We start from the raw sequence: 54348 nt of genomic DNA on the forward strand, positions 1-54348 counted from the left end.
CGGCCGGATCGGCGGCGAAGGCCTCCGCCGTCCGCGGCGGCGGCGAGCAGGCGGCCAGAACCAGACCGGCGAGCAAGGCGGCTCTCACCGGAAGGCCCGCTCGTAGACGCTCATGCGCGCGGCCCGGGCGGCCTCGGCCCGTTCACGGGCGCGCTGCTCCTCCAGCCGCGCTTCGGCCGCCTGCATCAGGGCCAGGCCCTGCAGCCGCACCTGTTCGTTCTGGATCAGCGCCTGCTCGGCGGCCAGGCGGGCGTCGAGGTCCATCACCGCCCGGGCGTTGGGGGCCGTGTCCAGCGCCCGGCGCAGGGTCTCCAGACCCTCCAGCCGCGCGTCGGCGGCTTGGCCGACCGCTTCGCCCAGCGCCAGGTCGCGGGCCGTGCGCAGGCCTGAGCGCTCCAGACTGTCGCGGTAGTAGGCCTCGGCCGGCCCGGCTTCATCGGCCGGCGGCGTATAGAGACGGGTCTCGCGGCGGATGGCGTCGGCCCGCTCGGCCAGGGCGCCCAGGGCCGAGAGGTCGCCGTCGGCGGCGGCGCGCAGGGCGGCCATGTCCGGCAGCGGATTGCGGACCTCCGGCAGGCCGAGCTGGCCGGCCAGGCCGTTGACGTCCGACAGCTGGTTGAGGCTGTCGAACAACTCGTCGCCCTGTTCGATCTGTTTCTTCAGCGCCTCCAGCTGCTGCAGGGCCGTGAGGGCGTCCTCGATCATCCTGGCGTAGGCCATCGGGTCGTAGACGATCTCCTGCGCCTGCGCCGGGACGCCGGTCAGGACGATCAGGGCAGCGCCGGCGGCGCCGAGGAGTCGGGTCTTCATGGGAACCTCCGTTGGGCATGAAAGGGGTCGCGCCACAGCGCGTAGTCGTCGCCGTGTTCGGCGCGCAGGCGGTCGAGCAGGGCCACCGTCTCGCTGCGGCCCGAGAGGATGGCCAGTTCGTCGTCCAGGCCGGTGAGGTCGAGTTCGACGACGACGCTGTCGTGGCCCTGCTTGACCAGGAAGCGATGCGACTCCGGGGTCAGGGCGTCGCGGATCAACCGGAACTCCTCGCCGGTCAGGCCGAAGCCCTCGACGTAGTCGCGCGCCTGGCCGTGCGGGTTGGGCAGGAAGATCTTGGTGGCGCACTGTTCGAGGATGGCGTGGGCGATCGGCGAGCGCAGGGCGTCGGCCGGCGACTGGGTGCCGAACACCATCAGGGCGTTCTGCTTGCGCCAGGTCTTCAGTCCGTCCTGGGCCAGGTCGGTGAAGGCCGGATCGCCAAGCACCTTCCAGAACTCGTCGATGTCCAGCACCAACCGGCGGCCGTCGACCCGCTCGGCGATGCGGTGGAACAGATAGAGCATGACCGGGGTGCGGATCTCGGCGTGATCGAGCACCTGGGTCAGGTCGAATCCGGCGAAGCGGGTCTCCAGCGACAGGGCGTCCTCGTCGTTGTCGAGCACCCAGCCGAGCGGGCCCTCCCGGGTCCAGCGCTCCAGCCGCGCGCCGACGCCGCCGCCGTCGGCCTGGCCCAACACGCTGCGCAGGGCGGTCAGCGAGCGACGTTCGCGCGGCAAGGCTTCGAGCGCCGCCACGCCGTCGTCGATGGCCCGGGCCTGCACCACCGTCAGGGGATCGCCGTCCCGCGCCACCAGCGCCCGGACCAGCTTGACCAGGAAGGCGCGGTTGGCCGGGCTGGGCGCCAAGGCCTTGAACGGCGCGAAGCCGGTCGGCTCGCCATTGCGCAGGGTCAGATAGGTTCCGCCGCAGGCGCGCACGAAGAGCTCGGCGCCCCGGTCCTTGTCGACGAACAGCTGCTGGGCCCCGAGCCGCTCCAGCTGGGCCAGCATGAAGTTCTGGACCACGGTCTTGCCCGAGCCTGAGGGGCCGCAGATGAAGGTGTGGCCGAGGTCGCCGACATGGAAGTTGAACCAGAAGGGCGAGCCGGCCGTGGTCCGGAGCAGGGCGACCGCGGGTCCCCAGTGGTTGCCGCGGGCCTTGCCGACCGGATGGGCGTGGAAGGGCGCCAGCGCCGCGAAGTTGCGCGAGGTGATGGCCGCCGGGCGCGTGCGCCGGGCGAACGCCCCCGGGAACTGCGCCCAGAAGGCCGCTTCCAGGCCGAGGTCCTCGCGCGCCACCACCAGGCCGGAATCGGCCAGCAGGGCGCGGGCCTTGGACAGGTGGTCGGCCAGTTCGCCGGGTCCGGCCCCGTAGACCAGCACCGAGGCCTGGTGCTCGCCCATCACGAAGCGGTTGCTGACCAGGTCGTCGAGGGCGTCGGACAGGCCGGCGATCTGTGAGGCGGCCCGGTCGCGCGCCGAGACCATCTGGTTCTGCTTGCGCTCCATCACCGCCCGTGCGGAGGCCTTGGACAGGAAGGCGAAGGACTGGCTGATCACGAAGGCAAAGGGCGCGCTCAGCAGCGCGTCCCACAGGCCCGGGCGGGTTGAGGCCGGATACTCCTTGACCGCCAGGACGCCGGCGTAGCGGGCGTCGCCGACATCGCGCAGTTCCAGGCTTTCGCGGCCGAAGATCGCCCGCACCGCATAGACCGCCGAGCCCAGGTGGCCGCGGACGACCGGCACGCGGCTCGGACGGCCGGTCAGGATCAGCCGCATGGCCTCCATCGGCTCGGAGAACCACAGGCCGCCGCGCGCATAGAGGCCGAGCGGCCGGGGCGCGTAGCGGGCCAGATACTGGGCGAGGTCCCGGCCGGCCTCCTGCAGCCGCTTGACCGCCTCGGGCTCGACCTCGACGCCGGCCCGCCTGGCCGCCTTCAGCCGGCCCATCATCGCCGAGGCGCGGTCGCCGGTCGCCCGGCCCGGATGCAGGACCAGAGTCACGAAGAGGTCGTTGACGAACATCCGCCGGCCGACGAGGCGGGCCTCATAGGCCGCGTTCAGGTCGCGGGCGAAGGCGGAGCGGAATCCGGTCGCGGGCTCGGCCGCGACCTCGCGCCGGACGACGTGGTGCCACACCGCCAGGCGATCGTCGGCGAGGTTGCGCCAGGTCTGGTTCAGCTTGACGTGCCAGTCGTTGAGGTCGCGCGCGTCTGCCGTCTCGAAGGCGGCGCCGGCGAGCTGGAAGCAGAGCATCAGGGCGCCGCTGTCGAGGGCCACCACCTGGTCGTCGACATGGCGCGCGAACGGCATATTGGCGCGGACATCCGCTTCGCGCCGCAGCCGGGCCGGGGAGACGCTCGCCTCAGCCACGGGCCAACTCCCCCGCGCGGTAGCGGCGGACCAGGGGCAGGGGCGTGGGCGAGCTGCCGCCCCACAGGCCGCTGTTGCGGGAGCGTCCCTTGGTGTCGACATAGACCAGCAGCAGCCGGAAGGCGTTGTGGTCGACCTTGCAGATGCCGCGGAAGACCAGGTGGAGGACGGGGGCGATCAGCAGGTAGAGCAGGCTGCCGCCGACCAGGAACACCAGGCCCGAGACGATGACGTTGACGCCCATCGCCTCCATCGGCACGCCCAGAACCATGGCCGGGCGGGTGCAGGCCAGGAACAGCGGGTCCTCGATCAAGCGCTCTTCAGCCATGACCGGCCCCCAGCAGCGCGGGCAGGCTCCAGGCCGCCAGGCCGAGCGCGCCGCCGGCCACGGCCTGGGCGAAGCGCGGGAGCGAGATCAGCCGCAGGGCCAGCATCAGGCTCAGGGCGCCCAGCAGCACGACGGCGGTCAGGAGAAGATCGGCCGGCGCGCCCATCAGCCGCCCCCGGTGATCAGGTTGACGATCTCGGCGGCGCCGAAGACGACGATGATGCCGAGGATGACGATGGCGGCCCGGCGCAGGTCGAACAGGCCGAACATCCACAGGATGCCGACCACCACCACCGCCAGCACCGCCAGCAGGCGGGCGGTGTTGCCGGTCAGCATGTCGACGACGTTCTGCAGCAGTCCTTCGACATTGGCCTGGGCGAAGGCCGGCTCGGCGAGGATCGCGACGCTGGCCAAGGCGATGGCGCCGGCGGCGCCGGCGTGGCGGGCGCGGGAAACGCGGACGATCATGGGAGAACTCTCCAGGGCTCGGACGAGACCGACGCGAAGGCGAGGGTCGAACTGAAACGGGCGCGGGCGAACACATCCCAGGCCGGCGGCGGGGCCGGCTCGGCCGCAGGCGTCGCGGACGCCGGAGGCGAGAGCTCCGGCGACGGACCGGGCGCCGCGAGGGCGAGGCGGAGGGCGGCGCGTTCGACGCGGGCCACATAGCCATTGCGCAGGCCGCGCTCGGGATGGCCGGTGTTGTAGCGGGACAGCGCCGCGCGGAGCGCGACCTGACGGTCGAGCGGGCTGGCTGAGGCGGGCCGGTATCCCGCCTGCAGCACCCGGCCGGCGGCGGTCAGATTGCGGCAGGGATCGAAGGCGTCCTCGACCGACAGCCCCAGCCAGCCGAGATTGTCGCTGTTGATCTGGGCGACGCCGAGGTCGAGGTTGGCGCCGTCGGCGAGCAGGGCGCGCGCCGTCCGGGCCGCCTCGGCCGCGTCGCGCGGCGCGCGGGCCGGCCGCGGTCCGCGATTGACGCCGATGGCGAGCGGGTCGAACCGACTCTCCGCATAGGCGACGGCGGCGAGGGTCTGCGGCGCCACCTGCGGCGCGCAGGCCTGGGCGAGGCTGAGGATGAGGCCGAGGTCCAGCAAGGCGAACTCCATGTCTGGCGTTCAGCAAACCGGTCCCGGCCGCGCCGCGCGACCCGCCAGCGGCCCGTCGGAGATCTACGGTAGGAAGGTTCGGGATTCCGGCGCGGCGCGCGCCCCGAGCGCCAGCCGGGCCACCGCCTGCACCCGGGTGCGCACGTCGAGCGTCCGGCAGGCCAGCATCAGATGCTCGTCGACGGTGCGGGGCGACAGGCCGAGGCGCTCGCCGATCCCCGCCGAGGTCAGGCCCTGGGCGGCCAGCCGCAGGCAGTCGAGCTGTCGCTCGGAGAGACGATCGAGATCGTCGGCGCACGCCTGGCGGTTACTGGACGCATACGGGGCCATCGCGCTTTAGCAAACCGGACGAGGCCGCCCCGCCGCCAGTCCGTAATCGGCCCGTCGGGGGTCTACGGTGTGTCGTCTCCGGTGGGGCCTTCGTCCTCGCCGTTCGCCGGCGACACCAGGCGGCGCAGCCGTTGCTCGAGCCAGGCGTCGGCGGCGCTGTCGCGGCGCACCGACTGCACCGCCAGGTCCTTCAGCGCCTTGGTGAAGGTGTTGATGATGGTCCGGGCGTCCAGCTCGGCGATGGCGTCGCCCACCTCCGCATCGAATTCCTGGACGGCGACGGTGAAGATGGTCATCAGCTTGTTGTCGGCGCAGCGCAGGGCGAAGGCCGGCGAGCCCAGCGCCAGGGCGGCCATGATGGCGTGCGGATCACTGTCGGTGACCTCCGCGAAGCGGTGCACCCGTTCGAGATTGATGCGGCCGCCGCCGGCCTCGAAATGTTCGTAGGATCGCAGCGCCATGTTCATCCCGCGCGCCACATCGGCCGACTTCATCCGGCGGTGAGCGCGGATCAGGCGCAGGGCCGCGGACAGGGTTTCGTTCTGGGACTGGCGGTCGGCGCGCTCCATGACCTCGACTTCACTCCTGTCGGCTGGGGCCGCCGAGACTACCGCCCTCGCACCCCTACTGGTTGAAAAATGCGGCGCCGGAGCCTCAAATGAAAGATGGGAAAGAAACGGTGTCGAAAACCTTGCGGCATGACGCAAAGAACCTGCGGATACATCGCGAAAGCTTGCGGGTGTCGGTCCTATACCGCATTCATTCGGCGCGGGGTTGCCCGCCCGCCAGGCCCGGCGCGATGCTCGCGCCCTCCCGCTCTCGTCCCCTACGGCCGGGAGCGGGCGCGATGAAGGATCGCGACCCCTACCACAGCGCTCTCAACGCCCTGGCCGGCTTCGCCGCGGCGGGCCGGTTCGGCTGGGGCGAGCCGCTCGTCGCCACCGCCCTGGCCGAGGAGTTGCGGCTCAGCCCCACGCCGGTGCGTGAAGCGCTGGCGCGGCTGGCCGGGGAAGGGGTCATCGAGCATCGGCCGGGCCGCGGATATTTTGCGCCAAGCCCGACGGCGTCCGACATCGCCGACCTCTACGAATTGCACCGCCGGCTGACCCACTGGGCGCTGGATGTCGCGCCGACGCCCGCCGCGCGCCCCGTCGAGGCGCCGTCGCCGCCTGATCTGCGCCTCGAAATCCTCTACGCGACGATCGCGGCGTCGGCCGGCGCCGACATCCTGACCCGCGCCCATCGCCGGGTCATGCTCCAGCTCCGCCCCATCCGCGCGGTCGAGGCGGCCGTGCGGCCCGCCGAGGTCGAACAGATTGATCGGCAGGAGCGGTTGCTGGCGGCGGGCCGCATCGCCGACTTGCGGGTCGAGGTGGACGCCTACCATGAGGGCCGGCGGCTCGCCGCGCCTGCGGTGTTCGCAGTCATGCGGCGGTCGGGCCAAAGTATAGAGCGAATATAGTTTGAAAATAGACGTGGGGCCGCGCCGACTGTCCGGGCGGGGCATTCCGTCCCGTCCAAGGAGGTCCCATCATGAACACCCAGACCATGCCGCGCCTGATCGGGCTCGGCTCCGCCCGGCGCCAGACCCGCGCCGATTCCCACATCGGCGACATGGAGCTGATCCCGGTCCGTCTCTATGAGCCGACCGGCGTCCGCGCCGACGTCGTCCGGCTGGGCTCGGCCGAACAGGCCACCCGCGCCGACTCCCCCACCGGCGATTTCGAACTGATCCCGGTGCGGCTCTGGCAGCAGGGCTGAAGGCCAGGGCGCCGGCCTTTGGCCGGCGCCCACCGCCTCCGGCCGGACCGCGCCGATGACCCGCTACCTCAAACCGGACGTTCACGCCGTCGCCATCGGGGCCGACCTGGCGGTGCTCGACATCGCGGGCGACGCCTATCTGTGCCTGCCGGGCGGCGCGGCGGCCCTGGCCGGCGGAGGCGGGATCGCGCCCGGGCCGATGGCCGAGGCGCTGGGCGAGGCCGGGCTGCTGGGGGCCGAGCCGCCGCCCGAGACGCGGGCGCCGCCCCCGTCCCCCGCAAGATCGATCATCCATGAGCCCCTCGCCGAACCGGCGGGGCCTCGGGCGCTGCTCGCCGCCGCCGGCGTCGTCGCCGACCTTCGCAAGGCGCGGGCGGGGCAGGGGCTCGCCCCCTATCTGGCAATTGCCGAGACCCGGAGCGACCTGTCGCGCGATCCGGAGGCGGTTGTGGCGGCGGCGCGGCTGTTCTGGAAAATCAGCCCCTGGCTCCCGGTCGAAGGGGAATGCCTGCCGCGCTCGGCCATGCTGATCGCCTTCCTGCGCCGCCGCGGCCTGGCCGCCGACTGGGTGTTCGGCGTGCGCCTCTGGCCGTTCAACGCCCATTGTTGGGTCCAGGCGGGCGACGTCTGTCTCAACGACGATGTCGAGCGGCTCTGGGCCTATACGCCGATCTACTGCCGATGAAGGTCCCCGGTCCCGCCGACAACGGCTATCTGGTGATCGACCGGCGGCGCGCCGGCGAGGACGACCGACGCGGACTCGACCGGGTCCTGGCCGCCCTCGAACGGGATGGCTGGCGATCCTTTGGTCCGATCGAGGATATCCAGGTCCTGCTCGCGCCGCGGGCCCGCTACGCCGTCCGCCAGGTCGGCCGCCAGCACCTCCTGATCGGCGACTGGCGCGGGACCGATGTCCCCCTGTCGACGGTGGTCTCGCGCGGCACCAGCCCGGCCGACCTGGCCCGGACCGCCGTCGCCTCGGGTTGGGGGCGTTATGTCCTGGCCTGGCGGGACGACGAGGGACGCCTCGCCCTGCTACGCGATCCCACCGGCGCCCTCGACTGCGTCTGGTGGCGTCATGGCGGGGCGGTGATCGCCGCCCGCGAGCCGCCGCGCCTGGTCGATGCCCTGCTGCCGGCCGACCTCGCCATCGACTGGCCGGTGCTTGGTGAGATCGCCAGGGCCCCGGAACTGCTCGGCGACCAGCTGGCCCTGCGCGGCCTGACCGCCGTCAATCCGGGCGCGGTCAGCGTCATCGGTGAGACGGCCGAGACCACGGCCGTCTGGCGGCCGGCGAGCTTTTGCCGGTCCGGGCGGGGCTGGGACGAGAGCCATGAGGGCCTGGTCGCGGTGGTGGACGCGACCGTGGCGGCCCTGGTCGCGCCGCATCGCCGGCTCGCGGCCGAACTCTCAGGCGGGCTGGACTCGGCCATCGCCGCCGCCAGTCTCAAGGCGTCCGGACACGCCGGGCGCGCCGGCTTCCTCAACTTCCATGGCGACTGGCGCGAGGGCGACGAGCGGCCCTACGCCATGGCGGCGGCGTCGCAGCTGGGTCTGGACCTGACCACCGTGCGCAAGCCGGTCGAGGCGATCACCCTGGCCCAGCTCAATCCGCTGGGCGACAGTGTGCGGCCGGCCCTGCAAGGCGTCGATGTCGCCTACGACATCGAGGTTTCCGGGCGGATGCGCCGGCGCCGGGCGACCGGGCTGCTCACCGGCCAGGGCGGCGACGCGGTGTTCTTTCAGGCGCCCAACCCCGCCGTGGTCGTCGACCGCCGCCGCCGGGAGGGCCTGGCCGGGGTGTCGCCGGCCTTCATCGCCGCCGTGGCGCGCTGGACCCGGCACTCGGCCTGGACGGTGCTCGGCTACGCCCTCGGCGGCCCGTCGGGCGAGCGGGCGGCCTCCGGGACGCGCCGCCATCCCTGGCTGGAGGAGGTTGACGACCTGCCGCCGGCCAAGGCCGGGCAACTGCGGCAGTTCGTCAACGCCCAGCTGTTCTGGGGCGACTGCCTGCGCGCCCGCGCGGGCGACCTCTTGCACCCCTTCCTCAGCCAGCCGGTGGCCGAGCACTGCCTGGCCATTCCGGCCGACCGGCTGATCGCCGGGGTGCGGGACCGGGGCCTGGCTCGGCAGGCCTTCGCGACGCGCCTGCCGCCGATGATCGTCGAGCGCCGCAGCAAGGGCGACCTCAGCCATTTCTACGGCCAGGTGACGCGCGCCAGCCTGCCGACCCTGACGCCGCTGCTGCTCGACGGGCTTCAGGCCGCCCACGGCCTGCTGGACCGCCAGGCGCTCGAGGCCGAACTGACGGAGGCGCGCCTGATCTGGAGCCCCGGCTACAACCGGCTACTGGTCGGCGCCGTGCTGGAGGTCTGGGCCCGGCGCTGGCAGGCGCGGATCGCCGACATCCGCCGGGCGCACATGGCGGTCGAGCCAGTCGAGGATGCGGGCGTGCAGGTCGCGCAGGTTGGCCGGGCTGACGAAGACATGACCCTCGCCGGCGTAGGTGACCAGCGCCGCCTCCCGGCCGAGCCGGTAGAGGGCGCCGAATAGCACATCGGCGCCGGCCGGATCGAGGTCGCCCTCGATGAGCAGGGCCGGCGTGCGGATCTGGCTCGCGACGTATAGCGGGCTGCCCGCGACATAGGCCTGGGGTTGATCGAGCAACGAGGCGCCGATCGCGCCCTGGCCGGTCTCGGCCCAGCCGACCAGGGCGTTGATCGGCACGCCGTCGTCCGGCGAGACCAAGAAATGCGGCGGCAGCGCATAGACCCGCGACAGGTCGGCGTAGCCGGCCGCCGCCACCACCGCCCGGAACCGGTCGCTCTGCGACGCCGCCAGCAGCACCCCGTAGCCGCCGTAGCTGTGGCCGACCAGGCCGACCCGGGCCGGGTCGACGGGAGCCTGGACAGCGGCGGCGTCGACGATCGTCCCGATCCGCTCGGCCAGGTCGTCCAGTTGCGGTCCCGCGCCCGCAGGTCGGGGCAGGCTCGGCACGAGGACGGCGTAGCCGGCCGCGGCCAGCACGGCCGGATTGATGTGCAGGCGTTCGCCGCCCGGCCGCAGCCAGGCCGGGGCGGCGGCGTAGGCGGCGCCGGGATAGACGATCACGACCACCGGGAGCCGGTCGCCTGGGGCGGCGCCCGGCGGCAGCAGCAGCCAACTGGTCAGGGCCTGGCCCTCGGGGCCGGTATGGGCGATGGGCGTGATCGTCCCCCAGGCCAGGGCGTCGAAGCCGGCGTTGACCGTCGCCAGCGGCCGGGCGCCATCGACCGCGTGCAGGCGCAGGCGGGTCGATCCGCCCGGGGTGCGCCGCTGGGCGATCAGATAGTCCCGCGTGGGACTGACCGCGACCAGGGTTTCGTCGGCCGCGAGGGGCGCGGGGCAGGTCCGCGCCGCCGGAGCGGACGGAAGGCTCAGGCAGCCGTCCGGGCCAACCAGGCCGCGCCGTCCCCGCTGGACGCCGTCCGGGTTCCAGCCCTGTCGGCTGCCGCCGTCCGCCGCCCGTTCGCGGTTCCACAGCCGGCCGGGCGTAACGGACGTGGCGGGGTGGGCGGCGAATGGGTGCAGGCCGTCGGCGCGCTCGATCCAGGTGCGTTCGCCAACCTCGACCAAGGTTTCGCGCGACTCGATGACCGGGACCGAGATGGACCCCGGGCCGGCGCGAAGCCAGACTCGCTCGTCCCGGGCGGCGCGGACCTGCACGACCGGTTGTCCCGCGCTCCAGCCGGCGCGGGCGATGGGAATTTTGCCGACCTCGGCGTCGAGCCAGGGTCGGGCCTCGCCGAGCTGGAGCGGTTCGGCCGCCCCGCGGCGGGCGACGGTCCAGAAGCGGCCGTTGGCCCACCCGGCCCCGGCGTCGCGCGCGAAGGTGATCAGCTGGCGGGAATCCGGCGACCAGGACAGCAGGTGCGAGAGGAAGTCCTGATCGGGCAGGGGCTCCGTGGTCCTGCCCTGATCCAAATCGACCAGCAGCAGGCGACGCCGCCGGCTCGGCGTGCCGACATCGACCGGCGTCTCCCCGCCGGCCTGCAGGTCCTCGGCGTTGAGCAGGGCCGCGACGGCCCCGCCGTCCGGGGAGAGCTCCAGGTCGAACAGGTCGCCGCGCGCCAGCACCCGCTCCTCGCCGCGAGCGAGGTCGAAGAGGACCAAGCGCGGGGCGGCCGACCGCTCGCGGCTGTCGCGCGCCGCGCCGCTGGGAATGACCACCGAGGACGGCACGTGGCCGGCCGCGAAGGTTCGCCACAGCCCCGTCTTGCGCGCCTCGGTTTGGGAGCCGAGGCGGAACACCAAGGGCAGGTCGCCGTCCGGACGGGCGATGGCCACCAGCTGCGTCTCCGAGCGCCAGGCGACGGTGCGGCCCAGCTCGGTGAACTCCGGCGTCAGCGGCAGCCAACGCACCTCTCCCGTGGCCAGGGTCATGACCCCCAGCGTCCGGGCGGTTTCGCGCAGGCGGAAGACCAGCATCTTCTCGCCGCTGGGCGAGAAGGGGCCGGAGACGTAGCCGTTGGCGTGGCCCGGATCCTCCAGCCGGCGCACCGGGCCGCCGGCGGGCGTGTGCACCTCCAGCCCGCTGAGCAGGTGCGGCGTCATCAGCCCGAAGCGATAGGTCGCCGCCGACGACCAGGCGGCCCGCCGCTCGACCACGATCCAGCGCCCGTTCGGGCTGATCCGCACCGACCCCAGCCTCTGCTGGCCCAGCAGGGCCTCGAGGGTGACCGGCGCCCGCGATTGGCCCATGACCGGGCCCGCCGTCGCCAGCAGCGCGACGGCCAATCCGCAACCCACCATGCGCCGCATCACCAGGCTCGGGTCAGCTGCAGCGAGATGAAGCGGCCGATGACGTTGGTGTTGGCCGCGTCGTAGCCGATGCCCTCGGGCGCGTTGTAGAAGGGCGGGTCGCGGTCGAAGGCGTTCTGGACGTTGAGCGCGATGGTCGTGCCCTGCAGCGGGCCGGACTGGGGTTCATAACGGACCTGCAGGTCGAGGGTGACCCAGGCGTCGATCCGGGCGCCGGCCAGGTCTTCGTAGCCATCGACATAGTTGACCGACGAGGACAGGCCCCAGTCGCCGCGCGACCAGGCCACCGTGCCCCGGCCGCGCAGGCCGACCGGATAGTTGGGGCGATCCCGTAGGGAGACGGTCGCCGACTTTGGCGTGGCCTGACTGTCGAAGCGGCCAAGATAGGAGAAGGCCAGGTTCAGGTCGAAGGCGTTGGGCCCGACCTCGAAGGCGTAGCCGGCGCTGACGTCCACGCCCTCGACCTCGACGCGGGCGGTGTTGACGTAGCGCGCGTCCACGATCGCCCCGTAGGACGTCGCCGGAAAGGCGTCGGCGAAGTTGGTGGTCGGCAGGTCGAGGATGGCCTGGACGGCGGACCGATCGGCGGCGTTGTTCAGCGGATCGACCAGCTGGATGAACGGCGACAGCGCCGGATCGGTCAACGCCGTCAGGATGTTCTCGAAGGTCGGCTGTCCGATGCGGTTGTCGAAATCGGTTCGGAACCAGTTGGCGCTGAGGCGCAGGCCCTTGATGAAGACCGGCCGATACTCCGCGCCGAGGGTCCAGGTGTCGGCCTGTTCCGATTCCAGGTCCGGATTGCCGCCGTACTGGATGATTGACAGGACCTGCTGCGACCCGCGCGGCAGGAAGGTTGGACTGGCCCGCGCCGCGTCGTTGAGCTCGCGCAAGGCCGGCGCCCGGTAGGAGGCGCCGTAGTTGGCGCGCAGGGTCAGGTCTCCGGTCAGGCCCCAGACGACGCCGATCTTGGGACTGGTCGTCTGGCCGATGTCCTCATAGTCCTCGAACCGGGCCGCCATCGACAGCTCGAGGCGTTCGAAGCCGGGCCGGCGGTTGTCGGCCCCGAACAGCGGGATGCGCAGCTCGCCGAACACGGCCGCCACCCGCCGGCTCGAGTCCGTGGCCACGCCGGTCGTCGGCGTCACCCCCGAGGTGAAACTGTCGTTCCGGCGCCAGAAGGTCTCCTCGCGAAAGGAGAGTCCCGCGGCGAGCCGGAGCGGACCGCCGGGCAGGGTGAGCACGGTCCCGTCGACCTGCAGGTTAGCCGAGGCGACGCCGGTCTCGCTCAGGGTCGCGGTGCGGCCCGAACTGATGAAGGCGAGCACCGCCGCCGGGCTGCCGCCGCCGTCGCCGAACGGATTGAAATAGCCGTCGCGCCCGGCGCTGAACGGGGTGGCGGGGTTGTCGGCGACAGCGCCCAGGGCCTCGCGCAGGAAGGTCGAGTTCAGCGTGCCGGTGGTGCGGTTCTCGCCGGCCTCCGAGGCGTAGGCGACATAGGCGTCGAGCCGCCAGTCGTCGAAGAGGTCGACCTTGACCCCGACCGAGGCGCCGAAGCTCTCCGCCTCGCCGGTGATCTCCGGATTGGGCAGGTCGTCCTCGAAGGAATAGGCGATGGTGTGCGAACTCGCCCCTGTCGGCGAGACGAAATAGGGGTTGCCGCCGTTGACCGTCAGCAGGGTCGCCAGCGGCGTCGAGACGGTCTCGTATTCGCGCAGGCCGTAGCGGGCGTCGGCGGAGAGCACGACCCGCGGCCCCAGGTCCTGTCGCAGCGCCGCGAACAGGCTGTGCCGGGTCTGCTGCGGCAGGACGTTCATGCCGAGCCGCTGGTTGCTCAGGTTGGTCTGGCCGGCCAGGAAATCGCCGGGCTCCAGGTCGGTCCCGTCCTGTCCGGCCGGGATGGCGTAGGCCGAGACGTAGCCGCCGCTGGCCGGGTCGAAGACGACGATATTGCCGGGGCTGGCGTAGTTGAGCCGCCGATCCGAGCCGCCGCGCCATCGTAGGTCCGCGTCGCCGGCCAGACGCCGTTCCGACACGGGCAGGGCGCCGCGCTCATAGAATTCGTAGGTTCCGAGCAGGCCGCCGGAAGGCCAGCGCCGGCCGAAGGTCTGGCCGAACTGGAACTCGTCGCTGACGCCGTCGGCGGTTCCGCCGACCCGGACCCGGGTCTCGGCGCCCTCGTAGTCATCGCGCAGGATGATGTTGACGACGCCGCCGACGGCGTCGGCGCCGTAGAGGGCCGAAGCCCCGTCCAGCAGCACGTCGATGCGTTTGATGGCGCTGGTGGGCAGGGTCGAGACATCGGCGAAGTCGCCCATGGCGCCGGTGCCGGCCATCCGGCGGCCGTTGACCAGCACCAGGGTGGCGTCGCTTCCCAGACCGCGCAGGTTGACGCCCGAGGCGAAGGTGCCGTTGGTGGCGCTGCGGTCGGCCCCGTTCTGCAGCGCTCCTTCGTTGGCCGTCCCGCCGAAATTTTGCGGCAGAGCGGCGAGGGCCTGGGCGACGGTGGCGTAGCCGCCGCGATCGATCTCCTCGCGGGTGACGATGACGACCGGGGAGGGGCCGTCGGCCACGCCCCGGATCAGGCTCCCGGTCACCACCACCTCGTCCAGCGTGACGGGGTCGGGTTGCGGTGGGACAGCCTCGGCGCGCGCCGCCGGATCGTAGACGACGAAGACGTTGGGGCGGCTCCGGCGCCAGGCGAGGCCCGAGTCCTTCAGCACCGCCGCCAGGGCCGCTTCGGGGGTGTGGGTTCCGCTCAACCCCGGAGACCGGCGTCCGGCGACGAGGGCTGCGGGATAGAGGATCTGCTGGCCGCTCTGCCGGGCGAAGGCGGGCAGCGCCTGATCCAACGGGCCGGGCGCGATCTCATAGCGCCGGGCAGCCTCCTGGGCGGCCTGTGCGAAGGCGGGCGGCGCCGAGGCCAAAAGCAACGCGGCCAGCGCGGATGAACTGAAACCGATACGCATGGTCTTCCCCCTGTTTTCTACCCGTCGTCATGCGGGTTGGGGAAGAGACGACCGGGCGCGCGAGGCCCCCTAAGTCCGTAGGCGATTTATTTTGAGGCGCCGTCCGAGAGGATGATGCTCCCGTCCGCCGAGCGGGTCGCCCGCAGGGGATAGAGATCGGTCAGGGCGGCCACGAAGCCGTCGACGTCGCCGGTGTCGAAAACGCCGCTCACCCGGATGGCGGCGAACTCGTTCGCCTGCAGGTCGATCGGGTGCGGGCTGTAGCGGTTGACCTCGGCGACGGCCTCGCCGATCGGCGTCTCCTGGAAGGTCAGGCGGCCGCTGGCCCAGCTCGTCGCTGTCGGCACGTCGACGACGGCGACCGCCGGACGCGAGGCGGCGGTCAGGACCTGCTGCCCCGGCGCCAGCGACCAGGACCGATTGGCGGCTTTGCCGTCCCGCACGGCCACGCGGCCCTCGATGAGGACGACCCGGGCCCCGGAGCCGACCCGACGCACGTCGAAGCGCGTGCCGAGCGCCGTCACCCGGGTGTCGCCGGCGGTGACCACGAACGGCCGGTCCGCGTCGCCCTCGACGTCGAAGAGGGCCTGGCCCTCGACCAGCACGACCGATCGCCGGTCGCGGCCGAGGCGCACCTCGACCTTGGAAGCGGTGTCGAGCGTGATCCGCGAGCCGTCGTCGAGCCGGACCGTACGCTGCTCGCCGATCGCGGTCGCATACGGGGTCGGCCGCGAGAGGCTCCAGACGCCAAGGCCGACGACCAGGACGGCGACCAGGGCGCCGGCCGCGCCCAGCGGCTTGAGGACGTCCGAGAACAGCGCCCGGGCCCGCGCCGGGGCATTTGCGGCGTCCCTGGCCTGTCTGGTCAGGGCGGCGATCTCCGGATCGTCGGCCAGGGTTTCGGTCGCCTCCCAGACCGCCTGCATGCGGTCGTAGGCCTCGGCGTTCTCGGGAACGCGCCGCCAGGCGCTGAAGGCCTTGATATCGGCGGCCGAGACCTTGCGCTGGTTCAGACGTGCGAACCAGGAAGCGGTCTCCTTGCGTCGGATGTCGGCGTCCTCGTCGACCGTCATCATGTCCCGCCTAAACGTCCAGCCGCGACGTGCAGTGTTCGAGCGCCTTCGACATCCGCCACTCGACGGTCTTGACGCTGATCCCTCGCGCGCGCGCGATCTCCGGGTAAGTCATACCGCCAAAGCGGTTCAACACGAAGATGTCGCGATAGAGCGGCGGCATCGTCAGGACGATCTGCTTCAATAAAACCTGGTCCAGCTGCGAAGCGGCCTCGGCTTCGGCCGCCGGTTGCTGGTCGAGGAACTTGGCGCGGCGTGCTTGGCGGCGGCGGTCGTCCCGCACGAGATTCAGCGCGACCCGCAGCAGGAACGCCTTCGGATGACGGATGCTGTCGCCGTCATAGGGGGCGATCCGCAGGTAGGTCTCCTGGACCATGTCGGCCGCTTCGTCCGGCCCGAGCCGGGTCCGCAGACGCCCGTCGAGCCAGGCCGCATAGCGGCGGAACAGGCTGTCCAGCCTGTCCGCTGCTCCCGCTTCCAGCTCCTTGGCGTTGCTCACCACGCTCCTCCGGCCACAAGGGCGAGGCCGGAATCCGCGGGCGCGACAGCTCCGCCGATCTGCGCCGCGCGACGCACGGGCTCGGCCGCTGGACAAGCGACGACCGCGCGGCGCGCGGGTCGTTGGGTTTTGATATCGCACAGGGGATTCCAAGCCCCTATCGGCGCGAACGCCGACTCCGCGACCATGAATCAAATGGAATCAACACGCAAGGCGGAGGGGTCGGGCGTTGGAATCCTCCGCGATCGAGAGGCCCGCTACTTCGCCGCGGAGCGCCGCCTTCGCCACTGGCGAACCCCGGCTCAAGCCCCGCGCCTATCTCACGGCGCCCGACGCGGTCGGTTTAGGCGCCGTCGGGACCGGCCGCAAGCGATGCCGTCCAACCGGACCGGAGAAGCCAGTTCCCGACCCGCAAGAAAGTTGCGGTAGGACCGCAAGAGACTGACGTTGCTCATGAAACTGACGCGGGTTACGGAAAGTGGGGCGCAACCATGAAGTCTGTTCGCATGCTCCCCAACCCTGCTCCAAGCCTTCCTGAATCGCCGGCGCTCAGCCAGAGGGAGACCGAATGCCTGGCTTGGGTCAGCCGAGGCAAGAGTTCCTCCGACATCGGCGCCATTCTTGGGCTGTCGCGGCGAACGGTCGACAGCTACCTCGAAAAGGCCTGCGCCAAGCTGCGCGTCCGCACCCGGATCGAGGCGGTCGCGCTGGCGGTCCGCACGGGCCTGATCGATCCGGGCTGAGGGGAGGGGGCGGGCCTGGAACTTCTGTACGGAAGCCCGGCGTTTCACAGCCGACCGCCGCCGACGCCGAAGCGTCCCCTGGCTCAAGATCGACCGCTATCGTTCCGGAACCCGCCGCCGTCCTCGTACACCATCATCGCCGCGTAGGCACGCGTAACGCGGCCGGAACGCCGCCGGTGATCTGTTACGGCTCCACCGGCCCGGCCTTCGGCTATGGCCCGCAGGGTCGGCGCGTTTCTTGCGGAAAGCGCCGAGCCAGTCATTCATCCAGGAACTGGATGGCATGCTTCAGGAACCGTTCGGGATACTGGAACTGCGCGCCGTGGCCGGCGTCGGGATAGACGATCAGCTGGGCGTTCGGGATGTTTTGAACCATGTGCCAGGAGTTGATCGTGGCGATCATCACATCGTTGACGCCGTTGACGACCAGGGTGGGCTGGGTGATTTCGGCCAGGTGGGCGAAAGGCTGGTCCGGATCCAGCGGCGTGACGAAGGCCGTGTTCGCCTCGATCTCGGCCATCATGAGCTCCGGTGAACTCGGCGGGTCCTGATCAAGGCGCTGGTGGCGACGCTCCCAGAAGTCGCGGCCAGCCTGCCTCGCGGCTTCGGAGGGGCCGAAGAACAGGAACAGGAAATCGTCCACGGTCGGAACCGGCCGCGGCGCCACCTCGAAGATCTTCGGGTCCGGATCCGGATTGCCGCCGCGCGGCTGGGTGCCGAGCAGCATCAGCTTGCGCACCCGGTCGGGATGACGCCGGGTGAATTCCTGGGCCACCATGCCGCCCAGCGAAAAGCCGACCACATCGACCTTGGCCAGACCGAGCGCGGCGATCACCTTGGCCGCGTCGTCAGCCTTGTCCTCGATGGTGTTGCGGGGGGCGCCGGACGATGAGGCGCAGCCCCGGTAGTTGTAGAGGATCACCTCGCGACCGGCCGCCAGGCCGTCGGTCATCAGCGGGTCCCAGTGGTCCATGCCGCCGCGGAAATGCTGGAAGAACAGCAGCGGCGGCTGCCCGGAGGCGGCCGCGCCCCAGCGACGGTAGGCGAAACGGTCACCATCGACCTCGACATAGCGGGTCGAGGCGGTGAGATGGGTGTCTGACATATTGCTCTTGCTCACTCTGGGGGAAAGGGGCGGTCGTCACGCGGCGCCGATCAGGCGTCGAGAAACGCCTTGGCCTTCGGGATGAAGACGTCGTGATACTGGAAGATGCCGCCGTGGCCGGCGTCCGGGTAAAGCACCAGCTCGGCGTTTGGCAGGCGATGCGCCAGGGCGATGGAATTGCCGGTCGGGACCATCAGATCATGCTCGCCGTTCGCGATGAGCACGGGTTTATTGATCGACCCGAGATCCTGCGGAGCCTGCAGGCCCCAGGCTTTGATCGCTTTCAGCTGTCGCTGGAAGGCCGCCGTCGTGATCGGCTTGTCGCGGTCGCGGGCGCGCTCCCTCAGGCGTTGGAGAAAGGCCTTGGCGGCGCGCCGGCTGTTCGTGCTCGAGGTGAAGAACAGATAGTATTTCGGGTCCTTGAACGTCAGGATCGCCTTGGCGATCAGGGGCCAGGACACTGGCCCGACCTTCGCGATCCCGGCGCCTCCGGCCGGCCCCGTGCCGGTCAGGATGACCTTGCGGGCGAGGTCGGGCGCCTGGCGCAGCATATCCTGGACGACGAAGCCGCCGAGCGAAAAGCCCAGCAGATCGACGTGCTGGAGGCCCAGCGCCCGGACGACGCCGATGGCGTCGCTCGCCATGTCCGCCACGGTGAGCGGCGCTTCGCCGCCGGAGGCGCCGACGCCGCGGTAGTCGAGAGTGATGACGGGACGGTTCGCCGCCAGCCCATCGACGATGCGCGGATCGAAATTGTCGAGCGTTGCGCCCCAGTGATTCAGCATCACGAGCGGAACGCCGCCGTCGGTCCCGAGCCGCCGATAGGCGAAGGTGGTCCCGGCGGCCTCGACGGTCCTGTTGGGCGCCTCGCGCCAGGTGTTCGCGGCGCCGTTCGACGCGGTCGAGGTCTGAGCGATCATTGTCCGTCTTCCTTCACGGTGACGACGACCTTGCCCTTGGCCCGGCCCGATTCGATGTAGGCGAAAGCCTCGTTGAGGTCGGCGAACGGGAAGGTCCGGTCCAGGACAGGGCGGATGACGCCTGCCTCAATCAGGGCGGTGATCCGGGCCAGTTGTTCGCCGTCGGCGCGCATGAACAGGAACGAGTAGTCGATGCGCTGCGCCCTGGCCTTGCGCCGGATACTCCGGCTCAGGAGCCGCAGAACCAACCGCAGGACCCCGTTCAGGCCCTGGGCCTTGGCGAAGGCGGGGTCGGGCGGACCCGAGATCGAGATCAACTTGCCGCCCGGCTTCAGGACCGCGAGCGAGCGTTCCAGCGTCTCGGCGTCCAGACTGTTCAGCACCACGTCATAGCCGGACAGGACCTTGGCGAAGTCCTGGGTCTTGTAGTCGACGACGATATCGGCTCCCAGGCTCTTGACCAGGTCGATGTTCGCCCTGCTGGCCGTCGTCGCCACGGTCGCGCCCAGGTGCTTGGCCAACTGAATGGCGAAGGTGCCCACCCCGCCGGAACCGGCATGGATGAGGACCTTCTGCCCCTTGGTGAGTTGCGCCCGCTCGACGAGGACCTGCCAGGCGGTCAGGCCCACCAGAGGGATGGAAGCGGCCTCCTCCATGGTGGTGTTGGCCGGCTTGCGCGCGACATCGGCTTCGTCGACAGCGATGAACTCGGCGAACGTACCGATCCGGCCGTCGCGCGGCCGGGCGTAGACCTCGTCGCCGACCTGGAAGCGCCGCGCCCTGAGGCCGGTGCGAACGACCCTTCCGGCCACGTCGTGCCCCAGAACGAAGGGCGGGCGGTAGGGCAGGATCGGTTTGAACTCGCCGTCGCGGATCTTGGAGTCGAGAAGGTTGAGACCGGCCGCGTGCACTTCAATCAGCACATCGCCATCCCGCAAAGCAGGGTCGGGGCGATCGCCGAGGCGCAAGACGCCCTTCTTCGCGTAGCGGTCGAGGACGAAGGGCCTTCATGAGGAGTAGGTCTCCAGGGACCTGCCGTCGCCGGACCCGGCCGCAGGTTCGGGACGGCTCGCGGCCACGAGGGCCGGATAGTCGGTGTATCCCGCCGCGCCGCCGCCATAGAGCGTCGCGGGATTGAACTCGGCCAGGGGCGATCCGGCCTTGAGCCGCCCCACCAGATCGGGGTTGGCGATGAAGGGGCGGCCGAAGGCGAACAGGTCCGCCTCGCCGTCGGCCAAGCGCGCGGTGGCGAGGCCGACGTCGTAGCCGTTGTTGGCGAGATAGGCGTTCCTGAAGCGACGCCGCAGGGAGCCGAAGTCGAACGGCGCGACATCGCGGGGCCCGCCGGTCGCGCCCTCGACCACATGGATGTAGACGAGGCCGAGGTCGTTCAGCTGGTCGACGATGTAATCGAATTGCGGCTGGGGATCGGTGCTCGACACGCCGTTTGCGGGCGACACGGGCGAGAGACGGATGCCGGTGCGTTCGGCGCCGATCTCCGCGGCCACGGCGGCGGCGACCTCCAGCATGAGACGCGCGCGGTTCTCGATCGATCCGCCGTAGGCGTCGGTGCGCGTGTTGGCGCCGTCCTTGGCGAACTGGTCCAGAAGATAGCCGTTGGCGCCGTGGATCTCGACGCCGTCGAAACCGGCCGAGACAGCGTTGGCGGCCGCCCGTCGGAACGCCTCCACGACGCCAGGGAGTTCGCTGAGCTCCAGGGCGCGCGGCTCCGAGACATCGGCAAAGCCGTTGTTGACGAAGGTCTTGGTCTGCGCGCGGATCGCCGACGGCGCGACGGGCGCGGCCCCGTCTTTCTGAAGATCGACATGCGAGACCCGGCCGACATGCCACAGCTGCAGGAAGATGCGGCCGCCCTCGGCATGGACGGCGTCGGTGACCCTGCGCCAGCCGGCGACCTGCGCCTCGGAATAGATGCCGGGCGTGTCCTGGTAGCCTTGCCCTTGCTGCGAGATCTGCGTCGCTTCGGCGATGATCAGGCCGGCCGTCGCCCGCTGGCGGTAGTACTCCACCGCGAGGTCGCCGGGCACAAAGCCCGGCCCGGCGCGATTGCGCGTCAACGGCGCCATCACGATGCGGTTGGAGAGGGTCAGGGATCCGAGGGTGTTCGATTCGAAGAGGGATTTGCCGGTCATCATGCGTCCTTGCGTCTGAGGGGAGGGGCGACGGCCCGTCACGAGGCCGTGCGATAGCGGTCGGCGGCGCGGGTCTGCGCGAAACCGGGAAGCATGGCTTGGCGGGCGCTCTCGAAGGCGTCCCAGAGCGCCGCGTCGTGGAGCGGCGGGATGGTCACGGGCTCGCGGCGGTCGAAACCGGCCAAGGCGGCGTCGACCAGGTCTCCGACCTCCATCAGGGGCGGCAGGGTGGCGGGGTCGGCGCCGGCTCGCTCCCAGATCTCGGTGCGGGTTCCCGCGGGAAGCACGGCCTGGACATAGACGCCCTTAGGCCCGAGTTCGAAGGCGAGGGCTTGCGAGAGGTAGAGGACGAACGCCTTGGTCGCCCCGTAGACCGAAAGGCCGAACTCCGGCGCGAGCCCGACGACCGAGCCGATGTTGACGATCGCGCCGGTTCCGGCCTCGGCGAAGCGAGGGGCGACGGCGCCCGCCAGGTCCACGACGGCCGAGGTGTTCAGGGCGACGAGTTTCTGCACGTCCGAGCTGGACTGGTTGACGAAGCCTCCGCCGAGGCTGGCGCCGGCGTTGTTCACCAGCACGCCGATCTTGCTGTCGTCACGCAGGCGGGCCGCGACGGCGTCAAGGTCTTCAGGTCGGGTCAGGTCGGCTTGCAGGACGTCGATGGCGGCGCCCGTCTCGTCGCGCAGCCGCCCGGCAAGGATGTCCATGCGTCCCTTGTCGCGGGCCACGAGCACCAGGCGATGGCCGCGACGCGCGAACCGGTCGGCATAGGTCGCGCCGATGCCGCTGGAGGCTCCCGTGATCAGAACAGCAGGCAAGTCGGACATTTGCGCGATCTCCTCATATTCATGATAGTCATCATGATTGCGTTGATATATGATGGTCGTCATGTTTAAGTCAACGGGTCGCGTGGAGATTTTTGTTCGATGAAGGTCAGCCGGGAGCAGATGAGAGCCAATCGAGGCCGGATTCTCGACGCCGCCAGCGCCCTGTTCCGGGAGCGGGGGTTTGAGGCGGTGAGCGTGGCGGAGGTGATGAAGGCCGCCGGGCTGACCCACGGCGGCTTCTATGGGCATTTCGAGTCCAAGGACGATCTCATCGTCCACGCCATCGCGCACATCTTCGAGGGCGACGCTGAAGGGCGAGGCCCGAGCGGCCTGGAGGCTTTTGTCGACGCCTATCTGTCGCCGCTCCACCGCGACAGCATTGCCGAAGGCTGCCCAACGGCGGCGTTGATCGCCGATGTCCGGCGTCAGACCCCCGCGGCGCGCGCGGCCATGACCGAAGGGTTCCGATCGCAGGTCGATCGCATCGCCCTGGCCCTCTCCAGGACGAAATCCCCGGACGCCCGTCGTGAGGCCATCGGCATCTGGGCCTCCCTGGTGGGCGCGATCGTCCTGTCGCGCACGATCGAGGACCCGGCGCTCTCGGCCGAGGTCCTTGAGGACACGCGCGCCTGGATCGGCGATCGGGCGGCGTGCTTTACGGATATTACGGACCAGTCGCCCGCGTCGGTTTGAGAGTTTGCCGCGCCTTCGGGGCGGCGAGCCTTCAGCAAGCCAACTGCGCCGCCAGGTCGATCAGGTTGTCGGCCGACCAGTCCCAGTCCTGCGCGGCGTCCGCATCCTGGGCGCGGCGGCCGCCGTATTCATCGGGCCGGGAGATGTAGGCCGTCCGCAGACCACACGCCTGGGCGGCGGCGAGGTCGCTGTGGTGGGCGGCGACCAGACAGAGTTGGTTCGGTTCGAGTCCGAGGATTTCGGCCGTGCCCAGATAGGCGCGCGGATCGGGCTTGTAGGCGCGTGTGACTTCCGCCCCGAGCAGGGCGTCCCAAGGCAGGCCAGCGCGACGCGCCATCTCCAGCATCAACGCGATATTGCCGTTGGACAGGGTGACGATCGGCAAGGCGGCCTTGAGCCTGGTCAGGCCCTCGACCGAGTCCGGCCAGGGGTCGAGCCGACGCCAGGCATGGTTCCAGTCCGCGAGCAGCGCCTCCTCAAGGGTCTCGGGATCGACGTCTTCGGCGCGCAGGGCGTCTTCCAGCATCTCGCGGTGCAGCGCGTCGAGCGTGACATAGCCCCGGCCCGACGTCCGATAGGCGGCCATGACGTCGATGTAGCGGAACCGCCAGGCGTCGGCGAAGGCGGCCGGGTCGATATCGCCGCGACCGATCCGCTGGAGGAACACGGCGGATTCCCGCGCGATGCTGGTCCGCCAATCGACGACGGTGCCGAAGACGTCGAAGGCCAGCGCCTTGGGCATGGAGGTGGGCGATTGCGACACGGCGTGACTCCCGCTGGTAAAGGGTTGAGATGTCGCCCCGGCCGAGGATGCGTGCGCCGACCCGGCGAGGCTCGCCATGCCGCCGGTCGCGAGGCCCGAGAGCATGAGGCCGCGCCGGTTCACGCCAGTCGCTCCGCGCCGGCGGCGCGCACGTCGGCGATCGTCGGATAGCCGTTGACCGCCATCAGCAGGTCCGCCTCGGCGAGGATGGATCGCAGCACATGGGCCGCGCCCTCGGCCCCGCCCAGGGCCAGGCCGTAGAGATAGGGGCGGCCCACGCCGACCGCCCGGGCTCCGAGGGCGAGCGCCTTGACGACGTCGCTGCCGGACCGGACGCCGGAATCGAAAAGCACGGGCGTGTCGCCGGACGCCGCCACGACGCCGGGCAGATGGTCGATCGCCGCCACGCCGCCGTTGGCCTGTCGTCCGCCGTGGTTGGAGCAGTAGATTCCGTCCGCGCCCGCATCGATGGCGCGCCGCGCGTCGTCGGGATGGCAGATGCCCTTGAGCACCAGCGGCAGTGTGGTGAGGGAGCGAAGCCAGGCCATGTCGTCCCAGGTCAGAACCTTGCCGAACGCCGCCATCCATTGGCGAACGGCGGCCGGGAGATCCTCTTCGGGCGGCCTTTCGAGCCTCTGGAGGAAGACCGGGTCGCTGAAGTAGTTGCTCAGCACATGGCCGCGCAGCTGCGGAAAATTGCCGCTGTTCAGGTCGCGCGGACGCCAGCCCGTCAGCCAGGTGTCGAGCGTCACGACGATGGCCTTATAGCCCGCGGCCTCGGCGCGGCGGACCAGGCTCTCGGCCAGATCCTTGTCCTTTGGCGTATAGAGCTGGAAGAAGCCGGGCGTGTCGCCCAGTTCTCCGGCCACGGCTTCCAGCGGGTCGTTCGTCAGGGTCGAGACGGTCAGCGGAACGCCCGTTTCAGCCGCGGCGCGCGCGGCCGCCAGGTCACCGTGGCCGTCCTGGGTCGCCAAGCCCGTCACGCCGATGGGGGCCATGAAGAGCGGGTGGGGCAGGGTGAGGCCGAACAACTCGACCGACAGGTCTCGCACCGAGGTATCGACCATCATGCGCGGCGTCATGCCCCACCGATGAAAGCCCTCGGCGTTGTTGCGCTGGGTGAATTCGTCGCCGCATCCGCCCTGGACATAGTTCAGCACGGACGCCGGCAATGCGGCGGCGGCCCGCTGCTCCAGCGTCGCGAAATCAACCGGAACCTTGGGCAGGACCCCGTTCAGGCCCGCGAGATAGAGATCGTTCTGATAGTCGCCGTAATGCGCCAAGGCCTTGGTCTCCCGTCGTGAGAAAATGCGAGACGCGACAGGGCCGTCCCGTCGCGCGGCGCCTCAGTGGCGGAAGCCCGGATCGATGCGATCCAGCTTTCGCAGCAGGGCGGGCCAGGCGAGCGCGTCGGACACCATGGTCATCACATCGCCGCTCGATTGCGTCTCGACCTTCTCGGCGACGCCCTGGTTCGGCGTGTTGAGATTATCGCGTCCGGCGTTCAGCATCAGCACCTGGGCCTCGCAGGCCCGTTCCAGGAAATACATCCGCATGAAGGCCTTGGCCACGGTGGAGCCGACCGTCAGGGTGCCGTGGTTACGCAGGATCATGGTGTTGCGATCGCCGAGATCGGCGACCAGCCGCTCCCGCTCGTCCAGCTCCGTCGCGATGCCCTCGAAGTCGTGATAGGCGACATCGTGCCCGGCGATCATGGCCGTCTGGGTGTGGGGCAACAGGCCCTCGGCCATCGCCGACACCGCCTGTCCGTGCGGCGTATGCAGATGCAGCACCGCAGTCGCGTCCTCGCGGGCGGCGTGGATAGCCGAATGGATCACGAAGCCGGCGCGGTTCACCGGCGCGGGAGTGTCCGTCACCTTGTCGCCGTTCACATCGATCTTCACCAGGGACGAGGCGGTGATCTCCTCGAACATATGGGTGTAGGGGTTGATCAGGAAATGATGCTCGGGCCCCGGCACGCGCGCCGACAGATGGGTGAAGATGAGGTCGTCCCAGCCGTAGAGCGCCACCAACCGATAGGCCGCCGCCAGGTCGACGCGCAGCGCCCATTCTTCAGGCGACACGGTGTCGCGCACCGATACGGCCCTCAATGCCGTCGTCATGGTCGATCCTCCGATGGTGTTCTTGTTGAGCGGAGGATGACACGAGACGTCGAACAAGAATGTCGCGAACTTGACAATGTCGTCTCTGTCGCGCGCCCTGAGGCATGGACGCCGCCGACATAGCCTTGCTGGAGACCGACGCGTGGTTCGGCGGGATTCCGCCAGACAGGCGCGCCCTCCTGCTCGATCACGCCCAAGCCCGCGTCGTTCCGGCGGGCGGTCGAATCTATGGCTTTGGAGATGAACCGAACGGCCTGTGGGCGGTGCTGGAGGGACAGGTGCGATTGAAGGCCTATCCGGCGCCCGGCGTGGAGTTCGTGGCGCTGATCCTCGGCGCCGGCGCCTGGTTCGGGGAGGTTTCGACCCTGGACGGCGGTCCGCGCCCCCATGACGCCACGGCGTCGGCTCCCACGCGGACGCTGCATCTGCCGATGGCGGTGTTCCATCGCCTCGCCGGGACCACCCCGGCCCTCTATCTGGACCTGGGGCGGCTGGTCTGCCGCCACCAGAGGGTGGCGCTGGATTTCATCGCCGAGACGGTCGCCCTTCCGTTCGAGGTGCGTCTGGCCAAGCTGCTGGAGGGGCGGACGCAAGACACGGGCGGGGTCCTGACCCTTCGCCAGGAAGATATCGCGGTCATGCTGAGCGTGTCGCGCCAGACCCTGAACCAGGCGCTCCGCCGAATGGCGCGTGCCGGAATCATCCGGCAGGCCTATGGCCGCATCGAGGTGCTTCACCGGGACAGGCTGCACGCGATGGCGTCCGCGGCCGATCGCTGACGACGTGCGCCGCTCAGCCCTCCCGCCGTTCCAGTGGGAAGACCAGCAGGGTGGAGGTGGCGCTGGCGCAGAGACGGTCTTGCGCATCGAACAGCCTCGCTTCGGCGAAGGCCACGCGCCGGCCCATCGTCACCACCGTACCCTCGCAACGGACAGGACCGCTCGCATCGCTGAGCGCGCGGTGGAACGCGACCTTGAGCTCCAGGGTCGTATAGCCCTGACCGGCGTCCAGGCTGGAATGGACCGCGCAGCCGCAGGCGCTGTCCAGGAGGGTCGCGGCATAGCCGCCGTGCACTGTGCCGATGGGATTGTAGACGGCCCGCGTTGGGCGCCCTTCGAACACGACGCGTCCGCGTTCCAGCTCGACGAGATCGAAGTCCAGGGTCTGACCGATCGGAGCCTGTGCCTTGCCGGTCACCATGGCCTGGAGCTGGGCGAGGCCGTCGAGGCTTGCATCGCGGGTTTCGGGCTTGCTCACGAATACTTCCTTGTCGTCAGGTCGGAAATCACCACCGGGGCGAACGTCGCGATCGCCAGCAGTGTGCCGATCACGACCACCACGGTGAAGGCGGAAATGGCGTCGAGGGGAAGCACGCCGATCAGGGCGGTCCCGACGGCCGCGCAGGCCATCTGGAGGAATCCCAACAGGGCCGACGCCATTCCCGCATGGGCGCCGAACGGTTCGAGCGTGATGGCCGTGCCGATGGGATTGATCATCCCCATGCCCAGCAGAAACACCGTCACCGCCGACATGAACGGGATGGGCGACGCCGCACCGACGCTGACGGCCAGCCCGACTCCGCCCGCTGCGGCGATGCCGAGGCCGGCCATGCCGACCCGCGGGGCGCCCCACCGCCGCGCCAGCCTGGGACCCGCCAGCCCGCTGGCGAACACCACGAGCACGGTGGCTGCAAAAAAGAGGCTGAGACCCGTGCCGCTGAGGTCCATCACGCCCATCAGTATGGCGGGGGCGGTGGCGAAGAAGGTGTAGAGGCAGCCGATCATCAGGCTGACGGTGAGGGCGGGCGCGATGAAGCGCTGATCGAGCATCAGATCACGGTAGGTCCTGGCGATGATCTTGGGCCGGGCCGGCGTGCGGCGCTCCGGCGGCAGGGTTTCGCCGGCGCTGTTGCGGTAATGGAGGGCGAGCGCAAGCGCCGCCGCGATGACCAGCACGAAGGTCGCCCGCCAGCCGAACCACAGCGTCGTGGCGGCGCCGAGCAGGGGCGAGAAGCCCGGCGCCGCGGCCATGGCGATCATCACCAGGGCCAGCGCCCGGGTCAGGGCGGGGCCGTGATAAAGGTCGCGCGCGATCGCCCGCGCCAGCACGGCCGTGGCGCAAGCACCGAGAGCCTGGATCACGCGCCCCGCGATCAGCACGGGCAAGGAGGGGGCGAACACGCAGACAAGGCTGCCGACGACGAAGATCGCCAGCCCGATCATCACCGGTTTCGACCGTCCCACGGCGTCCGTCAGGGGACCGACGATCAACTGCCCCAGGGCGAAGGCGATGAAGAAAGCGCTCAGGGTCCAGGCCAGATCGCGCGAGGAGACGCCCAGGTCCGCCGCCATCTCGGGGAAGGCGGGCAGCATGATGTTGGTCGCAAGCGCCCCCAGGGCGGCCAGGCCCGCGAGCAGCGACAGGCGGCCTGGGCTCAATCGATCATCGACCCGGCGTGTCGGATCAGTCTCAACCATGCTGGGCGCCGTCCGAGGTCAGCAGCGCCTCGACCTCGGCCAGGCGATCCTTACCGAAATAGATGTCGTTCCCGACCAGGAATGTCGGCAGCCCGAACACGCTTTGTGAATGCGCAGCCTGGGTGTTCTCGGCCAACCGGTCCTTGATGTCCTGGCGTATGGCCAAGGCGAACAGTTCCTCGGCCGGAAGGTCGGTCTCGCCCATCGCCCGCGCGAGTTCTGCCGGATCGTCCAGCTTGCGGGGATCCTCCCACATGAAGTGAAAGATCGCCTCGATATAGCGATCGGATACGCCCAGCGTCTCGGCCGCCACGGCGCCGCGCATCAGCATCAGGGTGTTGACCGGAAAATGCGGATTCTGCCGGAATGCCGGCAGGCCGTGGCGTGCGACGAACCGCTCGATCTCGCGTTGCTCGTAGGCCAGCCTCAGCGGGACAGACGCGTAGGTCTCCACCGGAGACCGGTTGCCGCTCAGCTTGAACAGGCCGCCAAGAAGCACCGGGACATACTGGAACCTGACGCCGGCCCTCTGTTCCACGGCGGGCAGGACGCGGTGTGCGAGATAGGCGTTGGGGCTGCCGAAGTCATAATAGAAGACGGGCTGCCGGCCGGGCTGGGTCACCACGTCTCTCCGTAGGGCCGCAGGTCCAGTTCGTGGGTCCAGGCGTCACGCGGCTGGCGGTGCAGTTGCCAGTAGGTCTCCGCGATCGAGGCGGGGTCCATCAGGGTGTCGGGCGCCAGGTTCGCGGCGGCGTCGGCGCCCTCCCGCTCTGCGATCATGCCGCGAACCCATGCGGTATCGACGCCGGCGTCGATGATGAGATGGGCGACGTGGATGTTCTTGGGCCCAAGCTCGCGCGCCATGGACTGGGCCGTGGCTCTCAGTCCGGCCTTGGCGGCCGCGAAGGCGGCGTAGCCCGCGCCGCCGCGGACTGAGGCGGTGGCGCCGGTGAAGAAGATCGAGCCGCGACCGTGCTCCAGCATCCGCCGGGCCGCCTCGCGCCCCGCCAGGAACCCGGCGTAGCAGGCCATCTCCCAGACCTTGCGATAGACCCGCTCGCTGGTCTCCAGAAGCGGATACCGGACATTGGCGCCGACATTGAAGATGCAGACTTCGAGCGGGGCGTCGGCGTCCACGGCCTCGAAGAAGGCCACCACCTCCTCTTCGCGTCGCGCGTCGAGGGAGTGGGGCGTGAACCGACCGCCGACCGCCGCGATCTCGACCGCGAGGACGTCGAGCTTGTCGCCTTGACGCCGACCGCCGTGGACCGAATAGCCTTCGGCGGCGAACCGACGGGCGATCGCCGCGCCGATGAAATCGCCGGCTCCCACAATGGCGACGCTGGATCGCTTTGGCATCATCCCGGCCCTCAGTCTCTATGAGACTGGTAAGTCTTGAATGAGGACTGAGTCAACGCTATCGACGAACGCATGAAGTTCGCCAAGCTCTCGTCCTCGTCGTGCGCCATGGAGCGAGCGCTCGCCGCGGTGGGAGACCGATGGGCCTTGCTGATCCTGCGGGACGCCTTTCTGGGCGTGAGACGCTTCGAGGACTTTCAACGGCGTCTGGGGACGGCGCGCAACGTTCTCGCGGAACGGCTGGCGAGCATGGTGGAACACGGCGTGTTGGTCAGGACCGCCTATCAGAACCGGCCGCTCCGGCATGAGTACCGGCTGACCTCGAAGGGGCACGGGCTCTATCCCGTCATCCTGTCGCTGGCGGACTGGAGTGATGTCCATTTTGCGGACAAGGATGCGCCGTCGGTGATCTATCGCCATAAGGGTTGCGGCCACGATATTCGACCTGCTCTGGTATGCCCGGACTGCGGTGATGTCCTGCATACAGACGCCGTCGAAGTGCGGATCGCCGATGCGCCAATGCAGATCGAGCCCTTTGCAACCGATCTGCCGCAGTCTGAGCGATAACGCGCCGCATGCGCCCGCCGATCGACTTGGTCATGCGCCAATGTTCGCCGACCATCAGATGGCGGCGCCCCACGGATGAGGTCGAGGCCTTGCCCAGAGGCACGGTCATCGAGACGGCCGTGCTTGTTGGAATCTGGGAAAGAACCTAAGGCTTCCAGCTGCGCGCCTTCAGTAAGAAGGGTCGTCAATGACGCCCTAGGAAGTCGAAGTTAACGGCGACCGATACATTGTCATTGCGTGCGCCGAATCCTGCAATAGGCATCGAAAGATGTCGACATCACGCAAATTTTACTGCTTAGAATTTCACCAATGTTTTCAGCATCTCGAGATTTGTTCGGCTTGCTGATCGGTTTGGCTGGCGCTCGACGAAAAAAGGCCATAACATTCAATGCTCTGGGCTGGTTTGTGCAATCGAGTGGGAGGGAGGGGTGGCGGGCATGCGGGCGCGGCCTCTGGCGAGGGGATTTCGTAGATGGCAAGGGGACTTTAGCTGTCGGACTAAAACGATGCGATCCCGCAACTTTACGGTGGTAGGTCCGGATCGTGCGAGGCGCTCGCCCAACGGCAAGAAGGTTGCAATTCGGGGGAAGCTGTCTGAGCGCCCCGATCACCTGATTCACTCCCATCTCCCGATGAGCTGACGGTCGGGAGGCGCGAAATATTCGGCCGCCGCGAAGGTCGGGCATAGATCAATCACCATTGCAATCCGTCTCATTATTGAACTAATATAGCTCTGGTCCCCAGGCGATGGCAAGCGACCTCAGGCACACTTGAAGGAGTTCGTCTTGGCGAGCGACGCAAAGCTTTTCGATCTGGCCGGCAAGACGGCGCTCGTCACCGGCGGGTCGCGCGGTCTCGGCCTGCAGATCGCCGAGGCCCTGGGCGCTCACGGGGCCCGCCTGATCATCTCGTCCCGAAAGGCGGCGGATCTCGAGCAGGCGCGGGATCATCTGCGCCGGCGTGGCGCCGAGGTGGACTTCATCGTCGCCGACAACGCGGTCGACGGGGACGTCGAGCGCTTGGCGGCCGATGCCGTCGGCAGCCACGGACGGGTGGACATCCTGGTCAACAACGCCGGCGCGACCTGGTTTTCGCCGACGGAAGATCAGTCGCTCGCCGCGTGGGACAAGCTCATGACCCTGAACGTGCGGTCGCTCTTCCTGCTGAGCCAGCAGATCGGGCGGCTCTCGATGATTCCGAACCGCTACGGCCGGATCCTCAACGTGGCGTCCGTCGCCGGCCTGCAAGGGTCGGCGGGAATGATCGCCTACAACACGAGCAAAGGCGCCGTGGTGAACTTCACGCGCGGGCTCGCGGCCGACTGGGGCAAGCACGGCATCACCGTCAATGCGCTCGCGCCCGGGATGTTCGAGACCAGGATGACCCAGGGGACCTTTGAGCGTGTCGGCCGAGAGAAGTTTGCAAACGTCGCGCCGCTCCGCCGGATCGGCGACGATCAGGACCTCAAGGGCGCCGCGCTGTTGTTCGTCAGCGACGCGGGAAAGCACATCACCGGACAGATTCTCGCAATCGACGGCGGCGCCACGTCGGCATCGGCCGACGTCATCTCGGCCGAGTGACCGGCGGGTTCGATCACAGCGCGATCAGAGAGGACGCATCATGGATTTCGTGACCGTTCAGAACGGCGACATCGCCTTGAATGTGGCGGTCAAGGGCGAAGGCCCCCTGATCCTCTGCGTCCATGGCTGGCCAGAGCTCTGGTTCTCCTGGCGCAGCCAGATCGAACACTTCTCGGCGAAGGGGTTCAAGGTCGCGGCCATGGATGTCCGCGGCTATGGCGGCAGCTCAAAGCCGAGGGAGATCGCGGCCTACGCCATGCGCAACCTGGCCGGCGACGTCGCTGCGGTGATCGACGCGCTTGGGGGCGGGCGGGCCATCCTGTTCGGCCACGACTGGGGGGCGCCGATCGTGTGGAACACCGCCCTCCTGCATGCGCCAAAGATCGCCGCCGTCGCCGGCCTCAGCGTGCCCTACATTCCGCGCGGGCCCGTGCCGGCGCTCAAGGTTCTGGAACAGGCCCATGCAGGCCGCTTCTTCTACCAGCTCTACTTCCAGGCCGAGGGCGTCGCGGAGGCCGAACTGGAAGCAGACGTCGCCAGCGCGCTGCGGAAGACCTACTTCGCGGCCTCGGGTGACGCGTCGCTCGATGCCTGGCTCGCCGACAAGCCGTCGACGGCTGGATTCCTGGACGGCCTGGTCGATCCCAATCCGGCCCCGTCCTGGATGAAGGACAGCGAGCTGGCCGTCTACGTTGAAGCGTTTCGCAGGGGCGGCTTCCGCGGGCCGCTGAACCGCTATCGCGCCCAGATGATCGATTTCGACGACCTGGCGGCCTACGAGGGCACACCGATCGCCCAGCCCTCGACCTTCATTGGCGGCGAACGCGACCCCGTCCGCCACTTTATCCCGGGCTTGGACCTCTACGCCCTGGCGGGCGCGGCCTGTGCTGATTTCCGGGGCTCGGTCCTGATCCCGGGTGTCGGGCACTGGCTCCAGCAGGAAGCGCCCGATCAGACCAACCGGGCGCTCTCTGATTTCATCGACAAGCTCTAGGTGCCCATACCCATCGGAAGGAACACGAGATGACGCAAAAGCAGGACAAGGATGCGCCCACCGCCGTTCTCATCGGGGTGACCGGAGGACTTGGTCACGCGCTGGCCAGGCTTATGACAGCCGAGGGCTACCGGTTGGTGCTCGCGGCCCGGAGCGAGAATGACGCCGCTACGCTGACCGGCCGCAACGACGGTTCGGCGATTTACCAGCGCGCGGATGTCACAGATCCGGCGAGCATGGAGAAGCTGACGGCAGTGGCCTTCGAGCACCTCGGCCGGGTCGATGCGGTGGTTAACCTTGCGGGCATCTCGCCGCGCAAAGCCATTGAGGAATACACTTTGGCCGACATCGACGATCTGTTCGCGATCAACGTGAAGGGGCCCATGTTCGTGACCCGGGCCTTCCTGCCCGAATTGCGCAAGCAAGCGGGTAACGCAGTGGTTGTCCACGTCGGCGGCGCCATGGACGGCCGGGTGGCGCTGCCGTTTATGAGTTCCTATGCAGCGAGCCGCGGCGCGCTGGCGAGCTACGTGCAAAGCGCCAACCGCGAGCTTGCCGGGACCAACGTAATGCTTTCCTTCTTCGGGCCTGTTCCCTCCAACACCGAGGCCGAGTCGCCTTTCTTCGACATGTGGAGCAAGCTGGGCGTCGACCTCTGCGAACCCGACCAGGTCGCGCGCGAAATCCTCGCCACCATCCGCAAACGTCGTCAAGTCCACGTCATGGGCGGCGGGACACTCAAAATGCTTACGCTTGCGAACGCCATATCGCCGTCCATTGCCGACGCGATGGGTCTGCGAAAATTTGGCAAGCTCATGCAGCAATATCGCCCACGCTGATCTGGGCGCGCCCCGCCTGCTGCCAAGGGCAGGCGGGGGGCTCCCGCTCCTGAGCCGGCTTTCGAGCTTCGCTGTGTACAATATGGCTTGCAGAATGGGGTGCGCGTGCGCAAGCCGAGACTGTTTCTTGCCGACAAAGGCTATGACGGCGATTTCCCGCGCGAAGAACTCCTGATCCACGGGATTAGGCCGTTCATTCCACTGAAGACCAACCGGAACTCGCCCGCCTGCAATCTCCGAGCTTACAAGGATCGAAAACCGCATCGAGCGGATGTTCAACCGCCTCAAGCGGTTCCGTCGCGTTGCGACCCGGTACGACAGGACCCGAAAATCATGCTCGGCATTCGTCGCCCTAGCCGCAGCCAAGATATGACCTCCATACCTTGTCAACGGGACCCAGCTCGCCGGGCGCGAGGCCCTCGGGCCTAGGTCCTGGCCGGCGCGACAAGGAACTTCTGCCCCGTCGCCGTCCGCGAGATTGATCGCAAGGTCTCCGGCGCCAGCAGGTCGGCGAGGGAAATCGTCTGGGTGTAATGACTGGCGAATGTGGTCTTCACCTCCGCCGCCACCCGGGCGCGCAGTTCGGCGGCGCGGCCCGGCCCGATCTTCTGCAGGAACGGCGTCAGCAGCCATCCGCCAACGCCCCAGGCCATGCCGAACCCCCGCGTGAGTTCGGTAGGGGCCGAGTCGAGACCGCCATAGATGTAGACCTGCTTATGTTCGGAAGAGCCGTAGCCACTGTAGCTGCTCATTCGCCGGCTGGCCGCCGTCTCCATCGCCGTGAGGATCTGGCTGGCGATCCGGCCGCCGCCGACGGCGTCGAACGCCAGGGTCGCCTTGGTCTCGGACACGGCGTCTGTCAGGCGCTCCATGAAGTCGTCGGCGGAGGAATCGCAGACGTGGCGTGCGCCGATCTCCTTCAGCAATCCCGCCTGCGTGGCGTTCCGCACGATATTGACCAGGGGCACGCCGTCCTTCTGGCAGACCTTGTTGAGCATCTGCCCAAGGTTCGACGCGGCGGCGGTGTGGACGAGCGCGGCGTGACCTTCCAGACGCAGGGTCTCGACCATCCCAAGCGCGGTGAGCGGGTTGACGAAGCACGAGGCGCCCTCCGCCGGCGTGACGTCGTCGGGCAGCACCAGACAGTCCTTCGCCCTGACGGTGCGGAACTGGCCGTACATGCCGCCGCCCAGTACGGCGACCGTCTTGCCGAGCAGGGACTCAGCGCCATCCCCCGCCGTCACCACCACGCCGGCGCCTTCGTTGCCCACCACCATGGGCGTGTCGATCCGCGCCGACATCGCGCGAAGCCCGGCCGCGGGCACTTCAAACGTCGTCTTGCGGGTTGAACCCTCGCCGACAGTCTTCGCCGTCGACAGGTCGGCCCAGCCGAGAAGAAGGCCGAGATCGGACGGATTGACCGGGGCGGCCTCGATCCGAACGACCACCTGGCCCGGTCCCGGCGACCCGACGGGGATGGCGTCCAAGGTCAGCTCCAGTTGGCCGGAGTTGGTCAGCAGGGAGCGAAGTTGAAAGCTGGAGTCACCTTGCTCGGCGTCGTGGGCAGACAGCGTGTTCATGGAGCGGATTCCTTTAGGTGGAGGCGTCGGGATGTCACCGATGTCGCCCTGCGCGACGGGGTCGCCGTCCTCGCCGCGCAGTCTGGCCCATCGTCGGATGTCAAAAGCAGTCGGCGATCACTTGGAATCGGAAGGCAGATTTCCGACGTTCTTGCCCAGATTCAGCTCGAATTCGCCGGGCCGTCCCAGTCCACGCTCGATCAGGATGGGAATGCGCTTCTTTGCGCCCTCCCAACCGAACGTCTGGAAGAAGGTGTCCTGCACGGCCTTCAACTGTACCGGATCGGCCAGTTGGGTTCGATTGAGAGCCGCCTTGGCGGTGCTCAAGGCCTGTTTGTCGAACGACAGGATGCGCCGGACGTAATTCGCGACGAAGGCGTCAAGCTCGGCGTCGGGTATCGCCCGATTGATCCAGCCGTACCGTTCGGCGGTGTCGGCGTCGTAGTCATCCGCTCCAAGGATGATCTCAAGCGCTCTTGCCCGGCCGACCAGCAGGGGCAGCCTGTCGAGGGCGCCACCGCCAGGGATCAATCCGACGCCGACCTCGGGCTGACCGAAGATCGCCTTTTCGCGGCTGGCGAAGCGAATGTCGCTGGCCATGACGAATTCACTTCCGCCACCGCGCACGCGGCCCCGCACAACGGCGATGCTCAGTACACTGCTCTTCGAAAGACGGTCCGCCGCCTCGATCCACCGCGGCACGCCGAACCGGCTGCGTGGCGCGGCGGTGCTGTAGTGGGCGATGAAGAAGTCCGGATTGGCGCTCTCGAAGGTGACGACCTTGAGCGACTTGTCGGCTTCGATTTCACCCACCAGGTCATAGAACTCATCGTACATGGCGTCGGTAATGGCATTGATGGGCGGGTTGTTCAGCGTGACCCGCCAGTAGCCGGGCACGGATTTGTCGACGGCTATGGCTTTCGGTTGCTCAGCGGTCCTTGTGGTCCCCTGAGCGTACGAGGGAGACGTGGAAAGGGCGGTTACCGCCAGCACGGCGGCGAAAACGACCTTGATTGCGTTTGTCAGGCTCATGTTTGACCCCTGGATTGGCTGCTAGCTACGAGCAATATCGCTCTGATAGTTCAATAATGAGACTAGTTGGCTGATCATGCCTTTTCAGGCCGTGGCGGCTATTCAAGCGATCCAACAATCGATGCTCTCTGAGAGAGCTCGATCCAGTTTCCGTCCGGATCGAGGATCATTGAAATACGTGCGGTCTTTCCGAGTGTGACCGGCGCCAAGCCCTCGCGACCGCCGACGGCGAGAACCTTGGCGTGAGCTTCGTCGACGTTGAAAACCTGAAAGGTGACGTAGCGCCAGCCAAGCCCATGCAGGGGGCTGTCCACGGGTGCATCCGACTGTTCTTCGAGAATGAGGCGCGTCTCTCCGGCACGGAAAGCAGCGCCGTCGAATGCGGGCTGTTCTTCCAGCCTCAGGACGTTCTTATAAAACGCGCGGTGCGCATCCAGATTGCGCACGGTCAGGCGAATGCCGATCTGATCCACGCCTTCGTGGCCGCGGGGGACCAGGGTGACACGGTTTCCGTCGGGATCGGTCAACCGCCGTGGGTGGGCGAGATCTGGACGTGCAATCAGGAGTTCGCGATATCCGCTGGGGGCCGTTTGCGGAAGCGTCTCCACAAAGTGATTGATCTTGATAACCGACCCTGAGGCGTCATGCCTATGCTGCGTCTGTCCGCGGCGGATTGGTAAAACATGATCCAGCGGGAGACCAATGTCCGTCTGCCAAAAGCTTAGCAGCGGATCGATGTTGTTGGTGCACAGACCAACATCGATTTGTGCTTTTGCGAGTTTCATCTTGAGCGTCAGGGGACGATGACGAGCTTGCCGCGGGTGCGACCGGTCGCCAGGGCGTCATAGGCGGCGGCGAGGTCGGCCAGGCCGTAGACCTGTGAGACGGTCGCCTTGATCGCGCCGCTGTCGATGATGGCGCCGATCTGCGCCAGCTGTGCGCCGTCCGGCCGCGTCAACGGGCCGTGGAACTCGCCGCCCCTGGCCCTGGCCTGCTCGATAAAGGGCTGCACGCCCGCCGCGGCCCCGGCGGCCACGGCGTCGGGGAAGCCGATCTCACGATAGGCTTGGGCGTCGGCCACGCGGACGATCCCGACGTAGCGGCCGCCCGGCTTCAGGCTCTGGATCCCGCGCTCGACCAACGGACCGCAGACTCCGTCGTAGACCACGTCGAAGGGGCCGGCGTCTTCGAATTGCTCGGTTGCGTAGTCGATGGTGCGATCGGCGCCGAGCTCGGCCATCCAGCCCTGGTTGACGGCGCTCGCGGTCGCGGTGACCTCGGCCCCCAGATGCTTGGCCAGTTGGATCGCGAACGAGCCGACGCCGCCCGCGCCGGCCTGGATCAGGACGTGCTCGCCGGCCTTGAGGCGCGCCCGTTCGAGGAAGGCCTGCCAGGTCGTTAGCGCAACGGTGGGGAGACTGGCCGCCTCGGTATGGCTCAAGGATCGCGGCTTGGGGGCCAGCAGCCCAACAGGAACGGCGGCCAACTCGGCATAGGCGCCCAGTGGCTTCGGCAGCCGGGCATAGACCTCATCGCCAACCTTGAACGGCGCGCCGTCTGGCGTGACGCGGACAACGCCGGAGATGTCGAACCCCATGACCTGCGGGAAGCTGAAAGGGAAGGCCGCCTGGAACGCGCCCTGCCGCATGTAGACCTCGACCGGGTTGATCCCCGCCGCGCGGACCTCGATCAGCGCCTCGCCGGCTCCGGCGACCGCATCGGGGACCTCGCCGTGAGTGACCACTGAGTTGTCGCCGTAGCCTGTGATGAATGCCGCTCGCATGGGATTGTCCTCAAAAGTCTCATTATTGAACTTATGTAGGCGCGGCGCTGAGGCCGGGCAATCGGCATTCTGCTGCGGGCGGGGCCAGAAAACCTGGGGGCGGCGATCAGCGCGCGGGCGGGCGCCGCAACTCCAGATGCTCGCGGCCGATCAGGCGGCCTTTCTCCGAACGCGCTTCCAGCTTGGCGATCTTCGAGCCGTCGACCTTGTCATACATGTCGGCCGGATGGGGCTTGGGAGCGAACAGCCAGCGGTCGCCCCATTGGCGGAGCGCGATGATGGTCGCGAAGAGGTCCTCGCCCATTTCGGTCAGAACGTACTCGTGCCGCCGGGCTTCCTCGGCGATGGGCCGGCGTTCGAGAATGCCGCAGGCGACGAGTTTCTTCAGTCGCGCGGTCAGCAGGTTGCGCGAGATCTCCAGTTCCTTCTGGAAATCGTCGAACCGGGTCGTGCCCCCAAAGGCCTGGCGCAGGATCATCAGACTGCCCCAGTCGCCAAGGACATCAACGGAGCGGGCCATGGGGCACTCTGCCGAGGCCCAACTTTTCCGCTGCATAGATTGATCTCCCTCGCCGGTGTCGCCTCGTCAGGTGGGAAAACCCATCGCGATTGCCTAGAGGTTTGCCACAAACTCCTGCCGCCGTCCCTCTACAGAAGGGGTGCCCGCGAAGCGATCCGAATGCGAGGCTGTCTGGTCTGTCAGCGCGGGATCGGAAGCGGGCGATCACTTAGCGCTAATCAGGACTTCGGACTGTAGGGCGAGCGTCGTGTTTGCGCGCCGGCCTCGACGTTTCCTCCTTGCGCTTTGCGGCATTTGCCAAGGTGGGGTCCCTGTTTCGGCTTTGGCAGATCACGCTTTGAAAAAGGCGTAAGCAACGCGCCCATATGCCAAAAAGACATTGCGTGATAATTAGCCCTCGTTAGCCCACGCGGATGATTCATCCAGCAAGCTGGGGGCAATGTTGTCAAGACATCTCGAAAGGTGTCACGATCACGCAGTTTTTACATTGATCTATTTCATGAGCGTTTTCAAAATACTAGAATTTCGTCGGCTTGCTGATCGGCATAGCTGAGTGCGCATACGAAAAAGGCGCTTAAAAACAAGCGCTTAAGAGATTCTGAGTAATCGAGTGGGAATGAGGGGCGGGCATACGTGTGCGGCCTCTGGCGAGGGGGTTTCGTCGATGACAGAGGGACTTTAACGGCCGGGTTGGGACAGGGCGATCCTGTAGCCCTACGGTGGTAGAGGGTGGCGGAGTGGCCCGACCTTTGGTGCGTTCCTGAGATCGACTTCTGACTCGTCAGAGAACTTGGAAGGCGGCCGCCTTCCGCAGCCCTACCGCCGCAGGATCCGCGCGCCCGGCGCCTTTCATGGAAGTCGCCGAGGCCCGATCAGACCCCGGCGCGGGTTGGACGACCGGGGCCTAGATGCGGCGCGACGGGAAGGAGGCCGCGCCGTCCCGACGATGCTACTGCCAGCGCAGACTTAGCTTGACGCCGTAGGTGATCGGCTTGGCGGCGTAGCGGACGATGACGTCCTGGTTGGCGAAGGCGTTGGTCCAGTAGAACTCGTCCGTCACGTTGCGGCCGAAAGCGCTGACCTGCCAGCGGCCGTCTTCCGGCCCGAAGCCAGCGCGCAGGTCGAGCACCGTGAAGTCGGAAATCTCTGCATAGGAGGGCGAGCCGAGCGTGGAGGTGCTCTCACTGTTGTAGGTCAGGTTGCCACCGACCCAGGCTTCGAATCGCCCGCCGACTGGGAAGCGGTATTCAACATCGGCGACCGCCTGCCACTCGGGCGTGAACGGCAGGACCTCACCGGAGAAGTCGGTCGCCAGGCCGACTTCATTGAGGCCGACGAACTCTTCGATCTCGGTTTCGAGCCAGGTGCCGCCCAAGCTGACCCGGAGGCCCTCGACGGGCTGGGCGATCAGTTGGATTTCGGCGCCGGCGATATGCGACTTGGGCACATTCACCAGCTTTTCCAGATTGTTGAAGATCGGGTCGATGACCGACCCGCGGACCTGCTTGTCCTCGTAGTCGTAGTAGAAGACCGCGCCGTTGAGTTGCACCCGGCCATCGGCGAAGGTCAGCTTGGCGCCCGCCTCATAGGCCAGCAGGGATTCCTGGGTGGCCGGAGCGAACTGCAGGGAACGCGAACCCGACAGGGTGGGAAAGCTGCCGGACTTGTAACCCTGGGAGACCACGGCATAGAGCAGGGTATCGCTGTTGGGCTCCCAGTTGAGGCCGACGCGCCAGGAGATATTGTCCTCGTTGAGCTTGTCGACCACCTTCCCCGGCTTGCCGTTCGGGCCAAGGCTGACGCAGTCCCCGGTAGGGATCAGGGGGGTCGGCGTGCCGGAGACCACGCCCGACAGGATGGTGAAGATCTGCGACAGGCCGGCGTCACCGGCGCTGCAGCCGGTGAAGTCGCGGGCGCTGTTGGTGTAGCGCAACCCACCCAGTACGGTGAATTGGTCGGCGAAGCGCCATTCCAGGTTGCCGAACAGCGCGTAGTCTTCGACGTCCTGGCTGATGGTTGTCGTCGACTCCGTGAAAGGGATGCCGAAGACCAATGAGTTGGTGGGATGGGTCAGGCCGACGCGCAGAGCGGAATCGGCTTTCGCATTCAGGTAGTTGCCGCCCACCACCCAATGGAGGTTCTCGGTGTCGCCGGCCAGGCGCAGTTCCTGGTTGAAGTCGCTGATCTTGCCGTCGGACCGCTGGATGTCGAGAATCTCCAGGACCGTGCCGTCGCGGTCGAAGCTGTAGTCCTCGGTGAAGCGGTCGAGCGAGGTAATCGAAGTCAGGGTCAGGACGTCGCTGAGTTCGTATTCAACACGAACGCCGCCCTGGATGAAGCTGTCGATGCGTTTCAGGTCATCGTCGAAGCCGAAGTTCGTGGCCCGCGCGTTGTCCGGCGCCAGCGGCTGGGCCAGCACCAGGTTGGCGCGAGCGACGTTGCTGGGTCTCTGGAGGCGAAACCCGACCAGCTGGGTGCCGAGCGTGTCGGAGGTGTCGCGCCAGCCGTTGATGTTGAAGGTTACGGTCGCCCGGTCGCTGGGCCGCCATTCCAGCAGGCCGCGGGCCATCCAGAGGTGCTGTTCGCCCAAGGTCGCATCGCGGGTGTAGTTGTACTGCCAATCGTCGGACTGGATGGTGCGGAACGAAACCCGGGCCGAGAGGGTGTCGCTCAGCGGGCCGCTGAGGAAGCCGCCGGCGATGACCTCATTGAATCGCCCGTAGGAGAGGTCGGCGCCGCCCTCGTAGGTGTCGGTCGGCTTGGCGGCGATGTAGTTGATCGCCCCGCCGGTGGAGTTCTGGCCAAACAGGATGCCTTGCGGCCCCTTCAGGACTTCAACCTGCTGCAGGTCGAGGGAGGCCCCCTTGGTCATCGGCAGGAAGGGCAGGGGCGTTTCGTCGACATAGATGCTGACGGTCGGGCTGGCCCCGAGGGTGAACTCGTTGAAGCCGACGCCGCGCAGGGTGATGATCGGCGTGTTGCTCATGCTGGAGGTCGCCGTCAGGCCGGGCACCAGGCGCGTCAGACCGGTAACCTCGGTGACGCCGACCGCTTCCAGTTGCTCGCCGGTCGCGGCGGTGATCGACAGGCCGACGTCGTTGACCGCCTGCTCGCGCTTCTGGGCGGTGACCACCAGTTCATCGACCTCGATGGCGGCCGCGGGCGAGGCGTCTTGCGCCCAGGCCATCGCCGGTGTCAGCAGCAGGGCCGCGGCGCTGGCCAGAAGCGCCGTGCGGCGCGGATTGGACCTCTTCATCGTCTTCCCTCCCAAGCGCCAGCCCCTCGTGGGCGGAGGCCGGTCGCAAACCTGAGGGGAAGTCTAGAGGGGCGGATGGGACGGTCTGTCCCCCCCGGGGAGTACAGGGGATCAGGCGGTCAGCAGGGCTCGAAACTCGGCCAGCGTCATGTTCAGGCCGCCCGCCGCGATGCGGTCCGCCAGCGTTTCGAGATCGGCGACTTCCTCGGGCCGCAGATGGACCGTCCAGCTGACGGCGGCGACCTGCATGCGCCGAAGCACCTCCGGCTCGCTGCGCAGGATGCCGGCGTCCCGAAGGTCGTTGAGGATGCCGGTCCACCGTTCGCGAAAGCGATTGTTCATCTGGCGCAGGGTGTCGCGGGTTTCCGGCGGCAGCTTGTCCCATTCGCGCACCGAGACGGCGTATTCGTGCTGGTTGTCATGCAGCGCCTTCAGGTGGCCGAAGATCACGGCGCGATAGCGCTCCGCCGCCCCGGTCTTGCCCGTCAGTTCCCGCTCGGCGATGTCGTGGCCATGGCGCATGCCCTCCTCGACCACCCAGGCCAGCAGGTCTTCCTTGGTGGCGAAGTGGTAGAAGATGCTGCCCGAAGTCATCCCGCAACTGGCGGCGATGTCTCGCACCGAGGTGCGGTCGTAGCCCTGCTCGTGGAAGCTGCGCGCGGCGATGCGCACCAGCGCCGCCTTGCGACTCTTGCGACCGCGCGGGGAGGCCGTCCTGACGGCGGGGGCCCTTTCGTCGACGATGCTCATCAAGGTCTCCGGGCGGCCAGCGAAGCAGGGGCCAATCACAGATAGCAGAGACTCAATGCGGCAACACCGCTGGCGCGTGGGCCTTCTGGCGCGACCATTCCTCCAGGTACCAGAGCAACAGTTCGCGCTGACTGCTGATGCCCAGTCGGTGATAGGCGCGCTTGCGGTAGGTCATGGCGCTCTCCTCGCCGATACCCAGGTCCGAGGCGATGCCAGGCGACGTCATCCCGTAGAGGATGCGGGCGCAGACCTCGGCCTCCCGGCGCGCCAGCAGGGACGCGGCCCTCGCGATGCATCGTTCGATGCCGGGCAGAGACGTCAGCGCCGAGGCGATGCGCGAGCAGCCCTGCTGGGCGCTGACATGTTTCAGCGCGATCGAGGTCAAGCTGCCGGCGACGGCGGCCAGGGCGGCCAGATTATCGTCGCTGAACGGGCCGCGCCGATTGGTGCGGATCAGACTGAGGGCGACGTTGGCGCACCGGCCGCGGGCGCTGACCAGGACGCGTTCGCGAACGCCATACGGCCGGTAGATGCGGTCGCGCAATTCGGTGCATTCGAGTTCTTCCGGGTCGAGCCGCACCATCACGGGCTGATGGTCCAGCTGGCCGTTCCACCAGCTCGCGAGGCCCGGATCGCGACGCCAGAACTCCCCGGACGCATAGAGGCGGGCCTGGCGGGCGGCCACGGGCGTACTGGGGCTGGCCGCCGCGATGTCGGTAAAGGCGCCGTCCTCCATGAGGTACAGGGCGCAATGCTCGGCGCCGCAGAGATCCTCCAGGTAGTCCCGCAGGATCGGCGCGAAGTCCGCCGAGCCCATGACGTCGATGATGCTGCGAAGACCGGCATCGCCTGGCGCGGCCGTTGTCGACGATACGGCTGAAATAGAAGGGGACATGCTGCGCTCTCCCGGCCGTTCTGACGACGGCTAGAGTCGCATCTAATTACAAACCAAGCGCTTGGTCACTAATTAAATTCCCAGCCGGCCTGTACCTATGGCGGGGACAGAAGACGCCGGGTTTCAGCTCCAAGGTCGGTGGGCATCATCCTCTCCGGAGCCCTCATGCCCGCCGCTTTCATCTACGACGCCGTCCGCACGCCCCGCGGCAAGGGGAAGGCCGACGGGGCCTTGCACAGCGTCAAGCCAGTGCGCCTGGCCGCCGACCTGCTGAACGGCCTGCAGACGCGGCACGGGTTCGACAGCGCCTTGGTCGACGACGTGGTGCTTGGCTGTGGCTCGCCCGTCGGCGAGCAGGGCGGGGCGATCGGCAAGGCCGCGGCGCTGATGGCGGGCTGGAACGATCAGGTCGCCGGCTGCCAGGTGGACCGCTTCTGCGGCTCGGGCCTGGAGACAGTGAACCAGGCGGCGGCCCGGGTGATGAGTGGCATGGAAGAGTTGATCGTCGCCGGCGGCGTGGAGTCCATGTCCCGCGTGCCGATGGGCAGCAGCGGCGGGGCGATTATGTTCGACGCCGAACTGATGGCCAAGACCCACTTCGTCTCCCAGGGCGTCGCGGCCGACCTTATCGCCACCATGGGCGGCTACAGTCGCGAGGACGTCGACGCCTTCGCCCTGGCTTCGCAACGCAAGGCGACGATCGCCAGGGACGGGGGCTTGTTCGCGGGTAGCCTGATCGCCGTCCGAGACGCCCGGGGCGAGGTGATCCTCGACCACGATGAGTTCGTGAAGCCGGGCACGACGATGGAGGGGCTCGCCGCCCTGCGCCCCTCATTCGCCAAGATGGGAGAAATGGGCATGGATGCCATGGCCCTGGCCAAATATCCGCGTGTCGCGGCCATCGACCACGTCCACACGCCCGGCAACTCCTCCGGCATCGTCGACGGCGCCAGCGCGGTGCTGATCGGCTCGGAGGCTGCGGGGAAGGCGCTTGGTCTGGACCCTCGCGCGCGGATCACCGCGACGGCCGTGATCGGCTCGGACCCCACCATCATGTTGACCGCCCCGGCTCCGGCCGTCCGCAAGCTGCTGGCCAAGGCCAATCTCGGGATCGAGGACATCGACCTGTTCGAGGTCAATGAGGCCTTCGCGTCGGTGGTCATGCGGTTCCGGGACGAGTTGGGCGTGTCGGATGAGAAGATCAACGTCAATGGCGGCGCCATCGCGCTCGGACACCCGATCGGGGCGTCGGGCGGCATCCTGGTCGGGACCCTGCTGGACGAACTGGAGCGGCGCAATCTGCGGCGGGGGGTCGTCACCCTGTGCATCGGCGGCGGCATGGGCATCGCGACCCTGATTGAGCGCGATTGATGATGTCTGCCGCCCGGCGGCGGGCAAGTGGCCCGCACCGGTGCGGGACACCGATAGCCGGTTCCGCCTGGCCCTGCCGCGACCTCGGCGAAGCGCGGTCAGGTCCGCAGTTCGCGCCGCAGGATCTTGCCGTTGGGATTCTTCGGCAGCTCATCCATCACGTCGATGACACGGGGCGTCTTGAAGGCTGCCAGCCGCTCGCGGCAATAGGCCGCCAGTTCGCCGTCGGCGAGACTCGCGCCGGGCCGCAGGCTGACGACGGCCCGCACTGTCTCGCCGCGATAGGCGTCGGCCAGCGGGACCACCGCCGCCTCCCGGACGGCCGGGTGGCCGTAAAGGACATCCTCGACCTCGCGCGGCCAGACCTTGTAGCCGCCCGCGATGATGACGTCCTTCTTGCGGTCGATCAGGAATAGCCAACCGTCGTCGTCGAGGAAGCCGACATCGCCTGTCCGGAAGCCCTCCGGAGTCATGGACTCGGCCGTCGCCTCGGCGTTGCGCCAGTACCCAGGGGAGACCGAGGGGCCGATGGCCACCACCTCGCCGGCCTCGCCCGTCGGCAGGACGCGCCCGGCCTCGTCGAGGATGCGAACGGTGAAGCCGGGCTGCGGGCGGCCGACCGACAGGGTTCCCGTGTCTGGATCGACGCGGGCGGGCTGGTCCAGCGGCTCCATGAAGATGGCCCCGACGGTCTCGGTCAGGCCGTAGCCGGTGCGGATGTCGGTCCCGTACCTGGCGCGCCAGGCCTTGACCACGGCGGCGGGGACCGGCGCGCCGCCGCTCATCGGCGTGATCAGGCCAGACAGGGCCGCCGGCGTCGCCTCGGGCGCGTTCATGATAGCGATGTAGGCGGTGATCGAGCCCACCGCGACCGACGGCCGATAGCGTTCGATCATCTCGACCAGAGTCGGTGGGTCGAAGCGGTAGGACAGGATCAGGGCCGCCGCCGCGTCCAGGGTGGCGGCCAGGCTCATGACCGCGCCGGAGACGTGGAACATCGGCGCCAGGGCGAGCATCATTCCGCCTTCCGGAAGAGCCAGCGCGCGCCGTGAGCCCATGCCGGCAAGCGCGATCCCCCGCTGCGTAGCGATGACGCCCTTGGGCAGGCCGGTCGTTCCGGAGGTGTAGATGATCGTCCCGATATCGTCCGGCCTGGCGGCGCGTTCCGGCGGAGCCTCGCCCGCGTGGGCGGTCAGGACGGCGGCGAGATCCTCGACGCCGTCGGGCAGGACGGCGTCGTAGTCCGTCAGCAGGCGGGGGGGCGGTCCGCCCAGATGCCGCAGCCCGGAAGCGGCCACCAGGATGTCCGGCCGATGGACGCCCTCTTCGATCTGGCCGAACACCTCGCGCATGAGTTGGGGTTCACCGATCAGGGCCCTGGGCGTCGCGTCGTCGAGGATGAGGCCCAACTCACGCGGCCGGTACATGGGGTTGGCCGGCGTCAGCGCGCCGCCGAGCTTCCAGGCGGCGATCATCGCGATGACGAAGGGCGGGATGCTCTGCATCTGCACAGCCAGGCGATCACCGGCCGCAAAGCCGCGCGACGAGAGCGCCGCGGCCAAGGCATCGCTGTCCCGATCGACCTGGTCATAGGTCAGCGTGGCGTCGAAATAGTGCAGGCAGGGCGCATCGCCGGCCCGGGCGACGGCGGCCGTGAACATGGCCAGGGCGGTCGGATGGTCCATGGATAATTCCCTTGCTGGCATTCAGGACGCGCGGGCGCTGATCTGCCGAAAGATGATCTCATGCTGGATTTCGCTGGATCCGCCGAGGATCGTGAAAGCCCGCCCGAACAGGTAGAACAGCGCCGCCCTGGCCGCGCCGGGCGGGCCGATCATGGACTGCGGCCGATAGGGTTCGAGCAGGGCGGACTGGTCGGGCCCGAACCACGGCCCGTAGGCCTCGATGGTCAGTTCGGCGATCCGCTGCTGCAGTTCGGTGGTCCGCAGCTTGAGCATCGAGGCGGTGGAGGGGTGACCCTCGCCGCGCTCGGCCAGCTGGCCCTGGCGCTGGGTCAGGGCTTCCAGCGTCGCCAGCTCGATCTCGACCTCGGCGATGGCGGTCTCCAGACCGGCGCCGGGCGCCTGGTCGGCTACAGCGTCGCGCAACGCCTGAACCTGTCCCTGGACCGTGACCAGGGAGCCGACGCTGCTGCGCTCATGCTCGAGCAGGAACTTGGAAATGCGCCAGCCCTGGTTCTCCTCGCCGATGAGATTGCCGACGGGAACCCGCAGGCCCTCGAAGAAGACCTCATTGAGGTGATGCAGGCCATCGATGGAGACGATCGGGCGAAGGGTGATGCCCGGGGATCGCATGTCGATCAGCAGAAAGCTGATGCCGTCCTGTGGACGCCCCTCGCTTGAGGTCCGCACCAGGGCAAACATCCAGTCGGCGTGTTGGGCGAAGCTGGTCCATATCTTCTGGCCATCGACGACATAGTGGTCGCCGTCGCGCACCGCCCGGGTCTTCAGGGAAGCCAGGTCCGATCCGGAGCCGGGTTCCGAGTAGCCCTGGCACCACAGGCGCTCGCCGGCCAGCAGGGGCGGGATGTGCTCGGCCTGTTGCGCCGGCGTGCCGTAGGCGCAGAGGACGGGACCGATCATCTCCAGGAAGACGCTGAGCGGGGGCGCCTCGGCGGCGGCCATCTCCTCCTCGAAGATCTTTCGCCAGCGGGGCGTCCAGCCGGCGCCGCCGTGCTCCGTCGGCCAGCTCGGCGCGGCCCAACCTTTGGCGGCTAGCAACCGATGCCAGCGTTGCTGCAGGTCGATGCTGAGCATCTGGGTGGTGCGCGGCGCGGTCGCCATCTCGTCGGTCAGCGCCGCGGCGAGGAACGCGCGCACTTCGGCACGAAAGGCGGCGTCGGCCTCGGCGGTGTTCGGGTCGATCATCCATGTCCTCCAGGCGCCACCTTAGCAGCGCCGCGCGCACCGAATGTCCCCGCCCTAGGGACAGCTTGATCAGGCGCGGGATCGGTCGCCCCTGACCCTTCCCGGGGGGACTGCGGGGACCGGGCCGGGCGGCTATCTACCTGGGCCCAGCGGACAGCGGTGGCAGGGAATGACGCGTACGGCGACGGCCAATCTGGACAGATTGATCCGGCCCGACCGGGTGCATGGCTCGGTCTATACCAACGAGGCGCTGTTCCAGGCGGAGTTGGAGCGCATCTGGTATCGCGAGTGGATCTATATCGGCCACGAGAGCGAGATCCCGAACGCCAACGACTTCGTGCTCAAGTCCATCGGACCGCAGCCGGTCATCATGGTCCGCGGCCGAGACGGTGAGATTCGCCTGCTGCACAACCGTTGTCCGCATCGGGGCAACCAGGTGTGCGTCAAGGACCGCGGCAACGCGCGCTCCTTCACCTGCCCCTACCATTCCTGGACCTTCGCCAATTCCGGTGAACTGATGGGCTATGCCTTTCCCGAGGGCTACGAGGGCAATCCCGCCGCCGACAAGGCGGGGCTAGGCCTGGGCGTTCTGCCGCGCGTCGCGTCCCACAAGGGCTTCGTGTTCGGCTCAATGGCCGCCGAAGGCGTAACTCTGGCCGAGCACCTAGGCGGCGCCATCGACGCCCTCGATCGCCTGGCCGCGACCTCGCCGGAGGGCGAGGTTCAGATCACGGCCGGCTTTCTCAAGCACAGGGCCCGCACCAACTGGAAGTTCATCCTCGAGAACGAGTGCGACGGCTATCATCCGGCCTTCGTGCACAGCTCGATCTTCGGGGTCGCCGACAGCGGCATCGGCGGACTCTACGGCAATGAATCCACCGCCCTGACGCGCGACTATGGCAACGGTCACACGGAAGTCGACCTTCGCCCGGAATTCCGGAAGGGCGGCAAGCCGATGGCTTGGTTCGGGACCACCGAAGCCCGCCTGCCGGACTACGTGGCCGCCATGCGGGCCGCCCACGGGACCCGGACCGGCGACCAGATCATGATCGACGGCACGCCGCATGTGATGATCTTTCCCAACCTGTTCATCGCCGAAATCCAGATCTTCGTCATTCAGCCGTTGTCGGTCGACGAAACGGTGCAGCACGTCACCGCCCTGCAGTTCAAGGGCGCGCCGGACCTCAACCGCCGTCTTCGGCAACAGACCATGGGCTCGGTCGGTCCGGCCGGCCTGCTGCTGGCCGACGACTCCGAGATGTACGAGCGCACCCAGCGCGGCGTGGCCTCGCTCAGTCCCGAATGGGTGTTCCTCGGCCGCGGCCAACACCGCGAGACGCGGGACGCCGACGGCTACATCGTGGGGCACGCGACCGACGAGGTGCCGTCGCGAGCCATCTGGCGCCACTATCGCCGGCTCATGGAGCAGGCGTGATGGAGGCCGATCTGGCGCTGTATCACGAGGTCAGCCAGTTCCTCTATCGCGAGGCGCGACTGCAGGACGACCATGAATGGGACGCCTGGGAAGCCCTTTGGACCGACGATGGCGTCTACTGGATTCCGGCCAACGGCGACGACATCGATCCCGAGGAGCAGATGTCGATCCTCTACGACAACCGCTCCCGCATAGCCCTGCGCATCCGCCAGCTGCACACCGGACGACGCCATGCGCAGGAGCCCAGGTCGAGACTGCGGCGGACGGTGTCGAACATCGAAATCATGGAGATCGACGGCGAGGAGCTGCAGGTGGCCTCCAACGCCATGATCTTCGAGAGCAACCTGCGGGGCGACACCCTCTGGTCGGCGCGGAACGAATTCCGCCTGCGCCGTGTCGACGGCGCCTGGCGCATGGCTCGCAAGACCGTCTTCCTGACCAACAACGACAAGGCGCTCTACACCATGGCCTTCCTGGTGTGAGCGGGGGGACGCGCCGATGGCCGACACCATAGCCCTGATCGAAGACGGTCCCGTTCTGCTTCGGCTTGAGGGCGGCATCGCTCACCTGACACTCAACCGGCCGGAGGCGGCTAACGGGGTCGATGTGCCGCTGCTCAGGGCGCTGCATGAGGCGATCATGGTGATCCACGGGCGTTCTGACGTGCGGGTCGTGCTGCTGCGCGGGGCCGGCGCCAACTTCTGCGGCGGCGGCGACGTGCGGGATTTCGCCAGCCACGGCGAAGCGCTGCCGGACTACCTGCGCCGGGCCACGGCCTATCTGCAGATTGTCGCCGGCGCCCTGGTCAGGTTGGGACCGCCGGTGGTCACGGCCGTTCAGGGCTATGCGGCGGGTGGCGCGGGTATCGGCCTCGTCTGCGCCAGCGACCTGGTGATCGCCGGGGCTTCGGCGAAGTTTCTGACCGGCGCCACCCGGGTCGGCATGGCCCCCGATGGCGGCGCGTCGGTCAGCCTCCAACGGATCGTCGGCTTCAGACGGGCAATGGACATGATGCTTCGCAACCGGCCGATGGATGCGCAGACCGCCCTGGCGGTCGGCTTGGTCAACAGCGTCGAGCCTGACGACACCTTGGACGCAGCGGCGCTGGCCCTCGCCGAGGAATTGGCCGAGGGCGCGCCGCTGGGCCTTTCGGCCGCAAAGCGCCTGCTGTGGAATGGCGTCGGGCTGGGCTTCGAGGCCTGCCTGCCGGAAGAGGCGCGAACGGTCTCGGAGCTGGCCGGCTCCAGCGACGCCCGCGAGGGACTGGCTGCGGTGATTGAACGTCGCCAGCCCAGGTTCACCGGCCGATGACGGAGGGCTGCGCCGGCCTGCGGGCCTTCGTTACCGGCGGCGCGGCCGGTGTCGGCCGGGCCATCGTCGAGGCGCTGACGCAAGCCGGGGCGGAGGTGACCTGGTGCGATCTGGCCGCGCCCGACGAGGGCCGCGCCCTGCGACTGGACGTCACCGACCATGAGGCCGTGATGCGGCGGCTCGGCGAGGCCGGACCGTTCGACATCCTGGTCAACAACGCGGGGGCGGACCAGCACGCGTTCTTCACCGACACCACGCCGCAGGACTGGCGCCGCTTGCTGGAGGTCAATCTCCAGGCGGTCTTTTCCTGCACCCAGGCCGTGCTGCCGGCCATGCAGGCGGCTCGCTTCGGCCGCATCGTCAACATCGGTTCGGAAGCCGGCCGACAGGGGTCGAAGGGCGCCGCCGTCTATTCCGCCGCCAAGGGCGCACTGGTCGCGTTCGGCAAATCCATCGCCCGGGAGAACGCCCGCTACGGCATCACCGCCAACACCGTCGCCCCCGGACCGATCCGCACCCCGATGCTCGAACGGGCCATCGCCGGGCCCAACGGCGCGCGCCTGTTGCAGACCATGACCGGGGCCACGCTGATGGGGCGGCTCGGCGAACCGCGCGAAGTCGCCGATGCCGTTGTCTTTCTCGCATCGCGTCGCGCCGGCTACATCACCGGCGAGACCATCGGGGTTTCGGGCGGCATGGGATGCTGAGCCCCACCACCATCGAACCGGCGGATCAGAGACGTCTACGCGGGCTGGTCTCGTCAGACGACTCCGGCCCGGATGCGCGAGGACTGGGACAGGCTGTTCCGCCCGGAGACCGTCGTGGCGGCCGTGGAGCAGGTCCGAATCGGCACGGTGTCGGCGACCTGGGTCGAGGGGCCGGCCAACCGCGTTTTCCTCTACCTGCCCGGTGGCGGCTACCGGGTCGGCTTCAGCCGCTCGCATCTCGACATCATCGCCCGCATCGCCCGGGCCGGCGGCTGCGCCGGGCTCGGCGTCGACTATCGTCTGGCCCCCGAGCATCGGTTCCCGGCTCCGATCATCGACGCCTTGTCGATCGATGGTTGGCTGCTGGCCTCGGACGTGCCGCCAGAGCGGATCGCGGTGGTCGGCGATTCCGCCGGCGGCAACCTGGCCCTGGCTCTAGTGCTGACCCTCAAGGACCGGAACGAGCCGCTCCCCGCCTGTGTCGCCTTGCTGTCGCCCTGGACCGATCTGCAGGCGACGGGGGAGAGCTATGTCTCACGGGCTGACCTCGATCCGCTGCACCGGCGGTCGGTGATCCTGGGCATGGCCCAGGACTACCTGGGCGAGGCCGATCCTGCCCAGCCCCTGGCCTCACCTCTGCGCGGCGATCTGACGGGCTTGCCGCCGATGCTCGTCCAGGTCGGCGACCGCGAGGTGGTGCTTGACGATTCCGTCCGCCTGGCCAAGCGGGCGCGGGCGGCTGGGGTCCCCGTCGAGCTGCAGGTCTGGCCCGGGAAGTTCCATGTCTTTCAGCAGTTCCCCGACGAACTGCCCGAGGCCGGAGAGGCGATCTCCGAAATCGGCAGCTTTCTCGACGGTCATCTGGGTAGGGCCCCATGACGAAAGCTTCCGCCGCCCTGATCAAGGCCACCCTGGGTCGCGGCCCGTCCAGCCGCAAGGAGGTGCTGAGGCGCCAGGGATCGGTCACCGTGGAGGGGGCTCGCGGCGGTGAGACCGCGCAGCAGAATCCGCCTGACGCCCTGAGGCAACCCTGGAGTTTTGGACATGACGCAACCCGCCCGATTTCGCCCCTTCTTGCCGGCCTCGGAACGGATTTCCATCAGCCGCGCGGCGCGATTGACCAATCTCACGATCCGCGCGGTCCGCTTCTACGAAGAGCGTGGTCTGATCGTCAGCCATCGCAATGCGAAACAGTGCAGGACCTTCGACACCCTGGCGTTTGAGCGCTTGCAAATGATCGCCGACTTGCGGGCGATCGGTATCGGCCTGGACAAGATTGGCGCGATTCTCGATCTGCGCGCCTCACAGGGCGAAGGGAAGGCAAGGCAAGCCCTCCTGACGGTTCTCAAGGAACACCACGACCATTTGGTGGGCCGTACCGCTGAACTGCAAGCGTTGGCGGCCAGGCTCGGTCTGACCTTTGAGGAAGCTGTGAACTCCAAGGCCCCGCCGGTCCGTCGCCTCGATCGCTTGCCCACGCTCAACGCCATGTGACCAGGCCCACGCGGGATGATCTGGCGGGCCGCTCGGCATGGGCGAAGCTTGATCGCCCAAAGGGCTTCGACATCGATGACGTCAGCCCCCAGGCCCGCAAGCATCTTCGTCGCATGGAGCCCGACTATGGTCGAGGTCGGATCGACAGTACGAATACCATGGGGCGTGCCTGCCCGCGACGTCGGACATCCTCAATTCACCGTGGTGACGCGTGCGAGTTCAGCTGATCGTGCGGTAGCGGACCGGCACGGACTTGGGCCCGTTGACGAAGTAGGAGTGGACTTGCGTCGCGGGGCCGGAAGGCTCGGCGCTCTCAAGCCGCTCGATCAGACGCTCGAACCGTTGCCGCGACGCCCGCTTGGCCAAGTGCTGGCCGAGGCAGGCGCCGGCGCCGTAGCCGAAAGTGATGTGGCGGGCCTGGCCCTGTGCCGCGGCCTCTCGAACACAGGCCTGGCCGACAGCGCCCAAAGCGCCGGCAATCATCGCCGCCCGATCCGGTGACATCCCGGCTACTCGGCGGCCAGCAGAGCCGGTGCGCCAAGGTCCTGAGTGACCCGGGCCAGATGACCCGGGACGGCCCCCGTGGTCTGTCCATCGACAAAGGTGGTGACGCCGTTGACCAGGATACGGCTGTAGCCCCCTGCCTTGGCGTTACGGCGCCAGTCGCCATTGGGCATGTCGTGCACGATCGAGTAGCGGTCGCGCTCGTAATAGAGATCCTCCAGCCGGTAGGTGAGGAGGTCGGCCCAAAAGCCCGGAAGGATCGCGCCGCGATCCGCCAGACCGAGCGTGCGGGCGACCTTGAGGCTCAGCTGGTAATGCATGTCCTCCAGGCTGAAGACCTGTTTTTCCCGAACCAGCCAGATCAGCAACTCGGTGGCATAGTGCCCGTTGGCGAACGCCTTCGTATGGGCGCCGGCATCGCTGACTCCGGTGGCGATGGCCGGGCTGGTCAGCAGGGTGCGGACAAGGTCCGCGTCATCAGCCGCCCAGATGTCCGATTTGAATTCGACCTTGAGCTTCGATTGAACGGCCAGGTCGGCAAGCACCGCAACCACGGAGGTTCCGCGCTCCGCCGCGATGTCCGCCAGGTTCCGGCCGACGTAGCTGGCCAGTTCCGAGGCGTCACCAACCTCGATGACGATCTGTGATTCCAGGCCGCCGGCTCCGCTGGCGGGGCCGGCCCCCGCGTACTCTTCGGCGAAGCGAGCCACATAGGCGGGGTCGGCGAGGAGCGCGAGGCGGGCTTTGTCATCGGCGCAGGCCACCAGGTCGCGCACGCCCTGCATCTGACCGGCAGCGGTATCGAGTTCATTGACGCTGGCTTCGACCCAGCCGCGATTGAGCAGCGCGGACCCGGAAATATCCAGGCCCTCGGCGCGCAGGCCTTCGAGCCAGGCCAGGTCGGCGGTGGCGGCTTCGGGCATTTGGCTGTGAGTTAGAATGGCGGCGTGGATGACCCGGGCGCCCGAACCCTTGGCCATTCGAGCGACCTTCTCGGTCACCGCCCGATTGCCGAAATGGAAGATGGCCGAAAGCATCTGGATGATGCCCTCGCCACGGCGGGCCACGGCCCGGGCGATTTCCACGACATCGTCGTCGTGCAGTCGATCGGTGGGCATCGGCTGGCCGTCGTAGTCCAGATGGGAATTGCCTTCGAAGCCCATCACCGACATCGAGATGCCGGCCGCCCCGGCATCCATCGCCTCATTGATCAGCCGGTGCATCTCGACGATCTCGGCCTGGGTCGGCCGGCGCTTGCGCGTCTCCTCAACGCCCATCACGTAGACCAGCAGCGGGTTCAGGGGCAGGAAGGTCATGATGTTGACCCCCTTGGGCAGAGAGCGCACCCGGTCGAGGTACTCGGGGAAGGTCTCCCAATCCCAGCTCATTGCCGCCTTCTGGTGCTCGACCGGCACCTGCTCGGTCGTCGCCAGCATCATCATCGTGCGCTCCTGGTCTTCACGGCGGACCGGGGCGACGCTGAAGCCGCAGTTGGCGTTCAGGATGGTCGTCACGCCATGCTCGCCGGAGTTGGAGCAGTAGGGGTCCCAGAACAGCTGGGCATCGTGGTGCGCGTGCTGGGTGATGTGTCCGGGGGCGACGACCATCCCGGCAGCGTCGATGATGTCTGG

The 54348-nt window shown here is 68.3% G+C and carries 53 protein-coding genes and 2 pseudogenes (1 of these 55 only partly in view); 18 read left to right on the forward strand and 37 right to left on the reverse strand.

Annotated elements, in window-relative coordinates:
• Nucleotides 1-84: 84 nt before the first annotated feature.
• The 8 genes from AC1RSK_RS21765 to AC1RSK_RS21800 all read right to left on the reverse strand — a co-directional run bounded on the left by AC1RSK_RS21765 (nt 85) and on the right by AC1RSK_RS21800 (nt 5518).
• Nucleotides 85-810 (reverse strand): TrbJ/VirB5 family protein, encoded by a 726-nt coding sequence (locus tag AC1RSK_RS21765; protein ID WP_492909789.1) that lies wholly within the window; start codon nt 808-810, stop codon nt 85-87.
• Nucleotides 807-3182, reverse strand: coding sequence for a VirB4 family type IV secretion/conjugal transfer ATPase (locus tag AC1RSK_RS21770; protein WP_492909790.1), 2376 nt, complete (start codon nt 3180-3182; stop codon nt 807-809). The genes AC1RSK_RS21765 and AC1RSK_RS21770 overlap by 4 nt, the downstream gene beginning before the upstream one ends.
• Nucleotides 3175-3510, reverse strand: coding sequence for a VirB3 family type IV secretion system protein (locus AC1RSK_RS21775; protein WP_492909791.1), 336 nt, complete (start codon nt 3508-3510; stop codon nt 3175-3177). Before AC1RSK_RS21775 ends, AC1RSK_RS21770 begins: the two co-directional genes overlap by 8 nt.
• Complete coding sequence (locus tag AC1RSK_RS21780) at nt 3503-3676, reverse strand: hypothetical protein (RefSeq protein ID WP_492909792.1); 174 nt, start codon at nt 3674-3676, stop codon at nt 3503-3505. The genes AC1RSK_RS21775 and AC1RSK_RS21780 overlap by 8 nt, the downstream gene beginning before the upstream one ends.
• Nucleotides 3676-3978 carry a TrbC/VirB2 family protein gene (locus tag AC1RSK_RS21785; protein WP_492909793.1) on the reverse strand — a complete coding sequence of 101 codons (303 nt, stop codon included), beginning with the start codon at nt 3976-3978 and terminating at the stop codon, nt 3676-3678. The genes AC1RSK_RS21780 and AC1RSK_RS21785 overlap by 1 nt, the downstream gene beginning before the upstream one ends.
• Complete coding sequence (locus tag AC1RSK_RS21790; RefSeq protein WP_492909794.1) at nt 3975-4619, reverse strand: lytic transglycosylase domain-containing protein; 645 nt, start codon at nt 4617-4619, stop codon at nt 3975-3977. Before AC1RSK_RS21790 ends, AC1RSK_RS21785 begins: the two co-directional genes overlap by 4 nt.
• Nucleotides 4620-4682: 63 nt before the next feature.
• Nucleotides 4683-4949, reverse strand: a complete 267-nt coding sequence (locus AC1RSK_RS21795) for a helix-turn-helix domain-containing protein (RefSeq protein ID WP_492909795.1) — start codon at nt 4947-4949, stop codon at nt 4683-4685.
• Nucleotides 4950-5011: 62 nt separating this feature from the next.
• Complete coding sequence (locus AC1RSK_RS21800) at nt 5012-5518, reverse strand: helix-turn-helix domain-containing protein (RefSeq protein WP_492909796.1); 507 nt, start codon at nt 5516-5518, stop codon at nt 5012-5014.
• Nucleotides 5519-5796: 278 nt separating this feature from the next.
• On the opposite strand from AC1RSK_RS21800, the gene AC1RSK_RS21805 reads away from it, so the two are divergent.
• The 4 genes and pseudogenes from AC1RSK_RS21805 to AC1RSK_RS21820 form a co-directional block, all read left to right on the forward strand.
• The gene (locus tag AC1RSK_RS21805) at nt 5797-6411 is read left to right on the forward strand and encodes a GntR family transcriptional regulator (protein ID WP_492909797.1); all 615 of its coding nucleotides are present in this window, start codon (nt 5797-5799) and stop codon (nt 6409-6411) included.
• Nucleotides 6412-6482: 71 nt separating this feature from the next.
• Nucleotides 6483-6710, forward strand: a complete 228-nt coding sequence (locus tag AC1RSK_RS21810; RefSeq protein ID WP_492909798.1) for a hypothetical protein — start codon at nt 6483-6485, stop codon at nt 6708-6710.
• A 55-nt stretch (nt 6711-6765) separates the two neighbouring features.
• Entirely contained in the window at nt 6766-7395 is a 630-nt protein-coding gene (locus AC1RSK_RS21815) for a lasso peptide biosynthesis B2 protein (protein WP_492909799.1), read from the forward strand.
• A pseudogene (locus tag AC1RSK_RS21820) lies at nt 7392-9026 on the forward strand (asparagine synthase-related protein); the annotation flags it as partial. The gene AC1RSK_RS21815 and the pseudogene AC1RSK_RS21820, both read left to right, overlap by 4 nt.
• 30 nt (nt 9027-9056) lie before the next feature.
• Here AC1RSK_RS21820 and AC1RSK_RS21825 read toward each other — a convergent pair.
• The 4 genes from AC1RSK_RS21825 to AC1RSK_RS21840 all read right to left on the reverse strand — a co-directional run bounded on the left by AC1RSK_RS21825 (nt 9057) and on the right by AC1RSK_RS21840 (nt 16048).
• On the reverse strand, nt 9057-11486 hold the full coding sequence (locus tag AC1RSK_RS21825) for a S9 family peptidase (RefSeq protein WP_492909800.1): 2430 nt from the start codon (nt 11484-11486) through the stop codon (nt 9057-9059).
• 23 nt (nt 11487-11509) lie between these two features.
• Complete coding sequence (locus AC1RSK_RS21830) at nt 11510-14476, reverse strand: TonB-dependent receptor domain-containing protein (protein WP_492909801.1); 2967 nt, start codon at nt 14474-14476, stop codon at nt 11510-11512.
• An 86-nt stretch (nt 14477-14562) separates the two neighbouring features.
• Nucleotides 14563-15552, reverse strand: coding sequence for a FecR family protein (locus AC1RSK_RS21835; RefSeq protein ID WP_492909802.1), 990 nt, complete (start codon nt 15550-15552; stop codon nt 14563-14565).
• A 7-nt stretch (nt 15553-15559) separates the two neighbouring features.
• The gene (locus AC1RSK_RS21840) at nt 15560-16048 is read right to left on the reverse strand and encodes an RNA polymerase sigma factor (protein WP_492909803.1); all 489 of its coding nucleotides are present in this window, start codon (nt 16046-16048) and stop codon (nt 15560-15562) included.
• Nucleotides 16049-16539: 491 nt separating this feature from the next.
• Here AC1RSK_RS21840 and AC1RSK_RS21845 point away from each other — a divergent pair, with 491 nt between their 5' ends.
• Nucleotides 16540-16791 carry a response regulator transcription factor gene (locus tag AC1RSK_RS21845; protein ID WP_492909804.1) on the forward strand — a complete coding sequence of 84 codons (252 nt, stop codon included), beginning with the start codon at nt 16540-16542 and terminating at the stop codon, nt 16789-16791.
• A 259-nt stretch (nt 16792-17050) separates the two neighbouring features.
• Here the strand turns inward: AC1RSK_RS21845 and AC1RSK_RS21850 are convergent, their stop codons facing one another.
• From AC1RSK_RS21850 to AC1RSK_RS21870, 5 genes are read right to left on the reverse strand one after another with little or no spacing between them, the layout of a single operon-like run.
• Entirely contained in the window at nt 17051-17896 is an 846-nt protein-coding gene (locus AC1RSK_RS21850) for an alpha/beta fold hydrolase (RefSeq protein WP_492909805.1), read from the reverse strand.
• 50 nt (nt 17897-17946) lie between these two features.
• Nucleotides 17947-18816 (reverse strand): alpha/beta fold hydrolase, encoded by an 870-nt coding sequence (locus AC1RSK_RS21855; protein WP_492909806.1) that lies wholly within the window; start codon nt 18814-18816, stop codon nt 17947-17949.
• On the reverse strand, nt 18813-19784 hold the full coding sequence (locus tag AC1RSK_RS21860) for an NADP-dependent oxidoreductase (protein ID WP_492909807.1): 972 nt from the start codon (nt 19782-19784) through the stop codon (nt 18813-18815). Before AC1RSK_RS21860 ends, AC1RSK_RS21855 begins: the two co-directional genes overlap by 4 nt.
• A gap of 39 nt (nt 19785-19823) precedes the next feature.
• Nucleotides 19824-20969: an alkene reductase gene (locus AC1RSK_RS21865; RefSeq protein WP_492909808.1), complete on the reverse strand. Its 1146-nt coding sequence runs from the start codon at nt 20967-20969 to the stop codon at nt 19824-19826.
• Nucleotides 20970-21007: 38 nt separating this feature from the next.
• Nucleotides 21008-21796: an SDR family NAD(P)-dependent oxidoreductase gene (locus AC1RSK_RS21870; protein WP_492909809.1), complete on the reverse strand. Its 789-nt coding sequence runs from the start codon at nt 21794-21796 to the stop codon at nt 21008-21010.
• A gap of 99 nt (nt 21797-21895) precedes the next feature.
• On the opposite strand from AC1RSK_RS21870, the gene AC1RSK_RS21875 reads away from it, so the two are divergent.
• The gene (locus AC1RSK_RS21875; RefSeq protein WP_492909810.1) at nt 21896-22489 is read left to right on the forward strand and encodes a TetR/AcrR family transcriptional regulator; all 594 of its coding nucleotides are present in this window, start codon (nt 21896-21898) and stop codon (nt 22487-22489) included.
• A 31-nt stretch (nt 22490-22520) separates the two neighbouring features.
• Here AC1RSK_RS21875 and AC1RSK_RS21880 read toward each other — a convergent pair whose 3' ends face one another.
• The 3 genes from AC1RSK_RS21880 to AC1RSK_RS21890 all read right to left on the reverse strand — a co-directional run bounded on the left by AC1RSK_RS21880 (nt 22521) and on the right by AC1RSK_RS21890 (nt 25375).
• Nucleotides 22521-23252, reverse strand: coding sequence for a haloacid dehalogenase type II (locus tag AC1RSK_RS21880; RefSeq protein WP_492909811.1), 732 nt, complete (start codon nt 23250-23252; stop codon nt 22521-22523).
• A 119-nt stretch (nt 23253-23371) separates the two neighbouring features.
• Nucleotides 23372-24535, reverse strand: coding sequence for an alpha-hydroxy-acid oxidizing protein (locus AC1RSK_RS21885; protein ID WP_492909812.1), 1164 nt, complete (start codon nt 24533-24535; stop codon nt 23372-23374).
• Nucleotides 24536-24598: 63 nt separating this feature from the next.
• Nucleotides 24599-25375: a class II aldolase/adducin family protein gene (locus AC1RSK_RS21890; protein WP_492909813.1), complete on the reverse strand. Its 777-nt coding sequence runs from the start codon at nt 25373-25375 to the stop codon at nt 24599-24601.
• 104 nt (nt 25376-25479) lie between these two features.
• Between AC1RSK_RS21890 and AC1RSK_RS21895 the strand changes: the two genes are divergently transcribed.
• The gene (locus tag AC1RSK_RS21895) at nt 25480-26154 is read left to right on the forward strand and encodes a Crp/Fnr family transcriptional regulator (protein ID WP_492909814.1); all 675 of its coding nucleotides are present in this window, start codon (nt 25480-25482) and stop codon (nt 26152-26154) included.
• Between the two features lie 13 nt (nt 26155-26167).
• Here the strand turns inward: AC1RSK_RS21895 and AC1RSK_RS21900 are convergent, their stop codons facing one another.
• Genes AC1RSK_RS21900 through AC1RSK_RS21915 form a run of 4 tightly spaced genes read right to left on the reverse strand, consistent with a single transcriptional unit; the run spans nt 26168 to nt 29214 of the window.
• The gene (locus AC1RSK_RS21900) at nt 26168-26632 is read right to left on the reverse strand and encodes a PaaI family thioesterase (protein ID WP_492909815.1); all 465 of its coding nucleotides are present in this window, start codon (nt 26630-26632) and stop codon (nt 26168-26170) included.
• Nucleotides 26629-27852, reverse strand: a complete 1224-nt coding sequence (locus tag AC1RSK_RS21905; RefSeq protein ID WP_492909816.1) for a multidrug effflux MFS transporter — start codon at nt 27850-27852, stop codon at nt 26629-26631. The genes AC1RSK_RS21900 and AC1RSK_RS21905 overlap by 4 nt, the downstream gene beginning before the upstream one ends.
• Nucleotides 27845-28474, reverse strand: coding sequence for a 2-hydroxychromene-2-carboxylate isomerase (locus AC1RSK_RS21910; protein WP_492909817.1), 630 nt, complete (start codon nt 28472-28474; stop codon nt 27845-27847). Before AC1RSK_RS21910 ends, AC1RSK_RS21905 begins: the two co-directional genes overlap by 8 nt.
• Nucleotides 28471-29214, reverse strand: a complete 744-nt coding sequence (locus tag AC1RSK_RS21915; RefSeq protein WP_492909818.1) for an SDR family NAD(P)-dependent oxidoreductase — start codon at nt 29212-29214, stop codon at nt 28471-28473. The genes AC1RSK_RS21910 and AC1RSK_RS21915 overlap by 4 nt, the downstream gene beginning before the upstream one ends.
• A 69-nt stretch (nt 29215-29283) precedes the next feature.
• On the opposite strand from AC1RSK_RS21915, the gene AC1RSK_RS21920 reads away from it, so the two are divergent.
• From AC1RSK_RS21920 to AC1RSK_RS21935, 4 genes are all read left to right on the forward strand, one after another.
• Nucleotides 29284-29778 (forward strand): winged helix-turn-helix transcriptional regulator, encoded by a 495-nt coding sequence (locus tag AC1RSK_RS21920; protein ID WP_492909819.1) that lies wholly within the window; start codon nt 29284-29286, stop codon nt 29776-29778.
• 785 nt (nt 29779-30563) lie between these two features.
• The gene (locus tag AC1RSK_RS21925; RefSeq protein WP_492909820.1) at nt 30564-31358 is read left to right on the forward strand and encodes an SDR family oxidoreductase; all 795 of its coding nucleotides are present in this window, start codon (nt 30564-30566) and stop codon (nt 31356-31358) included.
• Between the two features lie 40 nt (nt 31359-31398).
• Nucleotides 31399-32352: an alpha/beta fold hydrolase gene (locus AC1RSK_RS21930; protein WP_492909821.1), complete on the forward strand. Its 954-nt coding sequence runs from the start codon at nt 31399-31401 to the stop codon at nt 32350-32352.
• A 29-nt stretch (nt 32353-32381) separates the two neighbouring features.
• Complete coding sequence (locus AC1RSK_RS21935; protein WP_492909822.1) at nt 32382-33191, forward strand: SDR family NAD(P)-dependent oxidoreductase; 810 nt, start codon at nt 32382-32384, stop codon at nt 33189-33191.
• A gap of 425 nt (nt 33192-33616) precedes the next feature.
• Here AC1RSK_RS21935 and AC1RSK_RS21940 read toward each other — a convergent pair whose 3' ends face one another.
• The 8 genes from AC1RSK_RS21940 to AC1RSK_RS21975 form a co-directional block, all read right to left on the reverse strand.
• Nucleotides 33617-34771 (reverse strand): zinc-binding dehydrogenase, encoded by a 1155-nt coding sequence (locus AC1RSK_RS21940; protein WP_492909823.1) that lies wholly within the window; start codon nt 34769-34771, stop codon nt 33617-33619.
• Nucleotides 34772-34888: 117 nt separating this feature from the next.
• Nucleotides 34889-35803, reverse strand: a complete 915-nt coding sequence (locus tag AC1RSK_RS21945; RefSeq protein WP_492909824.1) for an enoyl-CoA hydratase/isomerase family protein — start codon at nt 35801-35803, stop codon at nt 34889-34891.
• Nucleotides 35804-35901: 98 nt separating this feature from the next.
• Entirely contained in the window at nt 35902-36588 is a 687-nt protein-coding gene (locus tag AC1RSK_RS21950; protein ID WP_492909825.1) for a VOC family protein, read from the reverse strand.
• An 8-nt stretch (nt 36589-36596) separates the two neighbouring features.
• Nucleotides 36597-37586, reverse strand: coding sequence for an NADP-dependent oxidoreductase (locus AC1RSK_RS21955; protein ID WP_492909826.1), 990 nt, complete (start codon nt 37584-37586; stop codon nt 36597-36599).
• A gap of 106 nt (nt 37587-37692) precedes the next feature.
• Nucleotides 37693-38142 carry a winged helix-turn-helix transcriptional regulator gene (locus AC1RSK_RS21960; protein ID WP_492909827.1) on the reverse strand — a complete coding sequence of 150 codons (450 nt, stop codon included), beginning with the start codon at nt 38140-38142 and terminating at the stop codon, nt 37693-37695.
• Nucleotides 38143-39055: 913 nt separating this feature from the next.
• Complete coding sequence (locus tag AC1RSK_RS21965; protein ID WP_492909828.1) at nt 39056-41362, reverse strand: TonB-dependent receptor; 2307 nt, start codon at nt 41360-41362, stop codon at nt 39056-39058.
• A 111-nt stretch (nt 41363-41473) separates the two neighbouring features.
• Nucleotides 41474-42112, reverse strand: coding sequence for a TetR/AcrR family transcriptional regulator (locus AC1RSK_RS21970; RefSeq protein WP_492909829.1), 639 nt, complete (start codon nt 42110-42112; stop codon nt 41474-41476).
• 52 nt (nt 42113-42164) lie between these two features.
• Nucleotides 42165-43007: a helix-turn-helix transcriptional regulator gene (locus tag AC1RSK_RS21975; RefSeq protein ID WP_492909830.1), complete on the reverse strand. Its 843-nt coding sequence runs from the start codon at nt 43005-43007 to the stop codon at nt 42165-42167.
• A 165-nt stretch (nt 43008-43172) separates the two neighbouring features.
• On the opposite strand from AC1RSK_RS21975, the gene AC1RSK_RS21980 reads away from it, so the two are divergent.
• Nucleotides 43173-44378, forward strand: a complete 1206-nt coding sequence (locus AC1RSK_RS21980) for an acetyl-CoA C-acetyltransferase (RefSeq protein ID WP_492909831.1) — start codon at nt 43173-43175, stop codon at nt 44376-44378.
• A gap of 98 nt (nt 44379-44476) precedes the next feature.
• On the opposite strand, the gene AC1RSK_RS21985 is transcribed toward AC1RSK_RS21980, so the two are convergent.
• Both AC1RSK_RS21985 and AC1RSK_RS21990 read right to left on the reverse strand, forming a co-directional pair.
• Nucleotides 44477-46063 carry a class I adenylate-forming enzyme family protein gene (locus AC1RSK_RS21985; protein WP_492909832.1) on the reverse strand — a complete coding sequence of 529 codons (1587 nt, stop codon included), beginning with the start codon at nt 46061-46063 and terminating at the stop codon, nt 44477-44479.
• Nucleotides 46064-46084: 21 nt separating this feature from the next.
• Nucleotides 46085-47266, reverse strand: coding sequence for an acyl-CoA dehydrogenase family protein (locus AC1RSK_RS21990; RefSeq protein ID WP_492909833.1), 1182 nt, complete (start codon nt 47264-47266; stop codon nt 46085-46087).
• A gap of 169 nt (nt 47267-47435) precedes the next feature.
• Here AC1RSK_RS21990 and AC1RSK_RS21995 point away from each other — a divergent pair, with 169 nt between their 5' ends.
• The 6 genes from AC1RSK_RS21995 to AC1RSK_RS22020 all read left to right on the forward strand — a co-directional run bounded on the left by AC1RSK_RS21995 (nt 47436) and on the right by AC1RSK_RS22020 (nt 52213).
• Nucleotides 47436-48701: an aromatic ring-hydroxylating oxygenase subunit alpha gene (locus AC1RSK_RS21995; RefSeq protein WP_492909834.1), complete on the forward strand. Its 1266-nt coding sequence runs from the start codon at nt 47436-47438 to the stop codon at nt 48699-48701.
• Nucleotides 48701-49183, forward strand: coding sequence for an aromatic-ring-hydroxylating dioxygenase subunit beta (locus AC1RSK_RS22000; RefSeq protein ID WP_492909835.1), 483 nt, complete (start codon nt 48701-48703; stop codon nt 49181-49183). Before AC1RSK_RS21995 ends, AC1RSK_RS22000 begins: the two co-directional genes overlap by 1 nt.
• A 16-nt stretch (nt 49184-49199) precedes the next feature.
• Nucleotides 49200-50012: an enoyl-CoA hydratase/isomerase family protein gene (locus AC1RSK_RS22005; RefSeq protein ID WP_492909836.1), complete on the forward strand. Its 813-nt coding sequence runs from the start codon at nt 49200-49202 to the stop codon at nt 50010-50012.
• A complete protein-coding gene (locus tag AC1RSK_RS22010; RefSeq protein WP_492909837.1) occupies nt 50009-50719 on the forward strand; it encodes an SDR family NAD(P)-dependent oxidoreductase in 711 nt (236 codons plus the stop codon). Before AC1RSK_RS22005 ends, AC1RSK_RS22010 begins: the two co-directional genes overlap by 4 nt.
• Nucleotides 50720-50791: 72 nt before the next feature.
• Nucleotides 50792-51598, forward strand: coding sequence for an alpha/beta hydrolase (locus AC1RSK_RS22015; RefSeq protein ID WP_492909838.1), 807 nt, complete (start codon nt 50792-50794; stop codon nt 51596-51598).
• Nucleotides 51599-51763: 165 nt separating this feature from the next.
• Complete coding sequence (locus AC1RSK_RS22020; protein WP_492909839.1) at nt 51764-52213, forward strand: MerR family transcriptional regulator; 450 nt, start codon at nt 51764-51766, stop codon at nt 52211-52213.
• Nucleotides 52214-52284: 71 nt separating this feature from the next.
• On the opposite strand, the pseudogene AC1RSK_RS22025 reads toward AC1RSK_RS22020, so the two are convergent.
• From AC1RSK_RS22025 to AC1RSK_RS22035, 3 genes and pseudogenes are all read right to left on the reverse strand, one after another.
• Nucleotides 52285-52368 (reverse strand): annotated as a pseudogene (locus AC1RSK_RS22025) (hypothetical protein); the annotation flags it as partial.
• Between the two features lie 64 nt (nt 52369-52432).
• Nucleotides 52433-52696, reverse strand: coding sequence for a hypothetical protein (locus AC1RSK_RS22030; protein ID WP_492909840.1), 264 nt, complete (start codon nt 52694-52696; stop codon nt 52433-52435).
• A gap of 26 nt (nt 52697-52722) precedes the next feature.
• Nucleotides 52723-54348, reverse strand: partial view of an N-acyl-D-amino-acid deacylase family protein gene (locus AC1RSK_RS22035; RefSeq protein ID WP_492909841.1) — the 3' portion only. The gene runs 132 nt beyond the window's last position; only the last 1626 of its 1758 coding nucleotides appear in the window; its start codon lies beyond the right edge, outside the window; it ends in the stop codon at nt 52723-52725.

The sequence above is a fragment of the Caulobacter sp. GW821-FHT11A05 genome, assembly GCF_058809015.1.

What these genes read in the sequence shown, in the direction of transcription:
- AC1RSK_RS21765 (WP_492909789.1), bottom strand. Translation starts at nt 810, where the DNA reads ATGAAGACCCGACTCCTCGGCGCCGCCGGCGCTGCCCTGATCGTCCTG.
- AC1RSK_RS21775 (WP_492909791.1), bottom strand. Translation starts at nt 3,510, where the DNA reads ATGGCTGAAGAGCGCTTGATCGAGGACCCGCTGTTCCTGGCCTGCACC.
- AC1RSK_RS21780 (WP_492909792.1), bottom strand. Translation starts at nt 3,676, where the DNA reads ATGGGCGCGCCGGCCGATCTTCTCCTGACCGCCGTCGTGCTGCTGGGC.
- AC1RSK_RS21785 (WP_492909793.1), bottom strand. Translation starts at nt 3,978, where the DNA reads ATGATCGTCCGCGTTTCCCGCGCCCGCCACGCCGGCGCCGCCGGCGCC.
- AC1RSK_RS21790 (WP_492909794.1), bottom strand. Translation starts at nt 4,619, where the DNA reads ATGGAGTTCGCCTTGCTGGACCTCGGCCTCATCCTCAGCCTCGCCCAG.
- AC1RSK_RS21795 (WP_492909795.1), bottom strand. Translation starts at nt 4,949, where the DNA reads ATGGCCCCGTATGCGTCCAGTAACCGCCAGGCGTGCGCCGACGATCTC.
- AC1RSK_RS21800 (WP_492909796.1), bottom strand. Translation starts at nt 5,518, where the DNA reads ATGGAGCGCGCCGACCGCCAGTCCCAGAACGAAACCCTGTCCGCGGCC.
- AC1RSK_RS21805 (WP_492909797.1), top strand. Translation starts at nt 5,797, where the DNA reads ATGAAGGATCGCGACCCCTACCACAGCGCTCTCAACGCCCTGGCCGGC.
- AC1RSK_RS21810 (WP_492909798.1), top strand. Translation starts at nt 6,483, where the DNA reads ATGAACACCCAGACCATGCCGCGCCTGATCGGGCTCGGCTCCGCCCGG.
- AC1RSK_RS21815 (WP_492909799.1), top strand. Translation starts at nt 6,766, where the DNA reads ATGACCCGCTACCTCAAACCGGACGTTCACGCCGTCGCCATCGGGGCC.
- AC1RSK_RS21830 (WP_492909801.1), bottom strand. Translation starts at nt 14,476, where the DNA reads ATGCGTATCGGTTTCAGTTCATCCGCGCTGGCCGCGTTGCTTTTGGCC.
- AC1RSK_RS21835 (WP_492909802.1), bottom strand. Translation starts at nt 15,552, where the DNA reads ATGATGACGGTCGACGAGGACGCCGACATCCGACGCAAGGAGACCGCT.
- AC1RSK_RS21845 (WP_492909804.1), top strand. Translation starts at nt 16,540, where the DNA reads ATGAAGTCTGTTCGCATGCTCCCCAACCCTGCTCCAAGCCTTCCTGAA.
- AC1RSK_RS21850 (WP_492909805.1), bottom strand. Translation starts at nt 17,896, where the DNA reads ATGTCAGACACCCATCTCACCGCCTCGACCCGCTATGTCGAGGTCGAT.
- AC1RSK_RS21855 (WP_492909806.1), bottom strand. Translation starts at nt 18,816, where the DNA reads ATGATCGCTCAGACCTCGACCGCGTCGAACGGCGCCGCGAACACCTGG.
- AC1RSK_RS21865 (WP_492909808.1), bottom strand. Translation starts at nt 20,969, where the DNA reads ATGACCGGCAAATCCCTCTTCGAATCGAACACCCTCGGATCCCTGACC.
- AC1RSK_RS21870 (WP_492909809.1), bottom strand. Translation starts at nt 21,796, where the DNA reads ATGTCCGACTTGCCTGCTGTTCTGATCACGGGAGCCTCCAGCGGCATC.
- AC1RSK_RS21875 (WP_492909810.1), top strand. Translation starts at nt 21,896, where the DNA reads ATGAAGGTCAGCCGGGAGCAGATGAGAGCCAATCGAGGCCGGATTCTC.
- AC1RSK_RS21890 (WP_492909813.1), bottom strand. Translation starts at nt 25,375, where the DNA reads ATGACGACGGCATTGAGGGCCGTATCGGTGCGCGACACCGTGTCGCCT.
- AC1RSK_RS21895 (WP_492909814.1), top strand. Translation starts at nt 25,480, where the DNA reads ATGGACGCCGCCGACATAGCCTTGCTGGAGACCGACGCGTGGTTCGGC.
- AC1RSK_RS21905 (WP_492909816.1), bottom strand. Translation starts at nt 27,852, where the DNA reads ATGGTTGAGACTGATCCGACACGCCGGGTCGATGATCGATTGAGCCCA.
- AC1RSK_RS21915 (WP_492909818.1), bottom strand. Translation starts at nt 29,214, where the DNA reads ATGATGCCAAAGCGATCCAGCGTCGCCATTGTGGGAGCCGGCGATTTC.
- AC1RSK_RS21920 (WP_492909819.1), top strand. Translation starts at nt 29,284, where the DNA reads ATGAAGTTCGCCAAGCTCTCGTCCTCGTCGTGCGCCATGGAGCGAGCG.
- AC1RSK_RS21930 (WP_492909821.1), top strand. Translation starts at nt 31,399, where the DNA reads ATGGATTTCGTGACCGTTCAGAACGGCGACATCGCCTTGAATGTGGCG.
- AC1RSK_RS21935 (WP_492909822.1), top strand. Translation starts at nt 32,382, where the DNA reads ATGACGCAAAAGCAGGACAAGGATGCGCCCACCGCCGTTCTCATCGGG.
- AC1RSK_RS21940 (WP_492909823.1), bottom strand. Translation starts at nt 34,771, where the DNA reads ATGAACACGCTGTCTGCCCACGACGCCGAGCAAGGTGACTCCAGCTTT.
- AC1RSK_RS21945 (WP_492909824.1), bottom strand. Translation starts at nt 35,803, where the DNA reads ATGAGCCTGACAAACGCAATCAAGGTCGTTTTCGCCGCCGTGCTGGCG.
- AC1RSK_RS21950 (WP_492909825.1), bottom strand. Translation starts at nt 36,588, where the DNA reads ATGAAACTCGCAAAAGCACAAATCGATGTTGGTCTGTGCACCAACAAC.
- AC1RSK_RS21955 (WP_492909826.1), bottom strand. Translation starts at nt 37,586, where the DNA reads ATGCGAGCGGCATTCATCACAGGCTACGGCGACAACTCAGTGGTCACT.
- AC1RSK_RS21960 (WP_492909827.1), bottom strand. Translation starts at nt 38,142, where the DNA reads ATGCAGCGGAAAAGTTGGGCCTCGGCAGAGTGCCCCATGGCCCGCTCC.
- AC1RSK_RS21965 (WP_492909828.1), bottom strand. Translation starts at nt 41,362, where the DNA reads ATGAAGAGGTCCAATCCGCGCCGCACGGCGCTTCTGGCCAGCGCCGCG.
- AC1RSK_RS21970 (WP_492909829.1), bottom strand. Translation starts at nt 42,112, where the DNA reads ATGAGCATCGTCGACGAAAGGGCCCCCGCCGTCAGGACGGCCTCCCCG.
- AC1RSK_RS21975 (WP_492909830.1), bottom strand. Translation starts at nt 43,007, where the DNA reads ATGTCCCCTTCTATTTCAGCCGTATCGTCGACAACGGCCGCGCCAGGC.
- AC1RSK_RS21980 (WP_492909831.1), top strand. Translation starts at nt 43,173, where the DNA reads ATGCCCGCCGCTTTCATCTACGACGCCGTCCGCACGCCCCGCGGCAAG.
- AC1RSK_RS21985 (WP_492909832.1), bottom strand. Translation starts at nt 46,063, where the DNA reads ATGGACCATCCGACCGCCCTGGCCATGTTCACGGCCGCCGTCGCCCGG.
- AC1RSK_RS21990 (WP_492909833.1), bottom strand. Translation starts at nt 47,266, where the DNA reads ATGATCGACCCGAACACCGCCGAGGCCGACGCCGCCTTTCGTGCCGAA.
- AC1RSK_RS21995 (WP_492909834.1), top strand. Translation starts at nt 47,436, where the DNA reads ATGACGCGTACGGCGACGGCCAATCTGGACAGATTGATCCGGCCCGAC.
- AC1RSK_RS22000 (WP_492909835.1), top strand. Translation starts at nt 48,701, where the DNA reads ATGGAGGCCGATCTGGCGCTGTATCACGAGGTCAGCCAGTTCCTCTAT.
- AC1RSK_RS22005 (WP_492909836.1), top strand. Translation starts at nt 49,200, where the DNA reads ATGGCCGACACCATAGCCCTGATCGAAGACGGTCCCGTTCTGCTTCGG.
- AC1RSK_RS22010 (WP_492909837.1), top strand. Translation starts at nt 50,009, where the DNA reads ATGACGGAGGGCTGCGCCGGCCTGCGGGCCTTCGTTACCGGCGGCGCG.
- AC1RSK_RS22015 (WP_492909838.1), top strand. Translation starts at nt 50,792, where the DNA reads ATGCGCGAGGACTGGGACAGGCTGTTCCGCCCGGAGACCGTCGTGGCG.
- AC1RSK_RS22020 (WP_492909839.1), top strand. Translation starts at nt 51,764, where the DNA reads ATGACGCAACCCGCCCGATTTCGCCCCTTCTTGCCGGCCTCGGAACGG.
- AC1RSK_RS22030 (WP_492909840.1), bottom strand. Translation starts at nt 52,696, where the DNA reads ATGATTGCCGGCGCTTTGGGCGCTGTCGGCCAGGCCTGTGTTCGAGAG.